Source organism: Candidatus Syntrophocurvum alkaliphilum, from assembly GCF_009734445.1.
GTDB classification, from domain to species: Bacteria; Bacillota; Syntrophomonadia; order Syntrophomonadales; family Syntrophomonadaceae; genus Syntrophocurvum; species Syntrophocurvum alkaliphilum.
In genome coordinates, this window is sequence record NZ_CP046457.1 from 1,917,399 (window position 1) to 1,975,069 (window position 57,671).

The window sequence follows — 57,671 nt, forward strand, 5'->3', positions numbered from 1 at the left end:
TATATTCCTCTAAATACTTTTCGAAAATATCATCAAATATATTTTCATAGTTTAAATTCTCTGGTACTGATATCCTAACAATCTGTTTATGTTGGGTTTTCTTCCCATAATCAAAATAATACATAACATATATAATAATACATAAATAAAATGTTAATGAAATTGCCACAGTATAAAAGCCTGTCCCACATGCTAACCCAACAGCCATCGCAAAAAATATATACGCTATATCTTTAGGGTCAGTCATAGCCATCCTAAACCTAATAATAGAAAGTGCCCCCACCAAACCAAATGCTCTAGCTAAATTATTTCCTATAACAATCATTACAACAGATACTACTACACCCATAATAATGACTGTATGGACAAAAGATTGAGAATACGTATTCCCCTTATAGGTTTTTTGATAAACCAAAGTTATTATATATACTAAAACAAAACTTAATCCTATAGCTAAAAATACCTCAGTTAACAAAACATTATTAATAATAGGCTCATTATTTAACAACTCTGTCATACCACATCTCCTCTACCCAACAACTGCTGCTCATATAAATAAGGCTTTTCAAAAGCTAACCTATATTTAGAAACCCTTTGCTTAAAACAGTTCAACTCACTTAAAGCCCTAGCTAACCAAAGTGGAACACCATTTCTTACCTTTACCTCCATAATAGCCTTATCAGGATCAAGAAAATATTCCCCTTTTTGCTTGCTCTCAAGACGCAAATCTTTTTCTCTACACTTTAAATTAGTATCAAATGTTATCCTTAAATCAGAATCATTTACCCCAACAAAAGCCTGTCTTTCATAAGTTAAAACCATCTTCGGTTTAACATTATAAAACTCCCTAAAATACACTATCTCTTTTAATGCCTGCATATTAGAAACATTATATGTACTATCAATACTATAATTATTATCCTTAAGCCTATAAAAATCAGACAGCCTTATCCTAGTCCTTCTCTTACTCACTATCCCTCTATGCTTTTGCTTTAGCTCAAAAAACACTTCATCATCAAGCTCTATATCCCCATAACTTCTCAAGCGTAGCTTTTGGCGAAACCGATCTCTATTAACCGTCTCATAATAAATCCGATTATCATCAGTCTCAAAATACAGATTAGTTATTCTATATTTTCCATTAGCTTTAGCAAAAGAATCATATGCTGCATGACTATTTATTATATCAAGTATAGTACTATGTTGTGCTTTAGGAACTATAAACTTCATCTCAGTTCTAACATTTAAATCCATACTTTTACCCTTTCATATACTTAAACCAGCTTAATCACTGTTATAATTTTAGGGTTTTTTTTAGATTTTGTAAATGGCTGAAACAGGGGGGAGGGCGGCATGAAACAGGGGACGGTTCTTTGTTGCAAAATCTTCTATATCTTCAGTTTTAATCCGCTTTTTATCCAAGGAAACTAAGTAATTATAAATTAATTCCTTCATTAAATCACCTTAAATAGTTACATATTGTCACTTTTAAATTCTGAAGGTGACAGACACCCATTAATCTTATTCAATATTTGATAGTACTCTGGTAATCTTGCATATATTTGTTCTGCAATATCTTCATTGTAAGTATGAGAAGTTCTATTTCTATCATCTACCATCTGGAGTGCTCTTTGGGTTTCATCTTCATTTAAAATACCCACTTCCCTTAAAGACCTCATAACCCCTTTTGGTGAACCAATATCAATTCCTTCATTTTCAAATAAAAACAACTTAGCTGTTTTCCATACAGCTTCAAATGTATATTCAAACCTCTGAATTGCTGCATCTCTTTGAATTACAGATTTATCTTCAAGCCTTAAAACTTCATCTAATGTTTTTAATGCTCTGGTTGCACTTAATATCCGTTGCTGGAGTCTTTCCATTTTACAGCCCCCTTTAAAAAAGCATTGCGTTTATCTTCATTCATCTCTGTCAAATCTACCAATTCAATTCTATAGGGAATATCAGTTTGTTCAAGTTCTTCAATAATACCAGCAATAAAACCTTCCTCTAAAAGCTCATGGCAAATAATGCCAATGTCAATGTCAGAAGTCCTTTTTTCTTCCCCTTTGGCCCATGACCCAATAAGATATATATCAACTTTCCTACCCTTAAATAAACTACAAACTATATGTTTAACTTTATTAAGTCTTTCTTCCCTTTTATTTATATTATTCATCTCTATTGATTCCATACTTTAAGACACCCACCTGACAAAATAATGTCTAATTATAATTTTATCATAACCATAATTTAACAACAATAAAACAGGGGACGGTTCTTTGTTCTAACTTTTTGTAATTTCAACAAACCCAATATAAATATCAACCACTTCTTCTAAAATATCATCTGGGGCTTTTTCTATAAAAATCGCATTCCTTGCTACAATATCTAATGCCTTACCTTGTTCACACATAATTACACCTGTTGTTTTATTCCTATCATCTAACGGCACATGAAGAGGAAAGCCTCGATTAGTATTAGTAATCGGACAAACAATCGCAAGCTTTGTAAACTGATTAAAAACTTTATTACTTACTACAAAAGCCGGTCTTTTGCCTTTTTGTTCATGACCAGTCTGGGGATCAAATTCAATAAGAATGATATCACCTTGTTCTGGTATATATCCCATTTAAAACTCCTCTTTGCCTTTGGGTTTTCCAGTATCCCACTCGCCACACTGATAATCCCCTTCATATTCAGCAATTCTCTCTTTTAAGGTTTTATGTTTTTTAACAGGAATAATCACCAAGTTTCCATCGTGTACCTTCATTTCCACTTTATCATTCTCACCAATCTCTAGCATTTCAAGAATAGCTTTTGGAATTCTAACCGCTTGACTATTTCCCCACTTTTGTATTGTGGTATACATATCAATCACCTCAATTTCAGTATATACTATGTATCTACAGCAATCAACAATAAAACATCATTTTTATCCGTCCCCAAAGTGTACACCATCATGGGGTCACTCCAAACCGTCCCTTGTTCCACATCGCCGCTCGCTCGCCTACTGCCGTCTCAAAGCTTCTACCGGTGGTACGGAGGAAGCCGATATTGCTGGGTAGACTCCGAATAGTAGGCCTGAGCCTAGGGCTACTGCCGCTGCTATTTTTATAGCTTCAAAGCTTACTGCAGTCTGGAATCCGTAGTTTTCGAATATAGTTAGTCCCCATATTCCAATGATAATACCACATATAATACCTATAATACTTAAATATAAAGCCTCTAATAAAAACTGTGCCATGAGGTCGGTTTGCTTGGCCCCTAGGGCTCTTCTTACTCCGATCTCCGAAGTTCTTTCTGTTACCGCCACGAGCATTATATTCATAATCCCTAAACCACCTACTAACAGTGCAACTGCTGCAATCCCTCCTAACAGCAAGGTCATTATCCTATTAGCCTGATCTACCTCATCTACTAGTTGGTTTAAATTAGTAATAGTTATAGGATCATCACTTATAGTAGGGATACTAGGCTCCTCCGGCTGTGGAGCTGGCTGGACTGGCATAGCTCCTCCCGGCATTCCACCAGGATCTTGCTCTGGTTGCTGTGGGGTGGGGGCATCTTGAGCAAGGCCCATTTCCCTTTGAAAAATTCTTCCTAACTGTACTGTGGAAAGCTCCGCATCTCTAGTCGAAGCCGCCTTACCCCATATTTCTTCAACTGTTCTCTTTTCCTCAAGCCTTTGGGCAGAAGTATAGGGTATTACCACCTTATTATCTATATTATTGGCATGCCCATCCCCCTTAGGGTCTAGCACACCTAGTATTCTGTAGCTTTGCCCATCTAAAGTAATTATTTGTCCTACTGGGCTTCTACCACCAGCTAAATTAATAGCTAAATTATGCCCTAAAACAGCTACCGAAGATCTTTGTTCTACATGCAACTCACTAAAAAAATCTCCTGCCACCATTTCATGATCACGTATCTTAGGAAACTGTTCATTTACCCCTACTACAAAAACCTCTCCACTCGTTCGTCTCCAGCGCATAGAAGTATCCGTATTAACAACCGGAGTTGCCTTATCTAGCCCCTGCACCCTATCTACCAACTCATATGATTTATCCGGAAAAAACTCATAGCTTTCATCATGGGCTTGTATAGCAATAACATTCGTTCCTAAACTCTCAAACTGTTCCATTACATTTTGGCGGGCTCCTTCACCGATTCCCATTAACCCAACAACTGAAGCGACCCCTATAGCCACTCCTAAGATGGTGAGTGCGGAACGCAAAGTATTAGACAAAACACCATTAGCAGCCATTTTAGCTGTAAACCAAAACCTAATGAAAAAAGCCATCCATGGTGAATCCTGTTTAAACAATTTATTCATCACCATCCTCATCCGGAGTTGTCTCTGGCATGAGGGTACCTCCCTGTTCTACATCCTGGGTAGGCAACAAATCACTACTACTTCCAGTAATAACTATATCTCCTTCTTCTAGCCCACTCTCTATCTCAGCATACCTATCATTCATCAACCCTATTTCCACAGTAACTACGCTAGGTATATTTTCCTCATCTAAAACCTCAACCCTATACCTACTTTCTTCTTGGAATACCGCTTCAATAGGCACTAGCAATACATCCTCCGCACTACCAGCATCAATATGCGCCCTCGCCTGCATTCCCGGTCTTAACTCCGCTCCACCTTTAACCTCTATAAACACCCTAAAATTAGTGGCTTCACCATCACCACTCCATTGAGTACTAATATCCCTTACCTCACCTTCAAAAACCTCATCGGGTAAAGCATCAACCATTACCCTAACCGGAGCTTCTTGAGATATATGTAAAACATCAATATCATCTACAGTAGTCATCATCGACATTTGAGATGTTTGATAAACATTACCTATATAATCCCCGGGATTCACACTATCTCCTTCTTCATTATTAATCCGTGCTAATATCCCCTCCATAGGAGAAGTAACATTTAATCTATCAACTGCTGAATTTAGCTGTCTTAAATCAGATTCTAATTCACGTATTTTATCTAACCTATTTCTAATAGTATCCTCTACATCCGAACCAGCCAAAGTAATAATAGGATCACCCTCTTTTACCTCAGCCATATTAGAGGCATGTACCTCGGCCACTATGCCTTCTGTACTACTAAAAACCCTTTGTTCATCTAAAAAACCATCAACCGTAGTTGCATTACCAAAATAATAAGTACCACCATTTTCTTGCTCTACACCTACTTCAACTCGCATACCCTTTTGTACCAAGCCTGGATTTTCACCTTCCACCTCAACCTCATAAGCAAAGCCTAAAGCAAATTCATCATCTTCATTTCTTTTGTATGGTACAGGATTAGAACTAATATTAGTTATCACCCCATCTTGTAGCCCTCCAAAATAAGGAAACCTTAGTACAACTGATTGATCCTCTTCTACCATTTCATATTCTGCCTGATACAAATTTAAGATTAATGTGTAAGTAGAAGCATCTACTACTCGAGCAATAGTTTGTCCTTGGGAAACCTCCTCTCCCTCGTCTAAATCCAGCTCCTGAACCCGCCCATCAATGGGTGCTGAAATAGTAACCCCACGAGCAGGATCTATACTCATTAACTCAGCTTCTGAAACACCTGTGAGATTTGCTAGACTTTCCCTTTCCCTTCTAATTTGGTTTTGTAACTCAACTACATCATCATCTAACCCAGGAGCTAAAAGGCGAACCACCGTTTCCTGTCTGCCTACTTCATCCCCTTCAGAAAACATTACTTCATCTATAATAAGTTCATTAACTCTAGCCTCTCTAAGGGCATCCGAAACTCGTATAGCACCACCAGAGGAAGGGTCTAATCTCCCCGTAGTTTCAACCCCCACATGTATATCTCCCCTAGTTACTTCACTAGTAGCATAAACAGGCCCTTGAACCTCAGTATGTAATGAATCAACTAACTGCTTATATATATAAAAGCCTCCTCCTGCTACAATAAAAATAACTATCAAAATTGCTATCATTCTCTGATTCAAATCACTTCCTCCTTATCCGCATCCGCCTTTATTTCCTCTATATCACTAATTTCACCATCTCGCAAATGGTAAATCAATTTACTACACTCCGCTATCGCCTTCTCATGAGTAACCTGAATAATAGTAATCTTTCTTTCCTCATTTAAGCTTCTAAAAATATTCATAATATTATCACCAGACTTACTATCTAATGCCCCCGTAGGTTCATCTGCTAAAACCAGCTTAGGATTCTTTACTATAGCCCGAGCTATAGCCACCCTTTGTTGCTCACCACCTGATAACTGAGACTGTTTATGGTACAAACGATCTCCTAAACCAACAGAACCCAGTGCCTCCTTAGCTAACTTTTTCCTTTTACCACCTATCATACCCTGATAAATTAGCGGAAGCTCTACATTTTCTAAAGCGTTTAATCCCGATATCAAATGAAACTGTTGAAAAACAAAACCCATAAACTCACTGCGAACATCAGATAATTCCGCATCACTTAGCTTCTCCACCTGCTTATTATCAATCCTATAACTCCCTGATGTTGGCACATCAAGACAACCCAAAATATTCATCAAAGTAGACTTACCCGAACCAGATGGCCCCATTATAGAAACAAAGCTCCCATCTTCTATAGATAGGCTCACTCCCTTTAAGGCTTCAACCTTAACATTTCCGTCCTTATAGCTTTTATAAATATCACTCAACTCTAATAAAGCCAAAAAAACCCTCCCTTCTAAAATTTATCCTCTATTGCCCCTACGCAAAAAAAATCTATTTCTTACACAAAAAATGATACCTAATATATAGATATCATTTTTTGTTGCAAATCTCCTGCAATTATTCTATATTTTACCATAATCTGCTCTGATAATGGCTTTTATTTAAACCCTACTAATTATCCTTCTTATTTTCCTCCTCATCCTTCTTCACCCTATACTTAGAACCCTCACCCTCTGCTATCATTTCCTCCATCTTCTTTACCTTTTTCTTCAGATCAGGCACATCACTTAATGTACTAAAAATTTTATAAATCCCTTTAAAAAAATCTATCTCCTTAATATCAGGCTTATTATCCTGTATATTATCAAAAACCTTATTACCCAAAATCATACTATTATTAGCTGTATTAACTCCACTTAAAACCTCTACATCACTACCAGTACTTAAATAAACCCTACACTTTCTTCTCTCCTCTTCCCTTATCTCTGTTACATACTTAACATCTATAAACCCATAAACCAAATCATTTTCACCTATAGCCTGACGCATCTTTAAAGGTATAAATACCCGATTATTTAGATAAAAAGGCAATACCCCTCCTTTACGGTTAAATTCTCTTTCTATCCCCTGTCTCTGCGCCTGTAAATCAACTGCATAATTCCTAGCAAATGCTGCCTTAACCGTCTTTATCCCCCTATAATCCAACAAAACTTCACCACTAGATAAAAATACCTCCGTAGCATTACCCCCATCTGTATAAACCGGCCTTAAACCAATAATATTATCTCTAACCAATTCTATCCTTACTTTTTCCATTAAACTGCCTCCTCCTTCAAAATTCCCTTTAATGTTATTTTCTAACATTTTAGCACAGTTTAACGAAAAAAAGAACATATGTTCCCATAGGTTTCCCCACCAGTTTTTTGTTAGGAAAATAAAAATATAGACACAAAAATAGCGGAGAAATACATTCTCCGCTACTAAAATAAATTTTATCTTAAATTGTTATATTTAAAGAATTAATCCGCTCTTTCTCCATCTACCCATAGTCCTTCATAAACCACATTGCCATCTTCATCATATTCTTTCCCATAGCCATGCCATTTACCGTTTTTATACTCACCTTCATAATATAAATTTCCGTTTAGGTGATACTGTTTTCCTAATCCATTAGGACTATTCTCAGCAAAGTTACCTTTATATACTAGATTGCCTTGTGATTCGTACCATTTACCTTCTCCATGTTTTAGATCATTTTTATATTCACCTGTATATTCAAGGTTTCCTCCTTGTTCAGCATGGTAATAACTTTGTCCTATACCATGTTTGTTACTATCTAGGTAATGACCAAAATACCTAAGGGTTCCGTCTGAATCATAGTATCTACCAATACCACTATAACTACCTTTTTCAAATTCACCTTGATATCTAACTGTCTCACCGTCTTGATGATAAGATGTACCTTTTCCATGCAGTGCTTGTTCATAGAATGTTCCTACTAGTCTTTTAGAACCATCACGATAAAAGGCCTTGCCGTCACCATGCATTAAACCGTCTTTAAATTCACCTTCATATCGCTTAGCTCCATCTGCATAATATGCAATGCCATAACCATTAGGCTTTCCATCAACTATATCACCTTTATACCAGAAACCTTCTTCTCTAATAAGTCTAGCATCAGTATAGTAAAATTTACCCACTGAATAATCATAGCTTAGGCTATGCTCCGGAGTTTCTTTATTAATCTCTACTGTATTAGTTTCCTCAATCCAGTCAACTGTTAATCCAAGCTCTTCTGCTAAAAATCTAACCGGTATGTAAGTCCTATCGTTATAAACAATTGGATAGACAGTAGTTCCGCCTTCTTCTGTAAAATTAACTTTAGAATCATTAATTACAAACTGTATTTGCTTATTAACAAATGCTTCAATCCTTTCAGTAACTTCAGATGCCCCAACAACTGTGGGAATTAATAATAAAGTGCAAACAACACCAGCTATAAATCCTTTTAACTCCTTCTTCACTTGCTATCACCCTCCTTGTATAACTACTTATAGAATAACATATAAAACCATAAAAAGAGTAATTTATATTTATAATTGATAGTGTCAATATACTGTAGGAAAATTTAAAAAAGAAATCTCCCTACTAAAAAGATAATTAAGCACCACGTATGGATTTAAGGAATTCTCTTGCCCAAGTACGTTTACCAGTATTTAAGATTGTAATATTATCTATTTGTCCATAAGTACTAGTATTTAGTTTATTTCTTATTATTTTTTTACTTATTTTAGCTTTGTTTCTTTCCTTTTGATTTTCTTTTTTCTTATTTTTCATTAATTCATAAATGTCGCCTTTGTTTGCATTAAAAGCTCTTAATCTTGCCATTTGATCTGCACCTACTCTACTCCAACCCTTTGGTCTAGAACTTAATCTTGAGGATAATATGTGACTTACATGGCTTTCAGCACTACAACCTATGTAGTCTGCATCATATTGCCTTTTTATTCCTTCCCAGTTATTTAGTATATATTTTTTAGATTGTTTAATACTTTTTTTCTTAGTCTCACTTTCAGTTTCTTTTATAATCGCGTCTAATAAATCCTCAACATATATTTTATTTTGTTCGTTTATATAATTCCATAGCATAGATTCTAAATGTGGCATATGTCCAGTTGCTGTTTTTATATATTTAGCAAGATGAAATTTATCTAAAACAAAAAGACTGCCTTTTATCCAATTCAAACCTTCTTTAATCCACTGTGCCCCATCACCTGACAAGTATATTTTTTCAACTTTATCTATGTCATAGGCTTTATCTAAGTATTCTGCAACTTCTAACCATAGTTCTTCACTATCATTGTATTCTCCTGAAAAATACCGACAGTTTATAAGTTTATATCTATCTTTATTAACTTTTTCTTTACCTTCATGAACATATACTAATCTCATTTCTCTATTACTTCCATCTTGCATTGGCACATGATCTTCATCAGCTTCTATGTAAAGTGTTTTTAGCTGCTTTTTTTCTTTTGTAATCTTAGCTGAAGTATTTTCAACACTTCCTAACTCTCTGATACTATTCATTACGCTTTGATCACTTATGATTACACTTTCAGCTACACTCTCACCACTTTTTTTATAGGATAAATCTAGTGTTCTTTCAATCAATTGTGATTTCATAGATAAATCCATTCGCTGGTGTGGGTCAATGCCTAAAGCTTCATCTGATAGATAACTGTAAGAGTTATCGTGTTTATTTTTATAGTAAGTTCTATTGTAGTTAACTACACCAAATATTGTTGTTAGTGATTTATTATCATTATTACGCTGTATATACCAATTTTCTTTACGCCATACTGATTCTTTAATCATTTCATCAGCTAATTCAAATGCTTGTTCTACAAGTAAGACACCTACTTCATCTAACATTTTCTTTGTTTGTAATATGAAGTCTGAAATACTCTTATGATTAGTAAATAGATTTTCTAAATTTTTAGTGTTATCTCGAATGATTTTTCCCAATATTTCATGTATAATTTTATCCATGAGAATAGCTCCTTTCTTGTGTGTTTTTGGTTTTTTTGATTAACTTAAATTCTATCACAAGGGAGTTATTCTCTTTTGTTTTTTTCCTACAGTAATTTTACGCTAACTTTATAATTTAAGCTATAAAAAATACCCCGGCACTAAGGATTGCTCCTAAGGCTGGGGTAAATTAGGCAAATTATTAAAGTTAGTTTTTTAAGCATCTTTATACTCGTGTAATTTTGCAGTTACTTTTAAACATTCATAAAGTATTACCAAGTATAATTTTATTAGCGTATAGGTAGTACTTCTTCATCTACTAATTCAACAACTGCAACAGCGGTTTCTCCGACTTCTCTGTAAACCTTTATAATGTCACCTCTAGCAATGTCATCTTTTTCAAGAATTATAGGGCTGTTTTCATTATCATAGTAAATAGTATCACTATTTACTACAATGTTTCGTGTGCTTTCTACATTACCATCAGCATTAAATGCAGTTATTACTTCAATGATGTTTCCACTAATAGATTTAATTTCATAAGGCCCATTAATATCCCACTTTTCAGCCTCTTTGGATTCATTTATAAATATTTCACCTGATTTTAGAGTAAAGGTAATTATTTCATCTTTTTCTATATTGCCACTATCTACATAGTATTTTACTGTACCATGTGGTAGTAATAGATAAGCATAGTTACCACCAATATCTCTACCTGTATCTACTACCATAGCAATATTACCTGTTGTACCTACTATTTCTTCATCATATAAAACGATGTATTCAATGTTATTACCATCTACAACAAGAAACGCATTGACAGAATCATCATTTATAGAATCTAGGAAATCTTCTACATCAACTATTTGTATATCTCCATCATCATCACGATGTAAGTTAAATATTGTTGTGTTAGAAATATCAAATGAACCGTTTATAGTTTTATGTTTTCCATCTAAATCAAAAGCATCTCCATTGTTCACAGTAATAACATTTAAGTCAGTATCTGCTTTTAGATTTAATTCATCTAAAGGCCATTCATCACCATGAACAAACCTATCTTCTATATCTTCAAATTCTATACCTTTAGGTAACTCTAACTCTTCAAATCTTTCATCAATAAATATTGGATAAATTTTTCCTTCTTTAAACTCTAGTTCTAGTTCGCCATCAGAATTAATGCTGTATTTTACAAACCAATTTTTCTTTAACAATTCAAAGTCTGGTTCATCAAGAATACTATCATCTTTTAATGGATATGCTGCTACACTTCCATCCGCTCTAAAGATTTTAATACCTTTAACTACTTGATTACCATCTAGTACGGCTGCAGTACCATCAATAATACCAAAGTTTCTAGCAACAGCATCTACATCTGATATAATTCCTACTACTTTTTGTTCTGGGTTCAGTAATAGAACTACATCTTCACCTAGTATTTCATACTTGCCATCTATTTGATCTACATCTGCTTTTGCATTATAAAAATCAGATCCTGCATCTGCTGATAAGATAAATCCGTTTATTGCAACATCAAACCATGTTCCATTTACTCTTACTTCTGTTACATCTCCGTCGCTAACTCTAATTGACTCTAATTCTCCAGGAACCTGAGCACTCATAACAACTAATAGTGTAACATCATACAAATCAGTTACGTATACTACATCATTCTCTTGAATGTCTTCAAGTTCTGCTTGTAATCCATTAATTAGAATTGCATAGTCTTCATCAGCTAGATTAGTTGTTCTAACATCACTGTTTTTGTATTGAATTCTTTCTCTATTAAGATTTACATTATCTACTATACCCGCTTCATCGCTTTCCCATGCCCATGCTTTGATTAATGCAATTCTACCATCATCGTTTAGCACAAATTCAAGGCTGTCAATTGCTGGTATTACATCATAATCTAGTAAGTCTATAAAATCTTGTAGTGATGTACCTGTTGGTAGAAGGTTTCCACGAAGTTCTCTATCCACAAAAATCGCCTCTAATGTTGTTTCTTCATCTTCTGGTAGTAATACAACTTCATCGGCTAATCTGTAGTTTCTGTTATTTATTGAAAGCTCATTTTCTCTAGTATTAAGTTCAATATCATCTAATGATGCCTTTACAGTGCCATAGTCTTGTACTGAAATATACACAATATCACCATCATCATTGGTAACATAGTCTACAAACCTTTCTTTAACTTGATTCCAACTAGGAGCATTAGCAATGATGGCTGTTTCTGTTAATTCTATAAAGTCACCAGAAGAATTAAACTCAAAAGCTATGCCCTCATCTAATGATACATCTGTAACTAATTGGTCTGTCTCTATTTCAGACTCAAATTTATCTTCTAACAGTATATAAGATCTAGTATCACCATCAATAGTCTTTCTAGCTTCTCTAAATAAATTATTTGATGCTTCATATACAACTATATTTTGCTCTAGTACTTCACTACCAATAATAGCAACTTCTCCCCTAGTTGCAGCTTTGTTAGCTATGAATGTAATGTCATCTAATACTCCTAAGCTAGCAGCTTTAGCAATATAGTTTGCTGGCCAGCTACCTGATAAATTGTCGTTGTAACCAAGAATTCTTAAAAGAACTGTTACAACTTCAGCTTGAGTAATTTGGTCTTGAGGTCTGAAAATTCCGTCTCCGTCACCTTGTACAAAATCTTGAGCAGCAGCTACGTTAATCCAGCCAGATGCCCAGTGATCTGCAGCAACGTCATTAAATTGTGTTGGAACTCCCGTCATACCACTCGCTACTCTTTCTAGTCCAGCAGTTACTACTGCTATTTTAGCGAATTCAGCACGAGTAATTGTGTTATCTGGGGCAAATGTTCCATCTGGATATCCCTCTAGAATGCCTAATGCAGCTAGCTTGTAAATAGCTGGAGTTGCATCAGTAGCGGGGTCAACGTCACTAAATTGTGCTGCACCAGCTGACCCGACTATAGAAAACATGAAAAACGCTAGTATAAATATTGTTATTAGTTTATTGTTTTTCTTTAGCATCTAATACTTCCCTCCCTATTAATATGGTTTATTTGGATAATTTAACTAGGTAATCAATCATTGTTTTTTGAACTGTTAGTTTAAAAAACTAACAGTATAATAACACTGCTAGCATCATCCTCCTTTTAATTTTTACTAGAATATCCATAATTATGGCCTCTTAATTAATAAGACGCTTTTTTTTCTTATCTGTTCCCGTTTGGGCTTGTATATTTTTTAGTACAAGCTATTTCTTTAAAATAATATGATGTGGTCGATTAATCCACTGCTGATTAAAGTATGTATATTATGCTTAATTATTACCTACTTGTAGAATCCAGGTTTAAAAGTGATTTTTGTAAGGAAAATACTGTCAGTAGTAGCTGCCGGCAGTTTTTTGGTAGGAGCAAGTGGCTATTGTTATCAGAACCCAATAATACAGCCAGCAGTGGTTTTCATCACCATCTTGCTGGCTGCATTTCTTTGTTTTTCAATTCAAGTCAAAGAAGTGTTCGCACAGTGACACCCTAATCTACTATTAATCTAGCAAGTATCACAACACCACTTTCACTATCTACAAAAATAACACCTAAATCCGTTTCATCTTTATTTATAAAAAACTTGCTATCATATAGTTCATCTTTATATTTAAGGAAATCTTCGGGATCAGGCATAGCATGTTCTTCCCATGTATTGTTTTCATCTTCTGTAAATGCTTTTTGGTATTTTTCAAGTAAATCAATAGTGTGGTTGTCTACCAATTTGTATTGAAAGGCAATTAATTCTTCTTCTGCAAATATACATGAGAATTCTTTTTCTTTTTCCTTATAAAATACAACCGTTTCTGGATTTACTTCAGGGTTAACATGATCAAAAAGATGTGATACGAAATATCCTGCTTCACTATCTATTTTTGCACCACCGGGGAAAAATTTTTCAACTTCATCTTTACCCACCCATAAGTCTAAGCTGAAAAATATAGCTTGTAAGTTAGTTAAATCATCATCAACTAATTCAACAACCGCTACTGCAGTTTCACCAATTTCTCTATAAAGGTTGATAATATCGCCTCTAGCAATGTCGTCTTTTTCGATAAGCACAGGGCTGTTTTCATTATCATAGTAAATAGTATCATTATCTACTACAAAGTTTCTGATTTCTTCATTTGCTTCTCCTGCATTAGCAGTTATTACTTCAAATATGTTTCCACTAATTGACTTAACTTCGTAAGGACCTGCGGGAGGATACCAACCGGAATCGTCTGCTACTATTTCACCTTGTTTTAGTGTAAACATAAGTACTTCATCTTCTACTACAGGACCTTCATCGATGTAGTATTTCACTTCACCTTGTGGTAATAATAGGTATGCATATTCTCCATCAACATCTCTACCAGTATCTATTACCATAGCAATGTTAACAGTTGTGCCTTCTAAATTTGGATCAGTTATAACGATGTATTCAATGGTATTTCCATCAACTACTATAAGAGCCGGATAGGAAGTTTCTCCATCTACAGCATCTAGGAAATCTGCTACTTCAACAGTTTGTAAATCATCATCATCGCGATGTAGGTTGAATATTGCTGTGTTTGAAATATCAAATGATGAACCTTCTGATATTGTTACAGCTTCATCATCAACATCAACTGTAACAACGTCACTGTTCACAACAGTTAAAATGTTATTATCTGTATCTGTTTCAAAAGCCCAATATGCAGTTGATGGTTTAAAGTTTTCTTCAAGTTCTAATTCACCATCTGAGTTGATGCTGTACTTGATTAATGCATCTACTTTAGCAGCTTTAATATCGCCAGAATCATAGAAATCTTCTTTATCTTCTACAACATAAGTAGCTACAGAACCATCAGCTCTAAAGATTGATACTCCTTCTACTTCTTGGTTTCCGTCTAGTACTGATGCTTCACCATCAACTATACCAAAGTTTCTGTCAGTAGCATCTACATCGGAAATGATTCCAACTACTTTTTGTTCTGGGTTCATTAGTAGAACTACATCTTCACCTAGTAATTCATATTTGTCATCAATTTTATTTACATCTATTTTTGCATCATAGAAATCAGATCCTGCATCAGCTGATAGCATAAATCCGCCTAATGCCACATCAAACCACATTCCATTTACTCTTACTTCAGTTACTGCAGTAAGTTCTGGCGTTATTTGAGTAGTTCTTATAAACTCTAGTTCTCCAGGAACTTGAACACTCATAACAACTAATAATGTAACATCATATAAATCAGTTTCGTATACTATATCGTTTTCTTGAATGTCTTCTAATTCTGCTGGTAGACCATTAATTAGAACTTTATAGTCATCATCAGCTAAATTAGTTGTTCTAACATCACTGTTTTTGTATTGAACTCTTTCTCTGCTTAGATTTACATTGTCTACTACACCTGCATTAGTTGAAGACCAAGTCCATGCCTTAATTAATGCAATTCTTCCATCTTCATCTAACACGAATTCTACAGTATCTACTGGTGCTAAAAATTCATCATCAAAAACTTCACCATTTGAACCTCTTTCAAAAAAGCTTTCTAAGTTAGCTTTATAATCGTAATCTCCTATCCTTGGCAGTTGAACTGTTGTGTCTGGTAAATAAACCATATCGGCAACTTCGTCGATTAGTCTATAATTAGTACCATCAACATCAACTTCATTTCTATCTTCATTATTAATTTCAATATCTTCAGGTGATGCTTTTACAGTGCCATAGTCTTGTACTGAAATGTACACAATATCGCCATCATCATTAGTGATATAATCTACAAATCTTTCTTTTACTTGATTCCAGCTTGGTACATTAGCAATGATAGCTGTTTCTGTTAATTCAAGTTCTTCACCTGATTTAAATTCAAAAGCTATACCATCATCTAATGATACGTCTACAACTAATTCGTCTGTTTCTACTGCAGACTCAAAGTTATCTTCTAGTAAGCTGTAAGATCTTGTTTCATCATTATCTTCTTCACCTTCAAAAGTTCTTTGGTCTTCTCTAAATAAGTTATTTGATGCTTCGTATACAACTACATTTTGCTCTAACACTTCACTACCAATAAGAGCAACTTCTCCTCTGGTTGCAGCTTTGTTAGCTATGAAAGTAATGTCATCTAATACTCCTAAGCTAGTAGCTTTAGAAATATAGTTTGATGGCCAGTTACCTGTTAGGTTGTCGTTGTAACCAAGGATTCTTAATAGAACTGTTACAACTTCAGCTTGAGTAATTTGGTCTTGAGGTCTGAAAGTTCCGTCTCCGTCACCTTGCACAAATTCTTGAGCAGCAGCTACGTTAATCCAGCCTGATGCCCAATGGTCTGCAGCAACGTCATTAAATTGAGTTGGAACTCCCATCATTCCAATCGCTACTCTTTCTAGGCCAGCAGTTACTACTGCTACTTTAGCGAATTCAGCACGAGTAATTGTGTTATCTGGGGCAAATGTTCCATCTGGATATCCTTCTAGGATGCCTAATGCAGCTAGCTTGTAAATAGCTGGAGTTGCATCAGCAGCAGGGTCAACGTCACTAAATTGTGCTGCACCAGCTGACACGACTATAGAAAACATGAAAAACGCTAGTATAAATATTGTTATTAGTTTATTGTTTTTCTTTAGCATCTAATACTTCCCTTCTTGTTATTATTGTTTATTTTGATATTGTATTTAAACTGATAGTTTAAATCGTACAGGCCACTTTCCTACCATACAACGAACTATGCAAAGGTTTTGCGACAGTACTTAAAAAAACGAGATTTCACTTTATATATAACAAATTTATTATACAACAAAATTCGTTAAAATTATCCTTAAGTTTACATAAAGTTTTCTTTAAGAAATTTAAATATTAAGTTGATACGGTTTTTTCTCTTTTGTATCTAGGCCATAATGATTTGTTTTTCTTGAAGATAGTGACAGTTGTTAAGGGAGTAACTGGTGGCAGTTTTTTGGTAGGCATAGTTAGGCTACTGGTTGCAGAATTCAAATTCTGCAGTGAGTTTTGATTGGCTGATTTTGGTAGGTTTTGTTGTGGTTGTGAGGTTTTTGGGTTGTGCTTCTAGTTGGTTATAGTTTATAGAAGGAACATCAAACAAAGAACCGTTTCCTGTTTTGAACTGACCCCTTCCTTTATATACGTGTATTGGTTAATTTTGTTATTTATTTCAATGGGAATAGGAAAAACAGCTCTCTTTTGGATTTCTCCGTAAGAGAGCTGTAATTATTAAGTATATCCTATTCAAGTCAAGAACCGTCCCCGCTTGACCATGTCACAAATCTCCGTCCCCTTGTGTCTTAATTACCTGTTACTATAATATCATCGATGTACCACTGATTAATATTCATACTATTACCATCAAAGACCCAAGCTATGTTAAATTCTTGTCCATCATATTCATTTAAGCAAATAGTGATTATCTCAGCAGTAATATTGTTGTTAGGTGTAATAGTCCACTCATCATCCCAGGTATTCCCATCATCTGTTGATATCTGAACTTTCAAAGTATAACCACCTTCATAATCGTTTACAAAATGTTTGAAATTTAATTGCAAACTACTTGTTGTATTACCATCAATCTCGGGAGTAATTAATTGGAAAACATCTGTAGCAGAAGGAGACCACTGAAATCGCATTTCGGGTATATCTCCACCTGCATTGCTTTGGTCCACTACTCCCCAGTTGTCATGAGTTTTTGACCATCCGGTCGGTATTTCTCCTGTTGCAATCCCTGTGAAATCTTCACTAAATATTGTAGTTATACCACCATTACCATTCCCGCCTTATTACAGTTAACTTTCAACTGCCTTTATAGCGGACCTTCACCGTACGTGCGACTTTCACCGCATACGGCGATCCGTCAGCGGTTATTGTGTGCAAAGGTTTCTTCCATAAAGCTGGGGAGAGCTTTATGGGTTTTACTTAAAATTTATACAATAGTATAAAAAATAGACTGGTTTTTTTATTCACCTCCAATAACACAAAAGATTAGTATTATTTTAGCTTCATTTTGCAAAAAATATATCACCCCTTAAGGGTGATATTAGCTAATTTCCTATGTTTAGAATTGTTTGTTATAGATTTTTTGAAAATGATTGTTATTAAAAAAGGAAGGTCACATGAACAAGCTAGTCTTTTTATGGTTGCTTGTAGTGAAAATTCCTTGCTTAATATACATGTATTGGCTAATTTTGTTATTTGTTTAATGGGGATATGAAAAACAGCTCTCTTCAGGAGTTCTCCGTAAGAGAGCTGTAATTATTAAACAGATTCAATTCAAGTCAAGAACCGTCCCCGCTTGACAAAAAAACACCCCACAAGTGATCAATACCTGTGAGGTGTTTCTTGAACCATAGGAAACGTACCCTTGGTTTATATATGATTTCATGTTGGGTCAGTTGTTATTGTAACGGCTCATAGGTTGCGGTAAAAACTAATTGTTTACCATTTTGTAGAATACCTTGACCTTCTCCAATGCTTACTGCTGGATCCGAACCAAAATTGTTGTTTACTGTGATGTTGGCAGTTGTGTTTTCGAAAATATAACCTTCATTTGCTGTCAATGTTACTACGGCTACTGGAGTGTCTTCTGCTTGCCATTTATCTCCCTCTCCAGTTGCTCCACTCCAAGTTGTGGATGTTGCAGTAGTGCCTCCTGTCACTGAATTGGCTTCCGGATCTGATTCTACTGACTCACCTTTATTTGGTGACACTAAATAGGTAAATACGCTTCCGATTTTTTGTGGCTCTGGTAACATTTCAAAGTCTATCGTCTTAGCCTCTCCTGATACTTCAAAGGTGCCATTAAAGTCATCGTGCTCTGCTAAGGTTGCTTTAATCCAGTAGTTACCATCTACCAGATCCTTGGCGGCATCTCCTGATACATCTGTAATTACAGGGTCACCTACTCGTTGAGTACGGCCTTCATCAGAATACACTTCTATGGATACGTTCTCTATCTCATTTTCCTCTGAAAAAATTACCGTATATTCTGGATCATATGTATTTTTTTCGTCAACATTAATTGAACCATCTGCTGCTACTGTAACTACAATTGTCGCTGTATTATCCTCTTCATCTACAACAGTGATTGTTGCTGTTCCAGCACCTTCTGATGTAATTATGATTTCTTCATCATCGTAGCTTGCTGTTGCTATATCTTCATCTGAACTTGATACCTCATCAAAACTTCCTAAGTTTAGTTCACTCCTAAGCTGAACATACTCTGTTGCTGTTTGGAATTCATCACCATTCTCATCTTCACCCAACTACTATCTTGGGCTTATAATGAGCCTTCACCGTACAGGCCACTTTCATGGCATACGGCGATCCGTCAGCAATTGTGCAAAGGGTTTGTGGCAGTTATTAATAAAAGGTGGGGAGTCCTCTTATATGCGCCACTTAAATGTTATTTTACTACAATATTCAACAAAATCCGTTTAAATCAACCTTAAGTTTATCTAAATTTATCTTTAAGAACAAGGAAGCACAGCTCCACTTACCCTATAAAAAATAGCCCCCCAAGAACTTTTATCCGTTCCTACGAGGCTAATTTTTTATACTTCTCTTTAGGGAATTCTACAAGTTTGCCATAGGAATTGCCCAGCACTTTAACCGTCTACCACATGGGGAGTATATTACCTTCTATCACCATTCTCGTTTTATTACAGCTGACTCATTAACTATCCACTGTCAACTGCTTTAATAGTAAGCCTTCACCGGGCAAGTGGCTTTTACCGCACACGGCGATCCGTCAGCGGTTAAAAATAAAGTATAGCCCCGCAGAAACGATATCCACGAGGCTATTACTCTTTATTCAGACCTTTAGCGGTGCTCCCCAACACCTGATGGCTGATTATATTACCTTTGCACTTTTACCACTGACTGGGCCCCTTCGCTACTGCAAGTTTTATCCTTCCGCTATGTTACCATAGCGGTACAAACGGCTTGCTATCAACACTACTACGAGCCCGCTGCCATCTTATAGGTGTCACTGCTACCAGTAAAGCTCTTCCTATAAGACTTCAAACGTTCCATCCTGTTTATCCCTTGTTTTGATGGCCTTAGGCTCCCATTTTTCAGATGTGAGAAAGTCTGGTTTAACAGCCTTAAATTGTACCAAACTCCTGCTATGCTATCTAAAGCATAGGGGCAGATGCCCAACTGAAGGCTATTACAGGACATCTGCTAGCTCACCCTGGATCGTCATGGGTTCGTCTGCCTAGCCATAGCCACCTTTTAAGGAACCCCGCCTCTTTTTGAGTACGACTTCACCTGACTTCACCCCTTTGGCTTACTGGAGCCTCACTGGATGCAGGAGGATTAGGCTTGTGGCTTGTAAGGCTGTTGCCACAGGTGGGATTTGCACCACACCAAATCAACAGGACAGTTAGAGAAAAAGCCCCGCAGGTGAGCCTGCTTTGACTCTTGCCCACGGGGCTCTTTTGAATTCTCCCCTTCGGTTACTGACTAGGTCAGCTTAGGAAGGAACGTTTCGTTTAGGTATTATTCAGTTACATAGTCATTAGAATCAACTTCTACCTCTATTTCGTTTGAGTTAACATCATCTTCAACTCTTACTATATAAGTTCCATCATCAGCTTCTTCATCACCATTTACTGTAATAGTAAAATTATCACCTGAAGCTTGTACAAAAAACTTATCATCATTGTTGCTACTAGTACCTGCTAAATTATCTCCTCCAACGTCATCAGAAGCATAAACTGCAATATTACCAACTTCTATTTCTGCTTCATAGTTATCATCAACTGAAATAGTCAATTCATCATCTGTGATAGTTACTTGTTCTATTTCAATTTCTTTTACTAAAACATCAGCATCTACTAGCTCAACTACTGCTACTGCAGTTTCACCATCTTCTCTGTAAAGGTTGATGATGTCTCCTCTAGCAATGTCACCTTTTTCGATAAGTACTGGATCATTTTCATTGTCATAGTAAATAGTATCACTATCTACTACAAAGTTTTGAGTACTTAATTCATCACCATCACCATCAAATGCAGTTATTACTTCAATGATGTTTCCACTAATTGATTTGATTTCGTAAGAACCAAAATCATCCCAATCGGAATCGTCTACATATATTTCACCTTGTTTTAGAGTAAAGGTAATTACTGTATCTTCTTCTACAGGATCACTATCACTATCGATATAGTATTTCACTTCACCTTGTGGTAATAATAGATATGCATAGTCTCCATCAGCATCTCTACCAGTGTCTACTACCATAGCAATGTTTCCAGTTGTTCCTACTAATTCACCATCATCTATAACGATATATTCAATGCTATTACCATCTAGAACTAATAATGCCTCATCAATAGACTCTGCAGCATCTAAGAAGTCTGCTACATCTACTGTTTGTAAATCGCCATCGTCACGATGTAGATTGAATATTGCTGTGTTTGAAATGTCATATGATGATCCATCAGTTATTGGTACATCTGCACCATCAACATCTACTGCATCATTTCCTGAACCTTTTACTGTTAGTATATTATCATCAGTTTCTGCCTCAAAATTCCATTCATCAACAGTTCCTTCAAAGTTATATTCTAACTCTAATTCACCATCTGAGTTAATGCTGTATTTGATGAAATCATTTTTAATGTCGAATGTTGTACCATCATATACTTTAGCTAGATTTTCATCTGAGTCTTCTATAACATAAGTAGCTACAGAATCATCTGATCTAAAGATTGAAATTCCTTCTACTATTTGATTTCCGTCTAGTACTGATGCTTCACCATCAACTATACCAAAGTTTCTGTCAGTTGCATCTACATCGGAAATAATTCCAACTACTTTTTCTGCTGGGTTCGTTAGTAGAACTACATCTTCACCTAGTAATTCATATTCATCATCAATTCTATCAACATCTGTTGTTGCATCATAGAAATCAGATCCTGCATCAGCTGATAGCATAAATCCGTTTATTGCAACATCATACCAAGTTCCATCCACTCTTACTTCTGTAACATTTACGTCATCATTATCTGTAACAGTCCTAATAGACTCTAGTTCTCCAGGAACTTGAGCACTCTGAACAACTAATAGTGTAACATCATATAAATCAGTTACATATACTACATCATTTTCTTGAATGTCTTCTAATTCTGCTGGTAGACCATTAACTAGAACAGCATAGTCTTCATCAGCTAAGTTAGTTGTTCTAATATCACTGTTTTTGTATTGAACTCTTTCTCTGCTTAAGTTTACATTGTCTACTACGCCAGCGTTTCCGCTATCCCAAGTCCATCCTTTGATTAAAGCAATTCTGCCATCATCGTTTAATACAAAGTCTACGTTATCAACATTTACTTCTTCATCTTCTAGTGTAACTCCCTCTTCAGGTCTTTCTGCTCTTTCAAAATATTCTTCTAAATCACTTGCAGTTGCTCCAAGATAAGTTACATCTACTTCATCACCATCTTCATTTAAAGCTAGTCTGTAGTTTCTGTCATTAATTGTGAATTCATCTCTGTCATCTCTGTTAACTTCGATGTCATCAGCTGTTGCTGTTACAACGCCATAGTCTTGTACTGAAACGTACACAATGTCGCCGTCATCATTAGTAATGTAGTCTACAAATCTTTCTTTTACTTGATTCCAGCTTGGTACATTAGCAATAACAGCTGTTTCTGTTAACTCTATAAGGTCACCAGAAGCATTAAATTCAAAAGCTATACCATCATCTAATGATACATCTGTAACTAATTGATCTGTTTCTACTGCAGACTCAAAGTTATCCTCTAGTAAACTATAAGATCTTGGATCTTCTTCATCTTCAAAAGTTTTTCTTGCTTCTGCAAACAAGTTGTCTGATGATCTATATTCAACTACATTTTGCTCTAACACTTCACTACCAACAAGAGCAACTTCTCCTCTGGTTGCAGCTTTGTTAGCAATAAATGAAATGTCATCTAATACTCCTAAGCTAGCAGCTTTAGAAATATAATTTGATGGCCAGTTACCTGTTAGGTTGTCGTTGTAACCAAGGATTCTTAATAGAACTGTTACAACTTCAGCTTGAGTAATTTCGTCTTGAGGTCTGAAAGTTCCGTCTCCGTCACCTTGAACAAATTCTTGAGCAGCAGCTACGTTAATCCAGCCTGATGCCCAGTTATCTGCAGCAACGTCATTAAATTGTGTTGGAACTCCTTCCATACCACTTGCAACTCTTTCTAGTCCAGCAGTTACTACTGCTATTTTCGCGAACTCAGCGCGAGTAATTGTGTTATCTGGGGCAAATGTTCCATCTGGATATCCTTCTAGGATATCTAGTGCAGCTAGCTTATAAATAGCTGGTGTAGCATCAGCAGCAGGGTCAACATCACTAAACTGTGCTGCGCCAGCTGAGCCAACTATAGAGAACATGAAGAATGCTAATATTAATAGTGTTACTAGCTTGTTGTGTCTCTTTAGCATCTAGTATTTCCTCCCTTTAATAATAATTTAAGTATTAAGTATAATTAGGTGATCACATTGTATGATTCCAATGTAAACTAGGTTAGGTGATCCAATCGTAACGGACTACATCTCCCCCTTTCTCGGGTTGGTTATATTATCCATAAAAATGGACTCCTTTGTTAAGACGCACACAAATATTATTTGTTCCAAAAAAACACTATTTTTTGAAAAAATAATTTGTGGTGGTCTACAATGGATAACCTGTAAAGATATGACCGCTAGACAAGTAAATGGTTAAGTATTTTCTCCCTCCTTTGGCTAAATAATCTTTTTTTGTTAAGTTTAATTAGGTCTTGCTAATTATGACGACAGGTTTACTTACAATGTTCCTTTTTTTTGTAAGTTTTTAAATAGTTTGGCATAATGCTTGTCCGATCGGTTTTTATAGACAAATGCACTTTTTTCCTATAAATTTATAAATTGGGTTATACACATATTTGCTTTTTAGCTTTATAATCTGTTTTAGAAATATAGCGAAGGGAGAGAAATAATGAGCAGAACACAACGTGATATATCAATAGCTATTGTAATAATGATGCTTATTTTGCTTTATTTTCAGTTTAATGATTATCAAACCCAGGTAGAAAGACATGAAAATGCTATAAAGTTTTGGACGGAGGAAGTGCCTAAGGTGCAGGAGGAGTATCCAGAATTTTCTCCTAAGGATGCTGAAGAGGCTTTAGCTAGAGAAGAAGCGCTTTATGCTAGGCAGGTGCAGACTATAGCTATTAAGTCGGGGTTGATTGTTTTGGTTAGTGGGTTGGCTATTGCTGCGGTTTATTATTTGCCTCGGAGGAATATTAGATAAAAAATGCTAGAGCGCTACGCCACGGGGACGGTTCCATCGTCTACCCTTCGGCCTTCGCTAACGCTCGGGACGCTCGAACCGTCCCCATGGCTCCGCTTTAGACACAGGCTTTTTAATTTTGAATTTTTAATATTTAATTCTTAATTGTGGTTAGGAAACTGATTTTTCCTTTCTTTATTATTTATAAAAGCTTCGATTTTTGGGGGTTAAAAGGACGGCTTTCGCCGTCCTTTTTGTTTTTTGTTTTTTTATTTGTCTAGCATTAGGTCTATGTATTTTAGGATGCCGTTTGCTATTCCTTCGGCTGATATTTGGCGGAAGGAGTCTTTTTTTAGTAGTTCTTCTTCTGTTGGGTTGGTCATGAAGGCTACTTCTACTAAGGCTGATGGCATTTCGGTTTCTCTTAGTACTGCGAAGTTTGCCTGTCTGGTTCCTCGGTCCATTCTTCTTATTTGTTCTACTAGTTCTTCTTGTATTAGGTCTGCTAGTAATGAACGCTCTATTTCCTGTTCATATAAGCTTGATCTGTCTTCTGGGGCATAGTAGAAGGTTGTTGTACCATGCCTGTCTGACATAGGATGAGCATCAGCATGTATGGATACGAATAAGTCAGCTTCTTCGTCATTTGCCATTTCAGCGCGTTCATATAATCCTACATAGGTGTCATCTGTTCTGGTCATTATTATGTCTATGCCTTCTTCTTTTAGTATTTCTTCTACCATTAATGAAATATCTAAGGCTACTTCTTTTTCGGTTAGGCTTCCAGAGTAGCCTATAGCTCCTGGATCACTCCCACCATGTCCAGGGTCTATGACTACAGATATTTTTTCATCCTGCGGTTCTGATTGACTAGGTGGTATTACTGGATCTTTTGGAAAAAGTATAACATTTATTGCATCTTTGTTTGAGCTTTGGGTTATTTGATAGTCTTTTATATCTTTTAGGTTTATTTTTAGTTCTGTGTTTACCGGATCAGTTGATTGATTTACATCTATATTAGATGCTCCTGCACCTGATAATCTATAATTACTGTCTGCTGCACCTTTATAGGTACCTGGTAAGTCTAAATATAGTTTGTCGCCATCTTTTTTCTCTTCGTATTTCATTTCACTGATTGAGTTTATAGCTAATACATGGTTACCATTTCTTAGGGTCATTTCCCTGATTGTCTTTATTTGTGATGGTATTGTAAACACTTGTTTATTGCTATTTTTTTCCTCTGATATTTCATAGTCATAGACTTTTGGCATATCTACAGTAACCCAAGTGGTGTCATCTCTTGTTATTGCATTTATAGGAATACGTTCATCTCTGCCACTTCCTAGATAGAAACTAGTTTCTACTCTTCCGTCTCTAGTTTTTACTCCTTCAAAGGTAAATACTATTTTTTTGCCATTGTCTCTTTCTACTATATCAGGAGTTATACCTGAAGCGGTTTTCATTACTAGACGATAGCCATCAGAAGTAAGTCGTGTTGATATGTTTATTTTACCGTCTGATACAGGAGCGCTTTCATCACCACTTAGGTTTAGGCTTTCTTTGTCACTAATTGGTTTATCGGAATCATCTACTGGGGTTTCAACTGGTTCGGCTTCTTTTTCGTCATCTCCTTCTACTTCAGTTACCCAGCCTTCTACCCATGCTAGTCTGCCACCTCGGCTTACTTGGTACCAGCCGTCCCTTTCATCTACTACTATCATTCTATCACCTGAGCGAGCAGTAGCTATGCTTTCGGAGTCTGAAGAGGGGCTGGTTCTTAACTCTACTTCGTCTCCGTTTACATTTACGTATTTGGGGTTGTGTTTGGTGGTGTCTCCATCTATGGTTACTGTTCTAGTATCATTATCCCAGTCTACTTCTCCACCAAATGCTTCACCTACAAATCTTAGTGGAGCTAGGGTTCTGTCTTGTACTATTTTTGCAGGAACGTCTAGTTCCCATTTTTCGTCATTAACTGTTGGTTCGGTAGAGCCTATGGGTAGTACAACTACGGTATTGTTTTTTACTGCTGTTACGGTACGAGTGTCGTTGTCCCACTCTACTACAGCTCCCATGGCCTCGAATATGGCTCTTAGTGGTACTAGGGTGCGACCGTTTTCTATTATGGGGTCTACCTCAAATGTTTTTATTTCCCCATTTATTAGCACTGTTGGTATTTTATCAGCCGGTACTGGTGTAGATGTTTCTTCTTGTATGGTTTTTACTAGCCAGCCAGCTATGTATGGTGTATCACCGTTTTCTAGTTTTACTTGGTACCATCCGTCTTTGGGTTCTGATATTACATTTAATATTGTGCCTCTTGATACTTCGTCAACTTTATCATAGCTAGTGTCAGGGCCACTGCGAAGGTTTACTGAACTAGCGGTTACTTCTATTTTTCTTAGGATTTCTATGTCTTTTTCTTGCGGTTCTTGATTTTCGGGTTTAATTATTTTTACTAGGTCAGCAAAGATATAGGCTTCACTGCCATCGGTTAGACGTATTTTTAGCCAGTCACCCTGATCTTGGATAAGTGTATATGTATCACCTTTGGTGGCTTGGTCTAATGATGAGTATGTAGTATCAGGACCAGTGCGAATGTTTACTAGGTCTCGGTCTACTTCTATTTTCAGCTTTTCATTTATATTTACTAACCATTCAGCCACCCAGCCGGTTAGGTTATCGGTTTGGATTTTGTACCAGTCATCTGAGGTATCGATTACTGTTGTTTCGGTGTCTTTTTGTATGCTTCCTACAGTGTCGTAGTTAGTACCTGGGCCTTCGCGAACGTTTACTATACTACCAGTAATTATGCCGGTTTGGGCAAGGGCTATGGGGGTTAGGATGGTGGTTAGTATGAAAATTGTTAGGGTTGTTAGGGTTATTAGTTTTTTTATTTGCATTTTTTGATCCTTCCTTTTTTCTAAATAATTTTGAATTCTTAATTTTTAATTTTTAATTATGGGTAGGAAACTTGGGTTTCCTTTTTTATTTTATTAATAGACGCGGACTTCGCAGATTATTAGGACGAACGCGGCCATTTTTTGTTATTTTACGAGCTTCGCTCGTCTTTTTATAAATGTCTGTGTTAGTCTGTCTAGTCTGTGGGGGTCAGCGTCCTTGATTGCGACGCAAGGAGCATCAGTGTGCTCTGAGAGTATGTCTATTTAGTTTTGTGGTTCGCTGCGCTCACTTTTTTGTAGATTCTTTTCTTTTGACGAATTTTTTTTGTAAATGTTTTCTTGTTTTAGTATTTTTGTTTAACTATTCTTATTTGACATATATCGGTAATTTCCTGCGTGTTCTTTACTGGAAATTTGAGGAAGTGTGATAGGGTTTGTTTCTCCCTGTATTTGTATACATTTTTTTGTGGTAATTCTTTCATTTTGCTTTAAAATTTTTCAGAAAATTCAGGGGGGCAGGTAGATAGTGTTCTGTGCTATACTTAGAAAGGTGAGCATATTTTGTCTGTTGTTATTGGGTATTTTTTGTGTTAATTATAAAAAAATAGTTTTATTTTAGTATTTTAAGAGGAGGCTTTTTGGAGATGATTGACGAAAGAGGAAGGCTTTTTGGATTTATTAATATAGTTGATTTAGCAGTTATTTTGTTAGTGGTTTTGTTAGCTGCTGGGTTTCTTTATCGAGGACAGGCTACTGAGATAACTGCTGAACCACATATGGTTAGGATAGAGGTTGTAGCTAATAATATTTTTCCGGGAGTAGAGGAGAGTTTGCAGGTGGGTGATCGTTTGGTAGCTGCAGGTGCGATTACTGGTGCTGAGATTACTGAGATGGAGGTAAAGGAAGCTAATTGGGTGACTACTGATGCTGAGGGTAAGATGCATTTGGAGACTAATCCTTTTAGAAATGATATTCATCTTACTATAGAGGGGCCGAGTACGCAGATAGGTCCTTCACAGATTAATTTTGCTGGGCAAGAGGTAAGAGCAGGGATAGAAGATTTTTATGTGAAGACACAGGTGGTTGAGGTAAAAGGGAATATAGTTTCGGTGGAAGTGCTGGAGTAGGGAGAGTTGAATTTTTAATTCTTAATTTTTAATTGTGGGTAGGAAACTGAGGTTTCCTTTCCCTATTTAACGCTTCGCTTTTTTTGTGATTGGAAAGCTTTGCTTTCTTTCCTTAATTAAAAATTTAAAATTCAAAATTCAAAATTATAATATTTACTAAATACGGAGAGTTCAATGGTCAATTATGATGATAATGTAAATACAAGTAAAAATGCTAGTCCTGTACATGGTTGGGAATTGTATTTGATTGTTCTTTATGTGGTTTTGGACTGGTTTTTTAGGCATGTGGCTTTTACTTTTATGGCGGGGCCTTGGGATGAGCTTTTGTTTATTTTTATTGTAGGGGTCTGGATTATACGGGCTGCTATTTATAGGCTAAGGCCTGAGGGGTCTCCTATGTTGGTTCCTATTATGCTGTATGTCGGGGTTATGGTTTTTCTGGTGCTTATTAATTCACCTAATTATGCCATAGCTATTGAAGGGTTGCGAGTCATGATCCAGTTTATTTTCTGGTTCTTTTTGGCTTATAATCTGGTGTTTTCTCGTGAGCATTTTAAGGGACTTATAGATTTCTTTTTACTTATATGTGTGATTGTTTCGTTTTATGGTATTTTGCAGTATCTTTTAGGTGTAGAGATGCCTGCTGGTTGGGTAGATAGTGCTGAGGCTACTATTACCACTAGGGTTTTTTCTATTATAGGTAGTCCGAATATTTTGGGTAGCTTGATTGTTTTGAGTTTACCTATTGCATTTGCGCTTTATTTTATAAGTAATAATTTACTTAAGAAGGCTTTGTATGCGGTTGCTATTTTGATACTGGCTGGGTGCTTGGTGTTTACTTTTTCACGTGGTGCTTGGTTAGCGTTTATTTTAGCAGCGTTTTTCTTAGGTATTTGGGTTGATAGGCGTATTATTTTGGGTATGGTTATAGTTGCCTTTTTGACCCCTACGTTTATGCCTACGGTTTATGATCGGATGGCTTATATGTTGAGTAGTGATTATATTGAGTCTTCTGAGCGTGGTGGGCGTTTGGGGCGCTGGGAGGTTTCTTTGAATCATTGGCGAGCTTCACCTGAGGTTGGAGTTGGCTTAGGGCAGTTTGGGGGAGCAGTAGCTGCTCGGAATTTTCCAGAAGAAAGCTTTTATGCTGATAATTGGTATATGAAGGTAGGGGTGGAGACTGGTATGGTCGGTCTCGGTGCTACTCTGCTTTTATTTGTATATGGACTAAGGCAAGCGCGGAGGGCGATTGATGAGACTGAGGATGAGTATATGCGCTATTTGGGCTTGGGTATTTTGGTTGGACTTATAGGAGTGCTGGCGCATAATGTGGTAGAGAATGTTTTTGAGGTGCCGATGATGAGTAGTTATTATTGGTTTTTGTTGGGGCTGGTGATGGCATTGCCGAGGATTAGTGAGCGGAGGATAGACACTGGTTCGCTACGCTCACGCACTGATTTAACAGACTAACACTGACTTTTATAATTTTTAATTTTTAATTCTTAATTGTGGTTAGGAAACTAGCGTTTCCTTTCATTTATATTTTTTTACGCACCCTTCGGGTACAACTGATGCTCCCTAATGGTCGCAATTAAGGATGCTGGTTCGCTTCGCTCACACGTTGGTTAGTTTATTTTATAATTTGGAAAGCTTTGCTTTCCTTCCTTAATTAAAAATTAAGAATTCAAAATTAAGAATTCTTATACTTGGGGTGTTGATTTTGGATATTGTTTGTGTTTCTTCTGTGGATTGGGAGCCTTTGTGGACTCGGAAACAGCAGATTATGTGGAGGTTGCCTAAGGAGCATAGGATTTTGTATGTGGAGCCACCTATTTCTTTTTTGTCACCTTTTAAGGATCCGGATGTGGGTTTTAAGAAGGATATGGCTAAAGAGGGTGTGCGGCAGTTAAGTAGTAATATATGGCTTTTATCACCACCGGTTACACTTCCTTTTGGTAGTCGTTTTCCGGGGTTTAATTCTATTAATCAGAATAAAATAGCTAAATCTATTCGTGGGGCTATGAATGAGCTTGGTTTTAATAAGCCGGTTTTGTGGACTTATTTACATACTAGTGCTGATTTGTTAGGAAAGCTGGATGAAAGCTTTGTGGTTTATGATTGTGTAGATGAGCATTCGGCTTATGATGGATTTAATGCTAAGTTGGTTAAGGCCATGGAGAAAAGGTTGCTCAAGGAATCTGACATGGTTTTTTGTACAGCTAGAGGGCTTTATGAGGATAAGAAACCGTACTGTAGGGAGATCTATCTTTCTCCTAATGCAGCTGATATAAGGCATTTTAACAAGGCTTTTAGTGCTGACACTCCGGTTGGTAAAGAGGTTTTAGATTTACCTAATCCAGTTTTGGGGTTTGTTGGTGCTATTAAGGAGTGGATTGATTTAGAGCTGATTAAGGAAGTGGCTTTTAGGTTCCCTAATGCTTCGGTGGTTATGATTGGACCAGTGGGAGCTAATGTAGATATATCAGATTTTGACGATATAAATAATGTTTATTTTTTAGGACATAGGAATCGTGAAGTATTGCCACAATATATTAAGGGGTTTGATGTGTGTTTAAATCCTTTTAAGGAAAATGAGTTAACTGCTACTGTTAGTCCTTTGAAGTTTTATGAGTATTTGGCTTCTGGTAAGCCGATAGCTTCTGTGCCGATGCCTGAGATTATGGAGTTTGAGGGATTAGTAGAGTTTGGGCGTGGTAAGGAAGGGTTTGTAGATGCTATTAGGAGAGCTTTGGAGGATAGTGAGGAGAAAAGAGAGGCTAGGCTTAAGAAGGCGGAGGAAAATTCGTGGGAAAGCCGGGCGGAGTTTATGATTAGTCGGATTGAGGCGAGGTATAGGGAGAGGGTTGAATAGACACTGACTCACTGCGTTCGCACACTGACGTGACTGACTTACGCTGATTTTTTTAATTTTTAATTTTTAATTTTTAATTTTTAATTGTGGTTAGGAAACTGGTGTTTCCTTTCATTTTGTTTTTTTTGACACTTGTTCGCTTCGCTCACGGGTTGATATATTGGAAAGCTTTGCTTTCCTTCCTTAATTAAGAATTAAGAATTCAAAATTGATTCTGCTGCAAAAAGTAACTACAACAAACTTAAGGCTGAGCAAACATGTTTATCTAAGTCCCGAATAGCAAGGCGTGGTGCATAGATCACGGCTAAGTATAAATAAAAAATCATTTTAGATAATAAGTGCTAAGCTAAAATGAAGGTAAAGACCGATGAGTGGCGTGATAAACATGTTTGCTCAGCCGATTCCATACTCTAAGTTTAGCTTTTTGCAGTGGAATCAAAATTCAAAATTAAATGCTTGTGCTTTTGTGCACATGTTGGGTAAAATATGTTTATGGTTTCATAATATAAATAAGTTGAGGTAATTGTGTGACAGGAAAACCGTCTTGGTGTCACGCACCTTGCCAATAATTGGAGGAATTGATTTAGATGAAAAAGGTTTGTATGTTTGGACTTGGATTTGTAGGTCTTCCTCTGGCACTTAGCTTCTCTATGAGGGGTTGTGAAGTGGTTGGAGTTGATATTGAGGCTGATTTGGTTGAGGATTTGAATAATGGGGTTACTCATCATTTAGAAAATTATGAGGGTAAGCCTATTCAGGAGATACTTAGTGAGCAGTTGGCTGCTGGGCGTTTTAAGGCTATTGCTAACGGGGCTGCTGCTATGCAAGAGTGTGATAATATTATTGTTACTGTGGGAATACCAGTTGAAGATTATGAGCATGATATGACTCCTTTGATAGAGGTTTGTCGTACTGTGGGCCAGGGTCTCAAGATGGGTGATTTGGTTCTTATTAGGAGTACGGTTATACCGGGGACTACTAAGGATATTATTATGCCACTTCTGGAGAAAGAGAGTGGACTTAAAGCGGGAGTGGACTTTTATCTAGCTTATTCTTCTGAGCGTATTGCTGAGGGTAAGGCTTTTCATGAGTTTGAGAATATGCCGGCGGCATTGGCTGGGATTAATCCCGAGAGTACACAGAAGGCTTTTGAGCTTATGTCTATAGTTACTAAGGCTCCTATAGCTCAAGCTAGTCGTATGGAGGTTGTAGAGGCTGCTAAGGTTATGGAAAATATCTCTCGTGATGTGGATATAGCTATGGTTAATGAGTTTGCTAAGTTTTGTAAGGCAATGGGTGTAGATATTTTTGAGTTAGTTAGTATAGCTAATACTCATGATAGGGTTAATTTGCTTACTCCGGGACCGGGTGTAGGTGGATATTGTTTGCCTAATGCTTTGTTTTATCTGCTTCCTAAGGCTAAGGAGTTGGATGTTAATTTAGAGCTTTTAAGTACTGCTCGCAGAGTAAATGAAGATATGCCACGTTATGTTGCTAATTTGGTGTTGCGTAATTTACCAGTTGCACCGGGACTTGCGAAAATAGCTGTTTTTGGGTTAGCTATGAAGGATTATTCTAATGATGATAGAGTAAGTCCGGCTCATTCTGTGGTGAGTAATTTGATAGATGCTGGTTGTGAGGTAAAGGCTTTTGATCCGGCTGTACCTGAGGATTATGATTTTAAGGTTGATAGTATAGAAGATGCAGTTAAGGATGCTCATGGGATTGTTGTTTTGACAAAGCAAAATGGGATTGATTATATGGATTTGGATAGGTTTTATGGTTTGATGTCTAAGGAGGGTACTCCGTTTATTGTGGATACGAAGAATTTGTATGAACCGGAGTTAGTTAATGGGAAGGGGTTTAAGTTGGAGAGATTGTAGGTGCCCCTCCCTTTGGTCGGGGAATTTTGAATTTTGAATTCTTAATTTTTAATTAATGTAGGGAAACTTGGGTTTCCCTTTTTTTGTGGGTTGGTTTTGGATTATAATGAGTAGATAAGTGTTATTTAATTTTTAATTTTTAATTTTAAATTCTTAATTATGGTTAGGAAACTAGCGTTTCCTTTTCATTTATTATTTTTTGACACTGACAGGCACTGACTTGACAGACTAACACAGACTTTTTTTATTGTTGTTTTTAAAGCTTCGCTTTTATATAATTGGAAAGCTTTGCTTTCCTTCATTAATTCAAAATTAAAAATTAAAAATTAAGAATTACTACTACAGTATCGGAGGTTGGGTTTTGTCTAATCAGTCTATAGCTAAGGCTGCGGTTGTGATATTGGCTTTTAGTACAATTGGTAGGCTTTTGGGCTTTGTTAGGGAACAGGTTATTGCGGCCCAGTATGGTACTAGTGTTTATACTGATGCTTATGTTATGGCTTTTACTCTGCCTAATTTATTATATATTATTATTGGTGGGGCACTGGCTACTGCTTTTATTCCAGTGTTCACTAGTATTGCTGTGCAAAAGGGAGAAGAAGAAGCTTCTCACATGGCAAGCTCGGTTATAAATTTGACTATTATCGGGATGGTTGTTGTTTCGATTATAGGGGTGTTAATTGCTCCTTTGTTGGTTGCTATAATTGCTCCGGGGTTTGAACAAGAAGCTCGAGAGTTAACTATTGAGCTTACGCGGATTATGTTTCCAGCTGTGCTGTTTTTGGCTTTGTCTATGCTTATTGGAGGTATACTTAATTCTTATAAGCGGTTTGCAGCGGCAGCATTTGCACCGGTAGCTTTTTCAGGGATTATTATTATATCTGTTTTTACTTTAGTACCTCTCATGGGGATTTATGGATTAGCTTTAGGGACTGTTTTAGGTACGGTTGCTCAGGTGGCTATTCAGCTTCCTTTTTTAAAGAGGCTGAATCTACGGTACAAACTAGAAGCACAAATAAAAAATCCTGCTATAACAAAGATGGGAGAATTGATGTTTCCTGCTATGATAGGAACTTCAGTTAATCAGCTTTATGTAACTATAGACCGAATATTAGCTTCTGGGCTGGCTACTGGAAGTATTGCGGCACTTAATTTTGCTAATAAGTTGATGTTTTTACCTTATAATCTTTTTGTTATGGCTATTAATACAGCGGTTTTTCCAAGTTTGAGTGAACAGGCTGCTAAGCAGAAGTTTGAAGATATGGGTAGAACTACGGTTTTTGGCTTGAATTTGGTGGCGTTTTTTACTATACCGGCTGCTATAGGGATATTTGTTTTGTCGGAGCCATTGGTGCGTTTGCTTTTTGAGAGGGGAGCTTTTGATGCTCATTCTACCGAACTTACGGTTTTTGCTTTGAATTTTTATTTAATTGGCCTTTTTGCCCAAGGAGCATTTCATGTTTTGAATCGTACTTATTTTGCCATGCAAGATACTAAGACACCAGTAAAGATTAATATTTTTTCGGTGTTTTTAAATTTGATTTTTAGTTTGATTCTTATCCGCTATTTAGCTCATGGTGGACTTGCTTTAGCTACTTCACTAGCGGCTATTTGTAATATGATACTGGTGTATTCCTTCTTAAGGCGTAAGCTACCTACTTTACCTGAAAGACAGTTGTTTTTCACTCTGGGTAAGGTGCTTTTTGCTTCTGTGATTATGGGAGTGGCGGTTCATTTTTCAAGTATGTATTTGGTAAGTCAATTAGCTATGGTTAGTTTGTGGGATCAGTTGGTACATATTTGTGGAAGTATTTTTATAGGGGTTTTGGTTTATGGGTTGGCTATTTTGCCGCTTAAGATTGAGGAAGTGGAGTATGTTAAGGATAGATTTTTAGAGAGGTTAGCGCGTAGATAAAGTTTAAGGGACGAGGTGGTGTTTATACTTACGCCACCTCGTCCCGTTGTCTTACCTGTATCCTTCTGGGCCTGCATCATGGCCTGGACTAGGGAGTTCGCCCCTGTTTATTTGGTCTTCGTCTTCTGTTTGCTCATCTGAATCTTCTTCGGGATCTCGTATTATTATTTCTTCTTCAGGGTCAGTATCCCTTGGTGGTGTTGGTCTTGGCTGTGGGTGTGGGGATTCTCTTACCACTGCCACAGTTTCACCATCAAACATACTTGATAATGCCCTTTGTGCATGGGATTGATCTGCTATCCAATAGCTTATTTTTAGGTTGCCTTCATCATCCCATTTATCTAAAAAGTAGCCGGGAAGTGTTTGTGTTATTATTGAGTCACTGCTAAATCCTGGCGCCCAGCTTGCCATTCTAATCATGTCTGTTGTACCAATATCGGTTTCTACGTAGTCGTTAATTTGTCTGACAAGGCTTGGCAGTTTTGTTATGGTTCTTGGTTGTAATACTTCATCTGCTAATGCCTTTAAGAATTTTTGTTGCTTTTCAACACGATCAATGTCTCCATAGTAATAGTCTCTATATCTTACAAATGCTAATGCTTGTTTTCCATCTAGTTTTTGCTCCCCTGGATATAAGTCTATGCCTTCAGCTGGTTTATACATTCTTTGGCCTACTGTTATATTTACTCCACCAAGTGTATCTATTACGCTTTCAAAGCCACTAAAATCCATACTTACATAGTGGTCGATGTTTACTCCCATAAGGTCTTCTACAGCCTCAACTGCATACTCTGATCCTCCAGCAACAGTAGCAATACTTATTTTATCCAGGTGACCACCTTTTATAGGATATCTAGTATCACGTGGAATAGATACTATTGCTACTTTTTTAAGTTTGGGGTCAACTGATACTAGCATCATGGTATCTGAACGGGATACGGTTTCCCCTGGTCTAGCATCAAGTCCTAATACGAGAATGTTGGTTCTGTCTCCATCTATTTTATTTTCTTCTTCTTCATCATCTGCTACTACATTGGTTGGGGATACTATAAAATTGTTGGCAATCCAAGCTCCTGCACCAAAGCATAATCCAAATATTAGTCCAGCCATTAACATAAAGGAGAGCAGTGCTTTAGTTTTTGATTTTTTATTAGATCTTTTTTTTCTGGTTCTTGACATTAAGTATGCACCTCACATATGATTCCTTATTATTATATTATGAATTTACATGTATATCTCTAGTTTCTGTTTGTTGTTTGGTAGTTTGGGTATCACCCTTTACCATGCCTATTTTTTCTGCTCCCAAAACTATTATTAATAACAGTAAAGCTAATATTAAGCTGGCATTGGGACTGTTTATAAAGCTTAGGGTTATGGCTGTGGCTCCAAAGAAACCACTTATTGCGTATATGACCAATACACTTCCTTTGTGACTTAGCCCCATAATCATTAGACGGTGATGAAGATGGGCTTTGTCTGGTTTAAATATGTGGGTCTTGTTATTTATTCTCCTGATTATAGCGAAAAATGTATCAAATATGGGTATACCTAGTATTACTATGGGAATAAATAATGATATAATAGCTGCACTTTTGGCTAATCCCATTATAGCTAAACATGCTAAAACAAAGCCTAAGAAGTTTGATCCTCCGTCACCCATAAATGTTTTAGCTGGGTGGAAGTTATACGGTAAGAATCCTAGTATAGCTGCAACGAGTATAAATGCTGCTAAGGCTACTATTAGCTGACCTTGGGTTAAGGCAACAACACCCATGGTACAGGCTGCTATGCCAGCTACACCTCCCGCAAGTCCATCTAAGCCGTCAATAAGATTTAAAGCATTGGTTATACCTACTATCCATAGTAATGTTAGTGGGATACTTAGATAGCCTAGATTTAGCATTCCATCAAATGGGTTAGTTACAAAACTGACTATCACACCAAAGTATATTGCTATCCCTGCCGCAATTATCTGTCCTATTAGTTTTACTACTGCTGATAAACGGTATATGTCATCTAGTAGGCCTATTATAAATATTAAGGAAGCTCCTAGTAGTATACCAATGATGGGTCCTGTTACATCTACTACAAAAAGCATTGTGATTATAAAACCTAAAAATATTGCTAAACCACCTAGTCTAGGCATGAGATTTTCGTGAACTTTGCGATTATTAGGTTTATCTATGGCACCAATACGATGCGCGATTTTTATTGATACGGGTACTGCTATATATGTTATGCAAAACGCTGCTAGTATGGCAATTATTATTGTTGTTGTCGTCATGATTTTAACCTAACCCCCAACCTACATATCTAGACTAATTCTAACACCGGCTACAGCTCTTGTCCATATGGCAAAGAAAGGAATGGCAAAGTTTGTCAATAGCCCTTAGCTTTTTATTCGTTTTTTGTCTATATTAGATATATACGCTTAGTTTATTTGAAAACTTTCAGAGTAATTGTTAATTTTGTAATTATATATGGTAAAATACGACACAATATTGCTAGAGGAATTTAGTTAGATAATAATGTTTTGTCTAGACTATTATAATTTTGGGTTTTTAATTGGTTTGCGAAAAGCTAAAGTTAGACTATGGAATCAGCTTAGCTAACATGTTTATCACGCCACTCATCGGTCTTTATCTTTATTTTGGCTTAGCACTTATTATCTAAGATGATTTTTTATTTATACTTAGCTGTGATCTATGCACCACGCCTTGCTAATCGGGACTTAGATATACAAGTTAGCTAAGCCTTAAGTTTTTTGTAGTTACTTTTTGCAGTAGAACCTTAATTATATTTTAATTTTTTCTTAATTAGTTGTTTCACACTTATTTTAAGGGTAGTATGATTATTAAGACTTATATATTGGTTAAGGGGCTTTTTTATGAAGATTTGTTTGTCGGGGTATTATGGTTTTGATAATGCTGGGGATGAAGCATTGTTATCGGCTATAACCTCAACAATTAAGCAAATAGATGATTCGGCTGAATTTGTGGTGTTTTCTGGTTATCCAGAAAAGACTGCTGCTTTGCATGGTTTGAAAGCAGTTAGTCGGATTAATCCTTTTGTGATTATAAAGGAGCTCTGGCAAGCTGATTTGCTAATAAGTGGTGGGGGTAGTTTGTTGCAAGATGTTACTAGTTCTCGTTCCCTTCCGTATTATATAAGTATTGTTTTATTGGCAAAGCTTTTACGTCGGCCTGTTATTTTTTATGCGCAAGGAATTGGACCAATTAATCGCGGGTTTAGTAAGTTTCTTATGCATCATATAGCTAATAAGGTTGATTTGATTACTTTGCGGGATAATGATTCTATTAGTCTTTTAAAGGAAATGAATATTACTAAGCCACCGATAAAGGTTACTGCTGATCCTGTTTTTACATTAGAGCCATCTGAGACGGATTATGAGAGGGCTGATAGTGTGCTAAGTGGGTTTTTCCCTGATGTAAGTAATGTTATTGGGGTTTCTGTTAGGAAATGGAGACCTTTGGAGGGGTATCAGGAGCTTTTGGCTAAGGTGTTAGATCGTTTGGTGCAAAAGGGATATAATTTAGTTTTTGTGCCTATGGATTACCCTAATGATGTTTATGAATCGCATAAAGTGGCTAATTTAATGACTGAGAAGGCTTATGTGATTGAAGATAATTTGAGTAGTTTTGAGCATATAGCTTTGATTTCTAGGCTTGATTTGATGATAGGAATGAGGCTTCATTCTTTGATTTTCTCAGCTAGTAGGGGTGTACCTTTTGCTGGTATTTCATATGATCCTAAGATAGATGCGTTTGTAAATGCTTTTGGTTTAGAGCCTTTGGCTTTGGATTATGATGAGATGAATGGATATATTGATCGTTTGTTAGAGGATAAAAGTATGCGTGATGGGGTGAAACGGCGTTCTGAGGAGATGAAGACGAAAGCCGAGGAAACCGCGCATTTGGCATTGGGGTTGATGAAATGAGTCAATGTGGACGGAGTGAAACAGGGGATGAAACAGGGGACGGTTCTTTGTTCTAACTGTTGGCAGTTAGAACAAAGAACCGTCCCCTGTTTCACTCAGTTAGTTCATCATATATTATTTCTACTTCACGGGTCATGTTTTGGACTGTGAAGTTGTTTATTTTTTGGGTGGCGTTTTGCGCTATGGTTTGGGATAGTTTTTCGTTTTGGCATAGTTTGATTATGGCATCGGCTAGAGCTTTGTAGTCTTGGGGTGGTGTTAGGATGCCGTCTTTGCCATCTTCAATAATTTCAGGGATTCCTCCTACATTTGATGCTATAACTGGTGTTTTAAAGTACATTGCTTCGAGGACTACTAGCCCTAGGCCTTCCATAACTGATGGAACACATATAATGTCTGAGATCCGATAAATGTCTTCTATTTTGCTATAATAGCCTGGCATTATGATATTTTTGTCTAGGTTCAGTTTGTTTATTAGCTGCTCTAGTTCGCTTCTGAGCTCACCTTCTCCAATTATTAAGAATTGGGCATTTATGTTTTTTTCTATTACTTCTTTTGCAGCACGAATAAAGTATTCATGGCCTTTTACTGGGTGGAGCCTAGCCACCATGGTAATAGTTTTGTTTTGTGGGTTAATCTCTAGCTCTTTTTGGACTTTTTCTTTAGGGGTGTTTGATGTAAATTTTGCAGTATCTAGTCCACTGTGTATAACTTTAATTTTATTTGCAGGAACATTCATAGCCATTATTTCATCCTTTATGGAGTTGGATATGGCTATAAATTTATTTGTGTGTTTGTTGGTGAGCATAGTGAGCCTTTTAGCAAAGATAGATGTTATTTTGTTATTATAGTCATAACGTAGGGCACTATGAAATGTAGTAGCTACTGGCAGACCTTCTTTGTGGGCTGCGATGCGGGCTACTAAGTTTGCTCTTACCCCATGGGTATGGACTATGTCAATTTTGTTTTTTACAAGGTATTCTTTTATGGGGTTTATGGTTGACAAATCAAGCTTATGTTTCATGGGAATAGTGCTGGCTTTTAGGCCTTCTTTTTTTGCCAGCTCAACAAATGGGCCATGACATAAGCATATGAGATGTGGGTCGTATTTTTCTTTGTCTAGGAGCTTCATTATGGTTAGAACTAGTTCTTCTGCTCCCCCTATTTCCCCTCCACCTATAAGGTGAAGTACCTTTGTTTTATTCATACTATGCTCCCTTTTTGGTGTTTCTATCTTTATCTTAGAGTACTAAAGTTTAATAATTATAACTTAGTCAGTTTTTACCCACCAGGTGAAAAACGAAATTATCTTACTTCCTTTGAAAAGGTCAGGGATTATTTTTAGTAATGGTAGTGTTAATGCTGAAAATGCTATAAGTAAGTATACTGCTGTTTTTAGCTTGGTATAGTCGTTTACTATTGCATCAATGGTTAGAAATGCAAATATAGCTATACCTATAATAGCTAAAAGGTTATTTAGGATAATACTGTTTTTAAATATTTGGATAGTTTTGTCACCTGTTTTGTAAAGTCTTTTTAGTATTAGGTCTAGGGCTCGTTTGCTTAGTTTATAAAAAAATGAGCTCTGAAAGTAGTTTTTTTCTACTGGTCTGCTCATAACCATCCAACCGAAAAACCAACTACCACTTATGAGTTTATATAAGAAACTATTATAAAAGTATTTCATCTTTATATAGTACACATCCTTTTGCTTAACATACTACCACACATATTAGTATAGCAAATATACTATCAATCGAGCACTACCAATCAATTGGAAATTCTAAACACAAGGAGACTGTTCTTCTGTGGTATTTTTGTTTTCTCGATCCGATTTACAGTGCTATGCCACAGGAACCAGCAGCTGTGTCGTTGCATCACCGATTATTTACGTAAGCTGAGGATTAATCTTGATTTTAATGGCTCTTTTAGGTCTTTTAGCTTTTCGTTATCTATTTTAAGAATGTCTATATTGTATACACTCATTTTCATAGCTAGTTCTTGTGCAGTATATCCTTTTTTTCTACGTAATTCTTTGATTGTTTTGTTTCTATTAATAAGTTCGAAGAGCATTACATCACCTCAAAATTGTTGGTAGACGGTAGTTAGATGATTAGCATCTTTATTTTAGTTGGTAAATTAAGCATTTGTTAATTTTTTCCATATCTATGCGCCCTTTTCCTAAGGTTATGGTAACATGTCTGGCAAACGCTAAAAAGCAGAGATTCATTCTCTGCTATGGTTATCTTTATGAAGTTACATAGAGGGTGGGGGCAAGGGGCGAGGAAGCACGGGGACGGTTCTTTTGCTTCCTTTTGGAAAAGGAAGCAAAAGAACCGTCCCCGTGCTTCCTCTGTAGTTTTAGTCTTCTTTTTTCCTTAGGGTTGGGAAGAAGATTACGTCTCGGATGGATGGGGAGTTTGTTATTAGCATTATTAGGCGGTCGATTCCGATGCCTAGACCTCCTGCTGGGGGCATGCCGTATTCTAGTGCGTTTATGTAGTCATCATCCATCATATGAGCTTCTGCATCTCCAGTGGCTCTTTTTTCTACTTGACCTTGGAAGCGTTCTTTTTGGTCTATGGGGTCATTTAGCTCGGAGAATGCGTTGGCTATTTCTCTTTGCATTATGAAAAGTTCAAAGCGATCTGTAAATGCAGGGTTATCTGGGTTTCTTTTCGCTAGTGGCGATATTTCCACTGGGTGACCATATATGAATGTTGGTTGTACTAGCTTGTCCTCTACAAATGCTTCAAAAACTTCGTTTATGATTTCCCCACGAGTGGTGTCAGCTTTTACTTCCATTTTTAAATTTTTAGCCTCTTGGCGGGCTTCTTCGTCTGTATTTACGTTGTTAAAGTCTACATTGGTATATTCTTTTATAGCATCAAGCATGGTTAGGCGGCTCCATGGGGTACTGAAGTCTATTTCGGTGTCCTCAAATTGTACTTTAAAGGAGCCGTTTACTTTGTTTACTACTGATGAAATTAGCTGTTCTGTTAGTTCCATCATTACATCAACATCTGCATAGGCTTGGTATAGCTCTAGCATGGTGAATTCTGGGTTGTGTTTGGTTGATATTCCTTCGTTTCTGAAGTTACGGTTTATTTCATATACTTTTTCAAATCCACCTACGATTAGTCTTTTTAGGTAGAGCTCGGGAGCTATGCGAAGGTACAGCTCCATGTCTAAGGCATTGTGATGAGTTATAAATGGGCGCGCAGCAGCTCCCCCAGGTATTGGCTGCATCATGGGAGTTTCTACTTCTAGAAATCCTTGATTGTCTAGGAAGCTACGCAGTTCTTTTATTATTTGGCTACGCTTGATGAATACGTCTTTAACTTCGGGGTTTACTATTAGGTCTACATATCTTTGTCGATAGCGTAGTTCTACGTCTTTTAGACCATGCCATTTTTCGGGTAATGGGTTTAGGGATTTGGATAGGTATACCATGTCTTTAACGTATATGCTTTTTTCACCTTTTTGGGTTAGAAATACGTTTCCGTTAATACCTATGATATCGCCAATATCCATTTTTTTGAATAATTCGTATTTTTCTTCACCTATGTCGTTTTTTCTAAAGTAGAGTTGTATGTTTCCACTAATATCCAATATGTTTGCAAATCCGGCTTTGCCGTGTCTTCTTTTGGACATGATTCTGCCGGCTATGGTTACGGATTCGTCTTGCATTGATTCGAAGTTGTCTAGTACGGTTTTTATGTCATGGGTGCGCTCAAATCTTTGCCCAAATGGGTCAACTCCTAAGTCGCGTAGTTCATCAAGTTTTTCTCGCCTAACTTTTTTCAATTCATTTAGATCTTGTTGTTCTGACAAGGTTTAAACCTCCCCCTAAATACTATTAATTCTTAATTCTTAATTCTTAATTTTTAATTTTTAATTATGGTGGGGAAACTATGTTTCCCCTAAATTGTACACATAATTATAATGGAAGGCTTTGCTTTCCTACCTTAATTAAGAATTCAAAATTAATAATCAAAATTAGCCCGAAGGGCGTATTCTATTTTTCTACATTAATAATTTTATATTTTATTATGCCAGCTGGTGCTTCTACTTCTACTTCTTCACCTACTTTTTTACCGATTATTGCTTTACCTACAGGTGATTCGTCTGATATTTTCCCATCTCGTATTCTTGATTCGACAGTTGAAACAACAGTAACCGTAACTTCTCTATTTGATTTTAAGTCTTTTAGGGTTACTTTTGATCCAAGTGAGACTATATCTGTTCTGACATCTCCTTCTTCCATTAGTCGTGCATTTTTTAGTGTTTTTTCTAATGATGCAATTCTTCCTTCTATAAATGCTTGCTCATTTTTGGCGTCTTCATACTCAGAGTTTTCCGATATATCTCCAAAAGCTATAGCTTGTTTTATCCGTTCTGCTACTTCTTCACGTTTTACTGAGGTAAGATGCTCTAGTTCATCTTCAAGCTTTTTTAAACCTTCCTTTGTAAGTAGAATTTCTTTTTCAACTGCCATTTTGAATCTCTCCTAACTTATTTACTTATAAAAAAGCGAGGCTTATGCCCGCTTTGATCCTCGAATATGGGATATGATGTTTCGTCGCAAATTCTTTATGGTATTATATAGAGCTCAGATTCCATTGTCAAGAAAACAACTCCCATATATCAAGGTCATCTGCAACTTGTTTTATTTGCTCAAATGTGTTTTTTTTGACTTCTTGGACATTTGTTAATCCTTTATTTTCTTCATAAGGATTATTTATTCCTGCTTTTGATATTAAACAGCTTTCTAAAACTGGAGCAAGGTTATATAAGCTTGAGTTAAGCCCAGATTTTTTTAGCTTTTCCTCTAGCTCTAATGATATACCCTGTCTGTTATCAGTTAGTTTTATAAAAAAACTGTCGGGAGACGCTACGGTATATCTTTGGTATTGTGGTTCGAATATAAATATTAGGTCTCCTTTTTCCCAAGTGCTAGGTGTAACAAAACTAGTACTTACAGCCACTCCTTTGTCATAGAGCAAGCGATACGCAAATTGTTCGTATTTAGATGGATAAAAGTTTTGTAGTGATACAGGTATACTGTAATCACACAGTTTCTCAATAAAGATGTCTAGATCGGGGATTATACCCGCAATAATTATTCGTTTTACTTCCCTTTTGGAAAGCATTTGTTCTAAGTAGTTAATAGATAAGGCCTTTATAAAATTATCCCCAAATACCATGGAAAAATTGTTGGATAATTCATGAAAATTACTTTTTAGCCTACGATCTACTGCTAGAGTGTTTAATGAGTATTCTTTCATTATTTTGCTAGATTTATTAAGAACCTGTTCCTGTGTGTTTTTGGTAAGTTGATTCCAGTTGTCATTTCCTAATGGTAATATTAATTTACAGCCCTTTGATCCGACATCTTCTAAATCTAGGAGGTTTTCTACCCTTGGTGAAAAAAATAAGGGGGCTAGTTTGTCCAGAATTAGTTTCTGATATACTAGCCCCTTTTTTTCTTTTTCCATCATATTTAATATTGCAAAATCAAGGTTTAACATGTTATCTCTCCAAGTCGATAACCCCCGGATGCATGTCTAGTTTGTCTAGCATTTCTATATAATCTTCTGGCATTATTTGGTCTAATGGTTTGGATATAAGTGCTACCATTAGAGCTTCAATAACGTTAGTGCCAAATGATCGCCCACCCATATCTGGTGTAGTGGTTATTACTTTTTTGATTCCACGCTGCTTTAAAATCTCTAGATCATTTTCGGTAGTGGTATTGGTTATGACTTTTTTTCCTTCTAATTTTTCCGGGAGGTATCTTCTAATATAGTTGAAGTCACCAGCTAAAATATCTGCTTCATAATAATATTTTGAATGTTTAGGAATTATGACATTTTGATCTTCTCCCGTTGGATAAAGTTTTTCAAATGGCATTCTAACAATATATGGAGCTATGGCTTTTCCTATTATTCTTAGTGAGGTTAATGAACGTAGTGGAATGGGTATGCCAACTGTATACATTAAATCTCCTATTATAAGTTTAGCTCCCACATCATTAAAGGCTTCGGCCATGCCAAAACGATCAACGGCACATACCATAAGCACTTTTTTGCCTTCTATTTCTAAAATACCTTGTTCGTGGACATCCTTTATGCATTTACGTTCTAGGGTGTTTTTGAGACCACTTCCATCTACCATAGGAGTTTTGCGGGCTTCGTTAACTAGTAGTTTAGCATCTTTTATAGTGTATTTTTTTCCAGCAATATAAATGTAGAGGTCTATTCCTCCCATACCAAATGCATTAACTTTCCCATCAAGTCTTCTAATTAGCTCAATTGCTTTATCCCAGTCGCCATCTGTTCCAATTCTCTCAATACAAAATTTTTGACCCAAAAAATCAGTTTCATAGGCATGATCTCTTTTGGAAGAACCTAGGCTTACACTAACTACATGCTTCATACATTACCTCCTAACTGACCAGAGGGAAGGCTCCTTAGTTTCTGCCCTCTAGTTGTGCTAACCGCTATCTTGCTGCTTTTACTGATCTAAGTATTTTTCGTATTTCTGTGGGGTCAACCCATTTGTCTTCTGTAATGGGAGATGAACCTATTTCAATTGATATAACCTGGTTATCCATCATGTTTTCTATAAGCTTTAACCTCTCATCTGATCCGATACATATTACTATTTCATATGCACGCACTTTAGAAATAAGCTCCATTAGTTCGTTAAGCAACTCTTTCCCTGAACGTTGTTCTACATAGTCTAGCCGTTCCTGTTCTGTAAATATGAGTATAAAGTCCACGCCTTCTTTTTCTAGTATTTGTTCGATTTCTTCTTTATTGGAGATGGGAAATCCAACACAAGCTATTGATTGACCTTTTCTAACTTCACCAATCCTTTCTAAACGAGATATAAAAGTTCTATCGATGTCTAGACGATCAGCAACCTCCTGCTGGGAAAAACCTCTAGTCCTCATCTGTAAAGCCTTTTTTAATCTGCTCTCAATTTTTTGCCAGCTGATTATTTTGTCCTGAATACGTAAAAATTCCACAGTAATCAGTCTCCCTTTTCATCTTGCGCACAACATTGTTCACACTGTTACTTAATTTTATCACCATTCAAAGCAAATGACAAATTTGAGAAGTCATGAGACTTTGGTGGAGGGAGGGTGGAGAGGATTAGGTGGCACTGGAGGAAGCACGGGGACGGGAAGCACGGGGACGGTTCTTTTGCTTTTTCTCTTGCTTTGGTGACTTACCTTCTCTGGAAAAGAGTGGTTGCATGTGATAGCATACAGGTAATGATTTTTAGGCATAGTGACTGATAAAATCGATGTATAAACTTTTGTTGGTAAATATTTGCAATTGCTGGTTTTTATTTATAAGTCCCTTAATAGGCCGGTGAAAAGTTTTTTACTGGTATGGGAATAGTATTAAAAGGTTATTAATAAACTTAGTGTCTAAAGGACATAAAAGCTTAAAAGAGGAGATTTTATATGAGGCTTAAACCAAGTCAGCCTTTAGCTGAAAAAACATTAAATGTGTGGATGATTACCGCTTTTTTACAGTGGATTTTAGTTTGGTTAGTCCCTGTTGGTTACTTATGGGCTGCACAACGCTTTGATTGGCCTTTTTGGGTTTTGTATGTGATTTTTGCATTGATTATTGTTTTAGGAATTATAGCTATATTTGTATTGCCAAGGTTGCAGTGGCAGCGTTGGCGATATGAGGTTTATGATAATGAAGTGGAGCTTATGTATGGGGTAATTATTGTTACTAGAACGATTATTCCAATGATTCGTGTTCAACATGTTGATACTAAGCAGGGGCCTCTTTTAAGGAGGTATTGTCTTTCTTCGGTGACTATTTCTACGGCTGCTACAGTTCATGTAATACCAGGACTTAATGAGGAAAAGGCTGATCATTTAAGAGACCATATTGCAAAATTAGCAAGGGAAGCTGATCCAGATGAATGATTGGAAAAGACAACATCCGGCTGCGGTATTTATTAGTTTTTTAAGTAATTTAAAAGAAATGGTTATTAGTTTGATTGCTATATTTGTATTAGGACAAACTTCACCAGGTTTAGGGTCAAATTTTTATTTTGTGATAATGGGAGTTATTTTATTTTTATCTCTTGTTAATGGTTTTTTTAAGTGGTGGACTTTTAAGTATCATTTGGTTGGTAATGAGCTAAATGCAAAGCAAGGTTTAATCTTTCGCAAGAAAAGGTATATACGTAAAGAGCGGATTCACAGCATAGATATAAATGCGAAGTTAGTTCAACGGTTATTTGGGCTTGTGGAATTAAGAATTGAAACTGCTGGTGGAGGGAATGAGCCAGAGTTTAAAATAATAGCTTTGGAAAGAGAAGAAGCTGTAAGGATTAAGCAAGAGTTGTTGCAAAAAGAGGTAAGGTATTTTGAGGATGTTTTAGCTGATAATGAGCATGAAGATATTGAGGATGGAGCTGTTGTTGATAGTGACGAGGGTGTTGCTGGCGCTGTTGAGGAGCTGCCTAGTTTTAGGTGGGAGCTTAGTGGTGACAGACTATTAATTGCGGCAGCTACGTCAAGTGGTGTAGGTATTGCTGCTACTTTTATCGCAGTAATTGTATCTCAGGCTCCACAGTTTTTACCAGAAGCAGTTATTGAGGAATATGTTCGTTGGTTTATTCAGTCTAGTATTTTGATGATTGGAGCACTTATAGCTTTTATTTTGTTTGCTGCGTGGTTGTTTACTGTGGTTACTACTATTTTAAAGTACGGTTATTTTACTATTGAGAAAAGGGGTAATGATATACATATTTCTCGTGGGGTTCTAGAGCAGCGGCAGCTTACCCTTTATGCACAGAGGATTACGGCAGTTAGAATTGTACAAAATCCACTGCGTCAGCCTTTTGGTTTTGTTGCAGTTTTTGTGGAAAGTGCTGGTGGCGGTAGGCAGGATGAGGATTTGTCAACTATTTTAGTACCGCTGTGTAAGAGAAATGAAGTGAACTCGATTTTAGAAGAAACTATACCTGATTTGGCAATAGACCCTGAGTATGAGGGATTGCCTCGTGAAAGTCTTAGGCGTTATTTGTTTAGACTTTTGATCCCGGCATTGATAGTTGCAGGTGTGGTAAGTTATTTATCACCTTATGGGTGGATAGCAATCGTTCTGCCACTAATAGCTGTTTTGGTTGGTATATGGCAATACAAAGATGCAGGAATAACTCAGGTTGGAGATATTTTGTGTCTAAGAAAGAGGGTTTTTTCTAAGTTAGAGGTTATTGTACCTCGTAAGAGAATTCAATCTATGATGATGACGCAAACGGTTTTGCAGAAGTTTGATGACCTTTATACAATACATGTGTCTATTTTATCTAGTGTTACTGGAAAGACTTTTTCTGTGCGACATATAGGACGATGGCAGAAAGAAGAAGCTTTAGGGTGGTATTCGTATGAGGTGAATGATGGTAGTCGTATTAATGATTTGGAATTCTAAAGATATTGAGCACATTAAATAATACCTCTTAACTTAGATGTTTAAGAGGTATTATTGAATGTGATAGGCACCTTACTAAATTAGAATTAAGGAAGCACGGGGACGGTTCTTTTGCTTCCTTTTTACAACTTAAGGAAGCAAAAGAACCGTCCCCGTGCTTCCCCGTGCTTCCCCGTGCTTCCTTGTCTTTTCCCTATTAAACTTTTATTTTCTTCAATGTTGATATCATTTGCTCTTTGGTTTCTGCTTGGTTTATTTCTCCTCTTAGTTTGGCAGCACCATTAAGGCCTTTGGTGTACCATGAGAAGTGTTTGCGCATTTCTCGTACTGCTATGTGTTCGCCTTTGTAGTGGATGGTTAGTCCTAGTTGGCGTATGGCAGTATTGATAATTTCTTCTGTAGTTGGTGGTGGTATTTTTTTGCCGTTTTCTATTAGTTCTACTGCCTCTCTTAGTATGAAGGGGTTTCCCATGGCTGCTCTGCCTATCATTACGGCATCACAGTTTGTGTAATCTAGCATTTTAAGGGCGTCCTCTGCAGACCATATATCACCATTGCCTATTACGGGTATGCTTACGGTTTTTTTAAGGTTTTTTATGCAATCCCAATCAGCTTTACCAGAATAGAATTGGTCTCTGGTGCGTGCATGGAAGGCTATGGCTGATACGCCTTCTTCCTCGGCTATAGTTGCTAGTTCTATGTATTTAAGCTGGTTTTCATCCCAGCCTTTGCGCATTTTTATAGTTAACGGAACGTTTATAGCATTTTTAACACCTTTGATTATCTCCCTTACTCTAGGAAGATTACGCATTAAAGCTGCCCCTTCTCCGTTTTTAACTATTTTAGGAGTTGGACAGCCCATGTTTATATCTATTATTTTTGCTCCTAGTTCTTGGACTTTTACTGCAGCTTTTATCATTGGTTCTACTTCTGAGCCAAATATTTGTACTGATACAGGTGGCTCTTCGTCAGTTGTATCTGCTATAGCGGCAGTTTTTGCTTGGGAATATATTAATCCCATGTCACTTACCATTTCGGTATATGCTAGACCACAATTATAGGATTTGGCTATTATTCTATAGGCTTTATCTGTTACGCCTGCCATGGGAGCTAATACAACTCGGTTCTTTATCTTAATATCTCCTATTGAAAACATTGTTACCCCCGATTTGTTTCATATATCAAACGTAAGCCATTTAGTGTTAAAAGGTCATCTACAATGTCAATAGAGTCAGTTTCTTTGGCGATTACTTTTGCTAATCCTCCTGTTGCCACTACTTTAGCTGTTTGATAATTTGTTTCTTTTTTCATTCGTTCTATTATACCTTCTACCTGCCCAACAAATCCATATATTATTCCTGCTTGTATGCTCATTACTGTGTTTTTTCCAATTAGGCTTTTGGGTTTTATTAATTCTACTCGAGGTAGTTTTGATGCCCTTGATACTAATGCTTCAGTAGATATTTTTATTCCTGGTGCGATAGCACCGCCTAGATAATCACCATTTTCATTGATTACACAAAATGTTGTTGCAGTACCAAAATCTACAATGATTAGTGGGCCTCCATATTTGCTATATGCAGCTACGGCATTAACTACCCTATCAGCTCCCACTTCACGAGGGTTATCATACTTTATAGCTAAACCAGTCTTTATGCCAGGTCCTACTACCAGTGGTTTTATGTTGAAGTAATTTTCAAGCATTAGTTCTAATTCGCCCATAAGGATAGGTACTACAGATGATATTACTGCTGCTTTTACCTGCTTCATTTCATGTTTATGGTAATCAAATAAGTCTTTTAGCATCATTCCATACTCATCAGCTGTTCTTTGGGTATCTGTACGTATTCGCCAATGTGTAAGGAGGTCTTTGCCCTTAAATATTCCTATTACCATATTGGTATTACCCACATCAAAAACTAATATCATTATTAAGACTCCCCTCTTTTTATCCGTGTTTTGTTTAGATGATTATACTGCAATACCAAAAAACTATCTTTGTTGTTTACTTCAGTCTTTGTAGCTTCGACAGTCCTTGATGGTTTCAGCAGCTTGTACTGCCCTTAGCACGGCTTGTTTTAAAGCTTCTTGTGCGAGGTATCCAACTACATTAATATCTGCTTGCAAGTCTCCTTTAGATAGCGCAAAAATTGTATCTCCATCACACATGGTATGTATTGGATTTATAACTCTAGCTAGTCCATTGTGTGCCATTTGAGCGATTTTAGTCAAATTGCTTTTATTAAAGGATGCATTAGATGCTACTACTCCAATGGTAGTATTAGTTCCTATATAGTTTGAAAAGTCTACATTAGCCATTTTTTTATATGCTTCTTCAGTACCTATTATTTTACCACTATCATCTCTAACTCCGGCAATTATTTTGCCATTTTGCGTATTAAATACATCACCAAATGCGTTTACAGCTACAATAGCACCTACAATCACGCCATTATCAAGCTTTATGGAATAAGTTCCTAAGCCGCTTTTTGTACATTTATCTTTACCGTTTATTTTTCCAACAGTTGCACCTGCTCCTGCTCCATAGTTTCCTTCTTTTACATCTATACCTGCTGCTTGGCATGCAAGATAGCCCATTTGTTTGTCAGGACGCTTAGTGTGATCACCTATAGCTAAATCAAATAATACTGCACCTGGTATTATAGGGACAACTGTAGGACCCACATTATAGCCAATGCCTTTTTCTTCGAGAAATTGCATTATGCCTCCGGCAGCTTCTAATCCGTATGCACTACCTCCTGTAAGGAGTATGCCGTGGACTTTTTCAATCATGTTTATAGGAGAAAGTAAATCCGTTTCTCGTGTTCCTGGACCAGATCCTCTAACATCAACTCCACATGTAGCTCCTTTATCTCCCGTAAGTATAACAGTACAACCTGTTAATGCATTTAAGTCTTCCTGTGAACCAACAGTAATACCTGGAATATCGGTAATAGAGTTTGGCATAAATCTTCCTCCTTGTCTAGAATAGCAGTAGAGCAGGGGAGGGATTGGAACAGGGGACTCTGGAACAGGGGACGGTTCTTTGTTCTACCGCGGTAGAACAAAGAACCGTCCCCTGTTCCAGAGTCCCCTGTTCCAATCCCTGTTCTACTGCTAGTTTTATTTAAGTATGTTTTCTCGGTTGATGCCCAATCTCCTGCATAGTTCAAGTGCTAGCAGTGCAGCTATTACTATTTTTATTAGGTCAAATGTTATAAATGGTAGGAAGCCTAGCTGTAGCACTCTCATCACATCAACAGTATTTCCAACATAGTAGTTTAGTATTACGTACATATAGGGTAAACCTATTATGTACATTACAATTATACCGGCTAGGCCAGCTAAGGAGAAGTTAATGAATGATGTACGCTTTATTAGCTTTGATTGTACCCAAGCTGCTAGAGGAAAGCTTAATAGGAAACCAAAGCTAGGCAGTAGGATATATGCAGGTCCTCCAAATGGTGGTTTAGAGAAAACCGGAATACCTATTAGACCAATGAATATATAAGCTAAAATGCTTAAAAATGCAGCACGCGGTGATAGTAAGCAAGCTGCAAGCATAACTACAAAGGGCTGTAAGCTAAATGGTATGATTAACACCGGTTGAAATACTCTTATTAATATAGTAAGTACACATAATAAAGCTGTAAAGATTGCGGCTAAAACTAGTTCTCTAGTTGAAATCTGCATTTTTAAGATTACCCCCCAAAGTCGTTAACCTAATTCTATCACATGGTTAACAACCTTGAGTAGCCGTTTACAATGTATACTTTGGCGTGCGTGACACCGGTGTCACGCTGTGCCGCGTTAAATGTCTATTTCCAGTAGGTCGAAGCTTATGTCTAGGCTAATTGCAGAGTGGGTTAGGGCTCCTACTGAGATGTAGTCGACTCCTGTTTTGGCTATGTCTGGTAGGGTGTCTTCATTTATGCCACCCGATGCTTCTAATATTGCTTGACCATCTGTTATTTCAACTGCTTTTTTCATTTCGTCTACTGACATGTTATCAAGCATTATGATTTCTGCTTTCGATTCTAGAGCTTCTTGTAGCTGTTCAAGTGTTTCGACCTCAATTTCTATGTTTATGGTATGGGGGATTTTGTTTCTAACTAAGGTAACAGCTTTTTGTATGCTACCAACCGCTTTTATATGGTTATCTTTTATCATTACTCCATCATATAAACCAAAGCGGTGGTTACGTGCTCCACCTACTGAAACGGCATATTTTTCTAGTACCCGTAATCCAGGGGTGGTTTTTCTAGTATCAACTATTTCTGCTTTGTTGTATTTTATTAGCTCTGTCATTTGTTTGGTTTTGGTAGCAATTCCCGAGAGACGCTGTAAGAAGTTTAGGGCTGTTCTTTCACCAGTTAGTAAGGTAGCAGTTTTACCTTTTACTGTTGCAATGGTATCCCCTTCTGATATGGGCTGACCATCTTCTATAAGGATTTCAAATTCTATCTCATGGTCAATAAATTCAAATACTGCTTTTGATACGTTGATACCCGCTACTATGCCATCTGCTTTGGCATAGAAACGTGCTTTGGACATTTGGTCACTAGGGATAAGATTTGAGGTTGTAATATCACTATGACCAATATCTTCTTCTAGAGCTCTCAGTATTATTTCATCTAAACGCAAAAAGTTCATAAGTCACCTCACTGCTTTGTATTTTTAGAACAGGGGACGGTTCTTTGTTCTAGAACAAAGAACCGTCCCCTGTTCTACCCTGTTCTAAGTTCTCTGTTTTAGCGTTAGCAGTTGACAAAGGACATGTGTTTTATCCAGCGGACGTCGTCTCGTTTGGGGTAGTCGGAGCGATAGTGGCCTCCTCGGCTTTCTTTTCTCCACAGGGAGGCTTGTACTATTATCCTGGCTACAGTTAACATGTTTATTGCTTCGTAATAGGAAACGATGTTATCACTAGGTGCTAGGTTTTTATATATTTCAGTTATTTCTGTATTGGCTTGTTTTAATCCGGTTTCTTCTCTTATTATACCCACTTTTTCCCACATAATTTCTTGTAATTGTTTTTTTGCTTGGTTGGGTTCTATTGTGGGGTTTTCACTGGTAAAAACCCAAGTGGAATCGTAGTTTTTGAAGACTTCTTCAGGTGTAATTTTACGACGATATAATATTTCTTCTACGTTGTCGATTATTTTTTGTCCAAATACTATTCCCTCTAGGAGTGAGTTGCTGGCTAATCTGTTAGCACCATGTACACCTACACACGCTACTTCACCACATGCATAAAGACTATATAGGTTGGTTTCAGCTTTGGTATTAGTCTGAATACCACCCATGGTGTAATGGGCTGCTGGTGATACTGGAACTAGGTTTTTGGTTATATCTATGTTGTTTTGTAGACAGTTTTCATATATGTTAGGAAATCTTTTTGTGACATTTGGTATGTGTTTCATGTCTAGGTAAACGTATTCACTGTCTTTGGTCATCATTTCGTTTAGTATGGCACGAGAAACTACATCCCTAGGTGCTAGTTCTTCTAAGGGATGGTATTTGTGCATAAAACGTTCTTTGTTTTTGTTATATAGTAGACCACCTTCACCTCTAACGGCTTCTGATATGAGAAATCTTTGAGTGTCACGACTAAAGAGTACTGTAGGGTGAAATTGGATAAATTCCATATCGATGAGTGAACAGCCGGCTCTAAATGCCGCTGCCATTCCATCAGCTGTAGCTACATCAGGATTGGTTGTATATTTATAAAGCTGACCGTTACCTCCGGCAGCTATTATGGTCGATTTTGATATGTATATGTTGGTTTGATTTTTTTTCGTATCGTAGATTAGTGCTCCATAGCACTCTTGCTGGTTATGGTCTCCTAGTATGTCAACTAGAAATTGGTTTTCTAAAACTGTTATGTCCGGGCTTTCTTGACATTTTTGTACTAGTGCAGAGCGAATGGCTTCTCCAGTTGCATCTGCGGCATGAAGAACTCTTGCTTTGCTGTGAGCTCCTTCTTTGGTAAGTGAAACATTGCCATCTTTCATGTCAAAGGTAGCTCCAGCTTCTATTAGTTCTCGCACTCTTTGGGGGCCTTCTCTAACTAGTACATCAACAGCATCAATTTCACATAAGCCTGCTCCTGCTTCTAGGGTATCTTCTAAATGTAAAAAGGGAGAATCTTCTTCATGAACAGCAGCCGCAATTCCCCCTTGAGCAAGTTTTGTATTAGAATCTAGTAGTGTTTTTTTAGTTAGTACTATAACCTTTCCATAGGTTGACGCTTTTAGTGCAGTAAATAACCCAGCTATTCCACTGCCTATTATTAAAAAATCTGAATAAAATATTGGGGAATCTTTTTCAAGATCCCCAACATATCTAGTAATTATCATATATTTTATTCACCGTGCTTTCGCAATATTTCTTTTTTAAGGAGCTATGGCCAACATTCGATCAAGTGATTTAACAGCTTTTTGTCGGATGTTTTCTGGCACTTCAATCTCATGTTCCATAGTTTCTAAGGTTCGGGCGAGTTTTTCTAGTGTTATATGTTTCATTTCATTACAAGTAAACTCCGCCCTAGCAAGGTAAATCTTTTTATCGGGACAAGCTTTTTGCACTGTGTATAAAAAGCCTTCTTCTGTTCCTACTATGAATTCTTTTTCTTCACTTTCTTTTATATAGTTTAGTATACCTGATGTTGATTTAACAACATCAGCATTCCTGGTTACTTCAGGAGGGCACTCCGGATGAACTACTACTTTTGCATTAGGATGGAGAGCCTTTTGTTCTTCTACTTCATTGATTGTTAGTACGTCATGTATAGGGCAGTATCCTTCCCAGAATGTCATTTTACGACCTGTTTGATCTTGAATATACTGCCCTAAATTACGATCTGGTACAAAGAGAATTTCTTTGTCTTCTGGTATAGATTTAATGACTGCCTCGGCATTTGATGAGGTACAACAAATATCACACTCAGCCTTTACTTCTGCAGATGTATTGACGTAACAAACTACAACAGCATTTGGATGCTCGGCTTTTTTCTTTCTTAAGGCTTCTGCTGTAACCATGTCTGCCATTGGACAACCAGCCTCAATATCTGGTAATAGTACTTTTTTGTTTGGACTTAATATTTTAGCACTTTCTGCCATAAAGCTAACTCCACAGGTTACTATTACATCAGCATCTGTTTGTGCTGCCTGCTCTGCAAGCTGAAGTGAATCGCCTACAAAATCAGCAGTGTCCTGAATATCGGGATTCTGATAGTAGTGTGCCAGGATAATCGCATTTAGTTCTTTTTTTCTAGAAGCTATATATTCTAGTGTTTCCCTGGACATGATATAGTCGGCCTCCTATTCGTATTTGCCCAAGCATATTTTTTGGATTTCATTTTTTTCATTTACAAAAACTAGCTTTGGTTGATATTCTTTTGCTTCTTCATCATTCATCATGGTATAGGTTAGTATAATTATTACATCTCCTGCTTGCACTAACCTAGCAGCTGCTCCATTTAAACAGATGGATTTGGAGCCACGTTCACCTTCAATAACGTAGGTTTCAAATCTTTCACCATTATTGTTATTAACTATTGTTACTTTTTCATTTGGTATTATGTCGGAAGCTTCTAGTAAATCCTTGCCTATAGTAATACTACCTACATAATTAAGATCTGCTTCTGTAACAACAGCCCTATGAATTTTTGACTTCAACATATATCGCATCATCTGTTTACACCTCCACCAACTGATTATCGATAAGTCGAGTGTTACCAAATTTAACTGCAAGAGCTATAAGGATTTTTCCCTTAAGTTCTGATAAATCTGATAAATCTGATAAATCCTCTCCACTTAATATTTCTACGTAGTCTATATTAGCATTAGGACTAGTTTTTATATAGTCCTGTATTAGTTTTTTTACTTTTTCTACATCTTTTTCGCCATTTTCTATGGCTTGTTTACCTTTTATTAATGACTGGTTTAGTAATAGAGCCTCTTTTCTTAATTCATCACTTAGGTAAGTGTTTCGAGAACTCATTGCTAAGCCGTCTTTTTCCCTTATGATTGGCACTCTAACTATAGTTAAAGGGAAGTTTAGCTCTTTGACCATTTTTTCTATAACCATTACCTGTTGTGCATCTTTTTGTCCAAAGTATGCTTTATCAGGAAGGCATGTATTAAATAGTTTGCTAACAACAGTGGTTACACCTCTAAAGTGTCCTGGTCTTGATGCTCCACACAATTTGGTTGTTATTTCTCCACTAACCTCTACAAAGGTGTTATATCCGGCAGGATACATCTCTTCACCTTCAGGATTAAAAATTACATCCACATTTTCCTTTTCTAGTAGTTGGCTATCTCTTTTAAGATCTCGTGGATATATATCAAAGTCTTCTCCAACTCCAAATTGTATTGGATTTACAAAAATACTTACTATGACAATATCATTTTCTTTTCTAGCCGCTTTAACTAATTCAATATGACCTTCATGAAGGTAACCCATAGTAGGCACTAAGCCTATAGTTTTTCCTAGCCTTTGTTGTTCTCGGCTATAGCTTTGCATTTGTTTAATAGTTTTAATTATCTCCATTTGTATTACCTCTTGGAATTAATATAGTTTGTCTAAGACATCATCATTTATTGTAAACCCATGCTCATCAGCAGGGAAAGAACCTTCCTCAACCTCTTTTTTGTATTCTTTCAAGGCATCTACAATTATGGGTTGAAGGTTTGCATATTTTTTAACAAATTTCGGTATGTGCCCTTTAAACATACCTAGCATGTCATTTATAACTAAAACTTGACCATCACAGTATGGGCCTGCTCCAATTCCTATGGTAGGAATAGATACTTCTTCAGTAACCTTTTTGGCTAAGGGTGTTGGTACACACTCTAGTACTATTGAAAATACACCGGCTTTTTCTAATGCTTTGGCATCTGCAACTAGCTTTTTTGCTGTTTCTAGATCTTTGCCTTGCACTTTGAATCCACCTAATTGGTTTACAGATTGTGGAGTTAGGCCGATGTGACCCATGACTGGGATTTGTGCATCTATGATAGCTTTAACTGTA

Annotated in this window: 48 protein-coding genes (2 of these 48 cut by a window edge); 10 read left to right on the plus strand and 38 right to left on the minus strand. The window is 36.7% G+C overall.

Going from position 1 to position 57,671, the window contains the following annotated elements:
• The 15 genes from SYNTR_RS09215 to SYNTR_RS09285 all read right to left on the minus strand — a co-directional run.
• Nucleotides 1-517 carry the 5' portion of a DUF4956 domain-containing protein gene (locus SYNTR_RS09215; RefSeq protein WP_156204241.1) on the minus strand. It extends 161 nt beyond the left edge of the window, so only the first 517 of its 678 coding nucleotides appear in the window; the start codon lies at nt 515-517; its stop codon lies off the left edge, out of view.
• Nucleotides 514-1,230 (minus strand): polyphosphate polymerase domain-containing protein, encoded by a 717-nt coding sequence (locus tag SYNTR_RS09220; RefSeq protein ID WP_197079094.1) that lies wholly within the window; start codon nt 1,228-1,230, stop codon nt 514-516. Before SYNTR_RS09220 ends, SYNTR_RS09215 begins: the two co-directional genes overlap by 4 nt.
• Nucleotides 1,231-1,472: 242 nt before the next feature.
• Nucleotides 1,473-1,883, minus strand: a complete 411-nt coding sequence (locus SYNTR_RS09225) for an HI0074 family nucleotidyltransferase substrate-binding subunit (RefSeq protein ID WP_156204243.1) — start codon at nt 1,881-1,883, stop codon at nt 1,473-1,475.
• Nucleotides 1,856-2,194: a nucleotidyltransferase family protein gene (locus SYNTR_RS09230; RefSeq protein WP_156204244.1), complete on the minus strand. Its 339-nt coding sequence runs from the start codon at nt 2,192-2,194 to the stop codon at nt 1,856-1,858. Before SYNTR_RS09230 ends, SYNTR_RS09225 begins: the two co-directional genes overlap by 28 nt.
• A 93-nt stretch (nt 2,195-2,287) precedes the next feature.
• Entirely contained in the window at nt 2,288-2,632 is a 345-nt protein-coding gene (locus tag SYNTR_RS09235) for a type II toxin-antitoxin system PemK/MazF family toxin (RefSeq protein ID WP_156204245.1), read from the minus strand.
• Complete coding sequence (locus SYNTR_RS09240) at nt 2,633-2,872, minus strand: AbrB/MazE/SpoVT family DNA-binding domain-containing protein (RefSeq protein ID WP_156204246.1); 240 nt, start codon at nt 2,870-2,872, stop codon at nt 2,633-2,635.
• A 138-nt stretch (nt 2,873-3,010) separates the two neighbouring features.
• The gene (locus tag SYNTR_RS09245) at nt 3,011-4,342 is read right to left on the minus strand and encodes an ABC transporter permease (protein WP_243140178.1); all 1,332 of its coding nucleotides are present in this window, start codon (nt 4,340-4,342) and stop codon (nt 3,011-3,013) included.
• On the minus strand, nt 4,329-5,987 hold the full coding sequence (locus SYNTR_RS09250; RefSeq protein ID WP_156204247.1) for an efflux RND transporter periplasmic adaptor subunit: 1,659 nt from the start codon (nt 5,985-5,987) through the stop codon (nt 4,329-4,331). Before SYNTR_RS09250 ends, SYNTR_RS09245 begins: the two co-directional genes overlap by 14 nt.
• A complete protein-coding gene (locus SYNTR_RS09255) occupies nt 5,984-6,697 on the minus strand; it encodes an ABC transporter ATP-binding protein (RefSeq protein WP_156204248.1) in 714 nt (237 codons plus the stop codon). The genes SYNTR_RS09250 and SYNTR_RS09255 overlap by 4 nt, the downstream gene beginning before the upstream one ends.
• Before the next feature lie 172 nt (nt 6,698-6,869).
• The gene (locus SYNTR_RS09260) at nt 6,870-7,514 is read right to left on the minus strand and encodes a hypothetical protein (protein ID WP_156204249.1); all 645 of its coding nucleotides are present in this window, start codon (nt 7,512-7,514) and stop codon (nt 6,870-6,872) included.
• 203 nt (nt 7,515-7,717) lie between these two features.
• Nucleotides 7,718-8,722 carry a stalk domain-containing protein gene (locus tag SYNTR_RS09265; protein WP_156204250.1) on the minus strand — a complete coding sequence of 335 codons (1,005 nt, stop codon included), beginning with the start codon at nt 8,720-8,722 and terminating at the stop codon, nt 7,718-7,720.
• Between the two features lie 136 nt (nt 8,723-8,858).
• Entirely contained in the window at nt 8,859-10,247 is a 1,389-nt protein-coding gene (locus SYNTR_RS09270; RefSeq protein ID WP_156203462.1) for an ISLre2 family transposase, read from the minus strand.
• Between the two features lie 269 nt (nt 10,248-10,516).
• Entirely contained in the window at nt 10,517-13,240 is a 2,724-nt protein-coding gene (locus tag SYNTR_RS09275; protein ID WP_156204251.1) for an S-layer homology domain-containing protein, read from the minus strand.
• Nucleotides 13,241-13,746: 506 nt separating this feature from the next.
• Nucleotides 13,747-16,854 carry an S-layer homology domain-containing protein gene (locus tag SYNTR_RS09280; RefSeq protein WP_156204252.1) on the minus strand — a complete coding sequence of 1,036 codons (3,108 nt, stop codon included), beginning with the start codon at nt 16,852-16,854 and terminating at the stop codon, nt 13,747-13,749.
• Between the two features lie 672 nt (nt 16,855-17,526).
• Nucleotides 17,527-17,901: a choice-of-anchor J domain-containing protein gene (locus SYNTR_RS09285; protein ID WP_156204253.1), complete on the minus strand. Its 375-nt coding sequence runs from the start codon at nt 17,899-17,901 to the stop codon at nt 17,527-17,529.
• 395 nt (nt 17,902-18,296) lie between these two features.
• Here SYNTR_RS09285 and SYNTR_RS09290 point away from each other — a divergent pair, with 395 nt between their 5' ends.
• On the plus strand, nt 18,297-18,446 hold the full coding sequence (locus SYNTR_RS09290; protein WP_156204254.1) for a hypothetical protein: 150 nt from the start codon (nt 18,297-18,299) through the stop codon (nt 18,444-18,446).
• A 184-nt stretch (nt 18,447-18,630) separates the two neighbouring features.
• Here SYNTR_RS09290 and SYNTR_RS09295 read toward each other — a convergent pair whose 3' ends face one another.
• On the minus strand, nt 18,631-19,497 hold the full coding sequence (locus SYNTR_RS09295; protein ID WP_156204255.1) for a hypothetical protein: 867 nt from the start codon (nt 19,495-19,497) through the stop codon (nt 18,631-18,633).
• Between the two features lie 1,237 nt (nt 19,498-20,734).
• On the minus strand, nt 20,735-23,677 hold the full coding sequence (locus tag SYNTR_RS09300) for an S-layer homology domain-containing protein (RefSeq protein WP_156204256.1): 2,943 nt from the start codon (nt 23,675-23,677) through the stop codon (nt 20,735-20,737).
• Between the two features lie 532 nt (nt 23,678-24,209).
• Between SYNTR_RS09300 and SYNTR_RS09305 the strand changes: the two genes are divergently transcribed.
• Nucleotides 24,210-24,527 (plus strand): hypothetical protein, encoded by a 318-nt coding sequence (locus SYNTR_RS09305; protein WP_156204257.1) that lies wholly within the window; start codon nt 24,210-24,212, stop codon nt 24,525-24,527.
• A gap of 248 nt (nt 24,528-24,775) precedes the next feature.
• On the opposite strand, the gene SYNTR_RS09310 is transcribed toward SYNTR_RS09305, so the two are convergent.
• The gene (locus SYNTR_RS09310; RefSeq protein WP_156204258.1) at nt 24,776-27,409 is read right to left on the minus strand and encodes an N-acetylmuramoyl-L-alanine amidase; all 2,634 of its coding nucleotides are present in this window, start codon (nt 27,407-27,409) and stop codon (nt 24,776-24,778) included.
• Between the two features lie 644 nt (nt 27,410-28,053).
• Between SYNTR_RS09310 and SYNTR_RS09315 the strand changes: the two genes are divergently transcribed.
• From SYNTR_RS09315 to murJ, 5 genes are all read left to right on the plus strand, one after another.
• Nucleotides 28,054-28,536, plus strand: coding sequence for a DUF4330 domain-containing protein (locus SYNTR_RS09315; RefSeq protein WP_156204259.1), 483 nt, complete (start codon nt 28,054-28,056; stop codon nt 28,534-28,536).
• Nucleotides 28,537-28,710: 174 nt separating this feature from the next.
• Entirely contained in the window at nt 28,711-30,006 is a 1,296-nt protein-coding gene (locus SYNTR_RS09320; protein ID WP_156204260.1) for an O-antigen ligase family protein, read from the plus strand.
• Between the two features lie 370 nt (nt 30,007-30,376).
• Nucleotides 30,377-31,408 (plus strand): glycosyltransferase, encoded by a 1,032-nt coding sequence (locus SYNTR_RS09325; RefSeq protein WP_243140179.1) that lies wholly within the window; start codon nt 30,377-30,379, stop codon nt 31,406-31,408.
• 587 nt (nt 31,409-31,995) lie between these two features.
• Complete coding sequence (locus SYNTR_RS09330) at nt 31,996-33,291, plus strand: nucleotide sugar dehydrogenase (protein WP_156204261.1); 1,296 nt, start codon at nt 31,996-31,998, stop codon at nt 33,289-33,291.
• Nucleotides 33,292-33,652: 361 nt separating this feature from the next.
• Entirely contained in the window at nt 33,653-35,206 is a 1,554-nt protein-coding gene (murJ, locus tag SYNTR_RS09335; RefSeq protein ID WP_197079095.1) for a murein biosynthesis integral membrane protein MurJ, read from the plus strand.
• 51 nt (nt 35,207-35,257) lie between these two features.
• On the opposite strand, the gene SYNTR_RS09340 is transcribed toward murJ, so the two are convergent.
• Together SYNTR_RS09340 and SYNTR_RS09345 are read right to left on the minus strand one after the other, a co-directional pair.
• The gene (locus tag SYNTR_RS09340) at nt 35,258-36,385 is read right to left on the minus strand and encodes an LCP family protein (RefSeq protein ID WP_156204263.1); all 1,128 of its coding nucleotides are present in this window, start codon (nt 36,383-36,385) and stop codon (nt 35,258-35,260) included.
• Between the two features lie 37 nt (nt 36,386-36,422).
• Nucleotides 36,423-37,490: a glycosyltransferase family 4 protein gene (locus tag SYNTR_RS09345; RefSeq protein ID WP_156204264.1), complete on the minus strand. Its 1,068-nt coding sequence runs from the start codon at nt 37,488-37,490 to the stop codon at nt 36,423-36,425.
• Between the two features lie 603 nt (nt 37,491-38,093).
• Between SYNTR_RS09345 and csaB the strand changes: the two genes are divergently transcribed.
• Nucleotides 38,094-39,164, plus strand: a complete 1,071-nt coding sequence (csaB, locus tag SYNTR_RS09350; protein ID WP_156204265.1) for a polysaccharide pyruvyl transferase CsaB — start codon at nt 38,094-38,096, stop codon at nt 39,162-39,164.
• A 91-nt stretch (nt 39,165-39,255) separates the two neighbouring features.
• On the opposite strand, the gene SYNTR_RS09355 is transcribed toward csaB, so the two are convergent.
• The 8 genes from SYNTR_RS09355 to SYNTR_RS09390 all read right to left on the minus strand — a co-directional run bounded on the left by SYNTR_RS09355 (nt 39,256) and on the right by SYNTR_RS09390 (nt 46,197).
• A complete protein-coding gene (locus tag SYNTR_RS09355) occupies nt 39,256-40,371 on the minus strand; it encodes a glycosyltransferase family 4 protein (protein WP_156204266.1) in 1,116 nt (371 codons plus the stop codon).
• Between the two features lie 63 nt (nt 40,372-40,434).
• Nucleotides 40,435-40,851 (minus strand): hypothetical protein, encoded by a 417-nt coding sequence (locus SYNTR_RS09360; protein ID WP_156204267.1) that lies wholly within the window; start codon nt 40,849-40,851, stop codon nt 40,435-40,437.
• 197 nt (nt 40,852-41,048) lie between these two features.
• Nucleotides 41,049-41,237, minus strand: a complete 189-nt coding sequence (locus SYNTR_RS09365) for a transcriptional regulator (protein WP_156204268.1) — start codon at nt 41,235-41,237, stop codon at nt 41,049-41,051.
• Between the two features lie 288 nt (nt 41,238-41,525).
• Nucleotides 41,526-42,998: a lysine--tRNA ligase gene (gene lysS, locus SYNTR_RS09370; protein ID WP_156204269.1), complete on the minus strand. Its 1,473-nt coding sequence runs from the start codon at nt 42,996-42,998 to the stop codon at nt 41,526-41,528.
• Between the two features lie 184 nt (nt 42,999-43,182).
• Nucleotides 43,183-43,662: a transcription elongation factor GreA gene (gene greA / locus SYNTR_RS09375; RefSeq protein ID WP_156204270.1), complete on the minus strand. Its 480-nt coding sequence runs from the start codon at nt 43,660-43,662 to the stop codon at nt 43,183-43,185.
• A 127-nt stretch (nt 43,663-43,789) separates the two neighbouring features.
• The gene (locus SYNTR_RS09380; protein ID WP_156204271.1) at nt 43,790-44,695 is read right to left on the minus strand and encodes a hypothetical protein; all 906 of its coding nucleotides are present in this window, start codon (nt 44,693-44,695) and stop codon (nt 43,790-43,792) included.
• A gap of 1 nt (nt 44,696) precedes the next feature.
• Nucleotides 44,697-45,602: a quinate 5-dehydrogenase gene (locus SYNTR_RS09385; RefSeq protein ID WP_156204272.1), complete on the minus strand. Its 906-nt coding sequence runs from the start codon at nt 45,600-45,602 to the stop codon at nt 44,697-44,699.
• A 64-nt stretch (nt 45,603-45,666) separates the two neighbouring features.
• A complete protein-coding gene (locus SYNTR_RS09390) occupies nt 45,667-46,197 on the minus strand; it encodes a helix-turn-helix domain-containing protein (protein ID WP_156204273.1) in 531 nt (176 codons plus the stop codon).
• 444 nt (nt 46,198-46,641) lie between these two features.
• Here SYNTR_RS09390 and SYNTR_RS09395 point away from each other — a divergent pair, with 444 nt between their 5' ends.
• Both SYNTR_RS09395 and SYNTR_RS09400 read left to right on the plus strand, forming a co-directional pair.
• Complete coding sequence (locus tag SYNTR_RS09395; protein WP_156204274.1) at nt 46,642-47,121, plus strand: PH domain-containing protein; 480 nt, start codon at nt 46,642-46,644, stop codon at nt 47,119-47,121.
• Nucleotides 47,114-48,634 carry a PH domain-containing protein gene (locus tag SYNTR_RS09400; RefSeq protein ID WP_156204275.1) on the plus strand — a complete coding sequence of 507 codons (1,521 nt, stop codon included), beginning with the start codon at nt 47,114-47,116 and terminating at the stop codon, nt 48,632-48,634. Before SYNTR_RS09395 ends, SYNTR_RS09400 begins: the two co-directional genes overlap by 8 nt.
• A 196-nt stretch (nt 48,635-48,830) precedes the next feature.
• Here SYNTR_RS09400 and dusB read toward each other — a convergent pair whose 3' ends face one another.
• The 10 genes from dusB to panB all read right to left on the minus strand — a co-directional run.
• Nucleotides 48,831-49,790, minus strand: coding sequence for a tRNA dihydrouridine synthase DusB (dusB, locus tag SYNTR_RS09405; protein ID WP_156204276.1), 960 nt, complete (start codon nt 49,788-49,790; stop codon nt 48,831-48,833).
• 2 nt (nt 49,791-49,792) lie between these two features.
• On the minus strand, nt 49,793-50,563 hold the full coding sequence (locus tag SYNTR_RS09410) for a type III pantothenate kinase (protein WP_156204277.1): 771 nt from the start codon (nt 50,561-50,563) through the stop codon (nt 49,793-49,795).
• A gap of 81 nt (nt 50,564-50,644) precedes the next feature.
• Nucleotides 50,645-51,601, minus strand: coding sequence for a P1 family peptidase (locus tag SYNTR_RS09415; protein ID WP_156204278.1), 957 nt, complete (start codon nt 51,599-51,601; stop codon nt 50,645-50,647).
• Nucleotides 51,602-51,757: 156 nt separating this feature from the next.
• The gene (locus SYNTR_RS09420; protein ID WP_156204279.1) at nt 51,758-52,327 is read right to left on the minus strand and encodes a biotin transporter BioY; all 570 of its coding nucleotides are present in this window, start codon (nt 52,325-52,327) and stop codon (nt 51,758-51,760) included.
• Nucleotides 52,328-52,444: 117 nt separating this feature from the next.
• A complete protein-coding gene (gene nadC, locus SYNTR_RS09425) occupies nt 52,445-53,287 on the minus strand; it encodes a carboxylating nicotinate-nucleotide diphosphorylase (RefSeq protein ID WP_156204280.1) in 843 nt (280 codons plus the stop codon).
• 104 nt (nt 53,288-53,391) lie between these two features.
• Complete coding sequence (nadB, locus tag SYNTR_RS09430) at nt 53,392-54,993, minus strand: L-aspartate oxidase (RefSeq protein WP_156204281.1); 1,602 nt, start codon at nt 54,991-54,993, stop codon at nt 53,392-53,394.
• 36 nt (nt 54,994-55,029) lie between these two features.
• Entirely contained in the window at nt 55,030-55,941 is a 912-nt protein-coding gene (gene nadA, locus SYNTR_RS09435) for a quinolinate synthase NadA (protein WP_156204282.1), read from the minus strand.
• A 15-nt stretch (nt 55,942-55,956) separates the two neighbouring features.
• Entirely contained in the window at nt 55,957-56,328 is a 372-nt protein-coding gene (gene panD, locus SYNTR_RS09440) for an aspartate 1-decarboxylase (RefSeq protein WP_156204283.1), read from the minus strand.
• A 4-nt stretch (nt 56,329-56,332) separates the two neighbouring features.
• Nucleotides 56,333-57,190 carry a pantoate--beta-alanine ligase gene (gene panC, locus SYNTR_RS09445; protein WP_156204284.1) on the minus strand — a complete coding sequence of 286 codons (858 nt, stop codon included), beginning with the start codon at nt 57,188-57,190 and terminating at the stop codon, nt 56,333-56,335.
• Between the two features lie 18 nt (nt 57,191-57,208).
• Nucleotides 57,209-57,671, minus strand: partial view of a 3-methyl-2-oxobutanoate hydroxymethyltransferase gene (panB, locus tag SYNTR_RS09450; RefSeq protein WP_156204285.1) — the 3' portion only. It continues 374 nt past the right edge of the window; only the last 463 of its 837 coding nucleotides appear in the window; its start codon lies off the right edge, out of view — the gene reads right to left on this strand; it ends in the stop codon at nt 57,209-57,211.

What these genes read in the sequence shown, in the direction of transcription:
- SYNTR_RS09220 (WP_197079094.1), bottom strand. Translation starts at nt 1,230, where the DNA reads ATGAAGTTTATAGTTCCTAAAGCACAACATAGTACTATACTTGATATA.
- SYNTR_RS09225 (WP_156204243.1), bottom strand. Translation starts at nt 1,883, where the DNA reads ATGGAAAGACTCCAGCAACGGATATTAAGTGCAACCAGAGCATTAAAA.
- SYNTR_RS09230 (WP_156204244.1), bottom strand. Translation starts at nt 2,194, where the DNA reads ATGGAATCAATAGAGATGAATAATATAAATAAAAGGGAAGAAAGACTT.
- SYNTR_RS09235 (WP_156204245.1), bottom strand. Translation starts at nt 2,632, where the DNA reads ATGGGATATATACCAGAACAAGGTGATATCATTCTTATTGAATTTGAT.
- SYNTR_RS09240 (WP_156204246.1), bottom strand. Translation starts at nt 2,872, where the DNA reads ATGTATACCACAATACAAAAGTGGGGAAATAGTCAAGCGGTTAGAATT.
- SYNTR_RS09245 (WP_243140178.1), bottom strand. Translation starts at nt 4,342, where the DNA reads ATGGTGATGAATAAATTGTTTAAACAGGATTCACCATGGATGGCTTTT.
- SYNTR_RS09260 (WP_156204249.1), bottom strand. Translation starts at nt 7,514, where the DNA reads ATGGAAAAAGTAAGGATAGAATTGGTTAGAGATAATATTATTGGTTTA.
- SYNTR_RS09270 (WP_156203462.1), bottom strand. Translation starts at nt 10,247, where the DNA reads ATGGATAAAATTATACATGAAATATTGGGAAAAATCATTCGAGATAAC.
- SYNTR_RS09275 (WP_156204251.1), bottom strand. Translation starts at nt 13,240, where the DNA reads ATGCTAAAGAAAAACAATAAACTAATAACAATATTTATACTAGCGTTT.
- SYNTR_RS09280 (WP_156204252.1), bottom strand. Translation starts at nt 16,854, where the DNA reads ATGCTAAAGAAAAACAATAAACTAATAACAATATTTATACTAGCGTTT.
- SYNTR_RS09300 (WP_156204256.1), bottom strand. Translation starts at nt 23,677, where the DNA reads ATGCTAAAGAGACACAACAAGCTAGTAACACTATTAATATTAGCATTC.
- SYNTR_RS09305 (WP_156204257.1), top strand. Translation starts at nt 24,210, where the DNA reads ATGAGCAGAACACAACGTGATATATCAATAGCTATTGTAATAATGATG.
- SYNTR_RS09310 (WP_156204258.1), bottom strand. Translation starts at nt 27,409, where the DNA reads ATGCAAATAAAAAAACTAATAACCCTAACAACCCTAACAATTTTCATA.
- SYNTR_RS09315 (WP_156204259.1), top strand. Translation starts at nt 28,054, where the DNA reads ATGATTGACGAAAGAGGAAGGCTTTTTGGATTTATTAATATAGTTGAT.
- SYNTR_RS09320 (WP_156204260.1), top strand. Translation starts at nt 28,711, where the DNA reads ATGGTCAATTATGATGATAATGTAAATACAAGTAAAAATGCTAGTCCT.
- SYNTR_RS09330 (WP_156204261.1), top strand. Translation starts at nt 31,996, where the DNA reads ATGAAAAAGGTTTGTATGTTTGGACTTGGATTTGTAGGTCTTCCTCTG.
- SYNTR_RS09340 (WP_156204263.1), bottom strand. Translation starts at nt 36,385, where the DNA reads ATGTCAAGAACCAGAAAAAAAAGATCTAATAAAAAATCAAAAACTAAA.
- SYNTR_RS09345 (WP_156204264.1), bottom strand. Translation starts at nt 37,490, where the DNA reads ATGACGACAACAACAATAATAATTGCCATACTAGCAGCGTTTTGCATA.
- csaB (WP_156204265.1), top strand. Translation starts at nt 38,094, where the DNA reads ATGAAGATTTGTTTGTCGGGGTATTATGGTTTTGATAATGCTGGGGAT.
- SYNTR_RS09355 (WP_156204266.1), bottom strand. Translation starts at nt 40,371, where the DNA reads ATGAATAAAACAAAGGTACTTCACCTTATAGGTGGAGGGGAAATAGGG.
- SYNTR_RS09360 (WP_156204267.1), bottom strand. Translation starts at nt 40,851, where the DNA reads ATGAAATACTTTTATAATAGTTTCTTATATAAACTCATAAGTGGTAGT.
- SYNTR_RS09365 (WP_156204268.1), bottom strand. Translation starts at nt 41,237, where the DNA reads ATGCTCTTCGAACTTATTAATAGAAACAAAACAATCAAAGAATTACGT.
- greA (WP_156204270.1), bottom strand. Translation starts at nt 43,662, where the DNA reads ATGGCAGTTGAAAAAGAAATTCTACTTACAAAGGAAGGTTTAAAAAAG.
- SYNTR_RS09380 (WP_156204271.1), bottom strand. Translation starts at nt 44,695, where the DNA reads ATGTTAAACCTTGATTTTGCAATATTAAATATGATGGAAAAAGAAAAA.
- SYNTR_RS09385 (WP_156204272.1), bottom strand. Translation starts at nt 45,602, where the DNA reads ATGAAGCATGTAGTTAGTGTAAGCCTAGGTTCTTCCAAAAGAGATCAT.
- SYNTR_RS09395 (WP_156204274.1), top strand. Translation starts at nt 46,642, where the DNA reads ATGAGGCTTAAACCAAGTCAGCCTTTAGCTGAAAAAACATTAAATGTG.
- SYNTR_RS09400 (WP_156204275.1), top strand. Translation starts at nt 47,114, where the DNA reads ATGAATGATTGGAAAAGACAACATCCGGCTGCGGTATTTATTAGTTTT.
- dusB (WP_156204276.1), bottom strand. Translation starts at nt 49,790, where the DNA reads ATGTTTTCAATAGGAGATATTAAGATAAAGAACCGAGTTGTATTAGCT.
- SYNTR_RS09410 (WP_156204277.1), bottom strand. Translation starts at nt 50,563, where the DNA reads ATGATATTAGTTTTTGATGTGGGTAATACCAATATGGTAATAGGAATA.
- SYNTR_RS09415 (WP_156204278.1), bottom strand. Translation starts at nt 51,601, where the DNA reads ATGCCAAACTCTATTACCGATATTCCAGGTATTACTGTTGGTTCACAG.
- SYNTR_RS09420 (WP_156204279.1), bottom strand. Translation starts at nt 52,327, where the DNA reads ATGCAGATTTCAACTAGAGAACTAGTTTTAGCCGCAATCTTTACAGCT.
- nadC (WP_156204280.1), bottom strand. Translation starts at nt 53,287, where the DNA reads ATGAACTTTTTGCGTTTAGATGAAATAATACTGAGAGCTCTAGAAGAA.
- nadB (WP_156204281.1), bottom strand. Translation starts at nt 54,993, where the DNA reads ATGATAATTACTAGATATGTTGGGGATCTTGAAAAAGATTCCCCAATA.
- nadA (WP_156204282.1), bottom strand. Translation starts at nt 55,941, where the DNA reads ATGTCCAGGGAAACACTAGAATATATAGCTTCTAGAAAAAAAGAACTA.
- panD (WP_156204283.1), bottom strand. Translation starts at nt 56,328, where the DNA reads ATGATGCGATATATGTTGAAGTCAAAAATTCATAGGGCTGTTGTTACA.
- panC (WP_156204284.1), bottom strand. Translation starts at nt 57,190, where the DNA reads ATGGAGATAATTAAAACTATTAAACAAATGCAAAGCTATAGCCGAGAA.